Here is a 57671-nt window from a genome sequence, read left to right on the forward strand (position 1 = left end):
AATCGCTTTCTGGCGCGTCTTTGGGTCAAGCTGCCCCGCAGCCAGAAGCGGTCTTGTTTTCTCTGGGAACTTCACAAAGCAGACAGATATTGCCCACGCCGCGGCCATTTTCACATAATAACCTTCGTGCTCCACCTGGACGAGTATATCCAAAATTCGGTCGATGAATTGCTCTGTCACAAAAAAGTCCAAAAGACATACCAACGCAAAGCGGATCTCATATTCTCTGGTGCTCTTCAAATAGTTATTTAAATAGGAGAACCAGAAATCCCGGTCTTTTCCCATAAACTTATACGTAGCGCAGCTAACGTCGCAGACCGCCCAGTTCTCGATGCGGGGAACAAAACTGTCCAAAAGCTGAGTTCTTTCGTCCTGATTACATTTCAGATAGCCAATGATCACACCCCACAGCACCAATTCTTCATAGTAGAGCGGCCCCGCTTCCTGAAGCGCCTGGATATATTGGCGCCCGCTGTTTTTCGCGATTTCTTTGCCAAGGGAGCGTAAGAAAGGTACTCTGCAGCCTAAGATTGGCGCCATGTCCTGGCCTGGCACCAAAGATTGATGAAATTCCTGATATTTCTGATCTGCTCCCTCAAGCAGTCTTTTTCGGATTTGTCCAAATAATCCAGTGTTGGATGATTCTGTATGAAATTCCATATTTCCTCCTTTATCCCAGTACCACATCCAGGATCATCATAATGGCGAAGCCGATCGCAAAGCCGATGGTTCCAATATTGCTGTGGGATCCCTGGGCCGATTCAGGCACCAGTTCTTCCACTACCACGTAGATCATGGCTCCCGCGGCAAAGGCCAGCAGATAAGGAAGGACCGGCGTCACATAGGAAGCCAGAAGCAAGGTGATTCCTCCCGCGATAGGCTCTACAACACCAGATAAGGCGCCGTAAAAGAAGGCTTTCCCTCTGCTGCTTCCCTCCGCCCGGACAGGCAGCGCAACGATGAACCCCTCCGGCAGATTCTGAAGCGCAATTCCAAGAGACAGAGCAAAAGCTCCGGCAAGCGTCACATTGGAACTGTCTGACGCAAGCCCGGCAAATACCGCTCCGCTGGAGACACCTTCCGGAATGTTATGCATCACCACAGCCAATACCAGCATGGTAGAACGTTTCAGCGCACATTTAGGTCCCTCCGCCTCGTCACAGCCAATATGGAGATGTGGGATGATCTTATCCAGCAGAAGAAGAAAACCGATTCCCAGGAAAAAGCCGGCGACCGGAGGTATAAAGGCAAGCTTCCCCATCCCTTCCGACATCTCCATGGAAGGGATCAAGAGAGACCAGACGGAAGCCGCCACCATGACGCCTGCCGCGAATCCAAGAAGGGCCTTCTGGATCAAAGGTTTTAATTCGCCCTTAATAAAAAACACACAAGCGGCACCCAATGAAGTGCCAATAAAAGGAGTGATCAGCCCCCAAAAAACAGTCATATAAAAACCTCCGTAAAATCAACATTTCTATCATCATATCACAAAAACCCATTTGGGGACAGGGTAAAATGCATTTGGGTACACCCCGAAACGCAATTTGGGACGTAGCATTTTTAAAAAATGCTACGTCCCAAATTAACGTAAAATTTATTTTCCTGCCAGCGCTTCGTGGATTCCCTTTGCGCCTGCTTTTCCTGCGCCCATGGCCAGGATTACTGTGGCCGCGCCGGTTACGGCGTCTCCGCCGGCGAATACATATGCCTTGGAGGTCTGTCCGTTTTCTTCATCTGCCACGATACATTTCTTCCGGTTGGTATCCAGTCCTTTGGTGGTGGATGCGATCAATGGGTTTGGTGATGTTCCAAGCGCCATGATCACGGTATCCAGCTCGATGTCGTACTCTGATCCTGGAATTTCCACCGGACGGCGGCGGCCGGAAGCGTCTGGCTCTCCCAGTTCCATTTTGATCACTTTCATGCCGCTGACCCATCCATTTTCATCTACATGGATCTCTTTTGGATTGGTCAGGAGGTCGAAGATCACGCCTTCTTCTTTTGCGTGATGGACCTCCTCTACTCTGGCCGGAAGTTCTGCCTCGCTTCTGCGATATACCACATGTACTTCCGCTCCCAGACGAAGGGCTGTCCTGGCCGCATCCATCGCGACGTTTCCGCCGCCTACTACGGCTACTTTCTTTCCTGCCGCGATCGGGGTGTCGTAGGAATCGTCAAAGGCTTTCATCAGATTGCTTCTGGTCAGATATTCATTGGCGGAGAACACGCCGTTGGCTGTTTCCCCAGGTATTCCCATAAACATGGGAAGTCCTGCCCCGGAACCGATGAACACTGCTTCAAATCCCTCTTCTTCCATAAGCTGATCGATGGTCGTGGACTTGCCGATCACCACGTTGGTCTCGAATTTCACGCCCAGTTCTTTTACTTTCTCAATCTCTTTTTTCACAACTTTCTCTTTAGGCAGACGGAACTCCGGGATTCCATAGACCAGTACGCCGCCCAGTTCATGAAGGGCTTCAAATACCGTTACCTCATACCCAAGTTTAGCCAGATCACCCGCGCAGGTAAGGCCGGAAGGACCGGAACCGATGATGGCCACCTTATGCCCATTGGTCTCCTCGGCTTTCTCCGGCTTGATGTCATGCTCCAGCGCGTAATCCGCCACGAACCGTTCCAGTTTACCAATGGAAACCGGTTCACCTTTGATCCCCCGGATACATTTACATTCGCACTGGGACTCCTGCGGGCAGACGCGTCCGCAGATCGCCGGCAGCGCGGAGGACTCTCCGATCACTTTGTAAGCTCCTTCAATATCCCCTTCTTTTACTTTCGAAATAAATCCCGGGATATTGATGGATACCGGACAGCCCTGGATACATTTGGCGTTCTTGCAGTTCAGGCAGCGGGAAGCCTCTTCCATAGCCTCTTCCTGATTATATCCGTAACATACTTCTTCAAAATTTGTCGCTCTTTCCTTCGCTTCCTGTTCTCTGACAGGGACTCTCTTCAATACATCCGCCATTACTCGTCACCTCCGCAGTGGCCACATCCGCCATGATGGGTGTCGCCTTCTTGTAATTTCAGCATTGCACGTCCTTCCTCTGTCTTGTACATCTGCTGTCTCTTCATTGCCTCGTCGAAGTTGACAAGGTGGCCGTCGAATTCTGGTCCGTCTACACAGGCAAACTTGATCTCATCGCCTACGTGAAGACGACAGGCTCCGCACATCCCCGTACCGTCTACCATGATCGGGTTCATGCTGACAATAGTCGGAATCTCCAGCTTCTTCGTCAAAAGACAAGTAAACTTCATCATGATCATAGGTCCGATGGCAACGCACAGATCGTAGTGATTTCCTTCTTCCACCAGCTTCTCGATCTTGGTTGTGACCATTCCCGAATGTCCATATGTACCATCATCTGTACAGGGATAGTAATTCCCCGCCACAGCGCGCATCTCTTCCTCCAGGATCAGGAGGTCCTTCGTCTTGGAACCGACGATCACATCTACATCGATGCCGTGCTCTTTCATCCATTTTACCTGCGGATAGACCGGAGCGGCTCCAACGCCTCCGCCTACAAACAAAATTTTCTTATTCTTCAGACTTTCCAAGTCTTCATTCACAAATTCAGACGGACATCCCAGCGGCCCAGTAAAATCCCGGAAAGAATCTCCTTCTTTCAGTTCAGCCATTTTAGTCGTTGAAGCGCCGACGGTTTGAAAAACAATGGTAATGGTCCCGGCTTCCCTGTCATAATCACAGATCGTCAGCGGAATCCGCTCGCCTTTTTCGTCCATCTTAACGATCACGAATTGTCCCGGCTGACAGTGTCTGGCTACACGGGGAGCTTCCACGTCCATAAGATAAATCATATCGGCCAGCTTCTTGGCCTTCAATATCTTGTACATCTTGTTTCCTCCTAACATGTGATACTTATTTTATGATAATGTATCTGGGTAAAAATATCAAGGGACAACTCAGGAATTGAAAGGACAACTTGCCCGCATCCATGACCTTTTCCCCCATAACCGCGCAGCAGCAAAAAAGCGAGTGTCACACACCCGCTTTTGCTCTCCCGCCATCAGAAATCCACTTCTGTCCCATAATAAACGCAGGTCAGAAGTTTTTCCATAGTTTCTGGGTCAATGGTTCTTGGATTAGAGCCGGTGCAGGCATCTCCTACCGCCAGTTCTGCGATCCTGGCCACTTTCTCCTGGAATTCTTTCTCATCTATGCCAAATTCTTTCAGGCTTTTTGGAATATTTAATTTTACATTAAACGCATCGATCTTCTCGCACAGACTATTGATCAAAGCTTTCTCAGAAATACCCTCCAGTCCCATCCTGCGCGCGATCTCCGCATACCGGGACGCGGCCTCTTTCTCTTTCGCGTTATATTTGATCACATAAGGAAGATAGATGGCATTGGCGCATCCGTGAGGAATGTGGCCGGTAGAAAAAGCAGCCCCCGTCTTGTGCGCCATGGAGTGTACGATTCCGAGCAGCGCATTGGAAAATGCCATTCCTGCCAAACACTGCGCATAATGCATCTGCTCTCTGGCTTCCATATTGCAGTTATAAGAAGCGGGCAGATATTCCAGTACCATCTCAATGGCCTGCAAAGCCAGCGGATCGGTAAACGGCCCGTTCAAAGTAGAAACATACGCTTCAATAGCATGGGTCAGCGCATCCATTCCTGTATAAGCCACTTGTTTAACCGGAAGTCCTGCCACCAGGTCCGGGTCTACGATCGCCACATCCGGTGTAATATTAAAATCTGCAAGAGGATATTTTACTCCCGTCTTATAATCCGTAATGACTGAGAAAGCCGTTACTTCCGTCGCGGTTCCTGAGGTGGAAGGAATCGCCGCGAATCTTGCTTTCTGTCTCAGTTCCGGGAAGCTGAACGGTGTGATCAGATCTTCAAAGGTAATCTCCGGATACTCATAGAAGGCCCACATTGCCTTTGCCGCATCGATTGGCGAACCGCCGCCCATTGATACGATCCAGTCCGGCTCAAAGGCGCGCATAGCTTCCGCGCCCTTCATAACTGTATCTACAGAAGGGTCTGGCTCAACGCCTTCAAACACTTCCACTTCCATCCCGCCTTCTTTCAGGTAAGCTGCTGCTTTGTCCAGAAATCCCTGACGTTTCATAGAACCGCCACCGACTACCAGCATAGCCTTTCTGCCTTTCAGATTCTTCAACTCCTCCAGGCTTCCCTTTCCATGATAAATGTCCCTTGGTAATGTAAATCTGCTCATTGACTCCTGCTCCTTTCTTACGTTTATGATTGTTAATTATTTATCAATAATTATAGTCCTGAATAACAAAAAACGCAACCAGTGTAGTGAAAAAAATTGTACTTTTTGCCATACACTGACTGCGTTTTCTCTTTTATTCTTCTGAAGAATCCGAAGGAATATCTAAAACATAATTTCGTGTCGTTATACCGCTTAAACGGCCGCTGGAATTAACCAGTACCGCCTTAAAGAGCGTCTCGCCCTCCGGCATATCGATCGGACCGCTGTATCTGGAAGAAGCCGTCGTCGGATCGGAACCATCCATAGTATAGTAAGCTTCGTAACCGTCCGGGATCTTGATCTCAATCTGGGTAGCCGTCTCGTACTGCCCGGTGGAGGGTGACACTGCCGGCGCGTCTTCAATTGGGAACTCGATCACATATTCCTCGGATGCCGGCATACTGGGAATCCCATTTTTATTGACCGCAATGGCAGTTACCGTTGTCTCCCCCTCATCTAACTGGATAGGCTCTGTATATTCTGTGCTTTCAGTGGTCGGGTCCGAGCCGTCTGTAGTATAATAAATTTTCATGCCGCTTCCGGCGGTCAGACTCAGCTGCTGGACATCATCATAAGTTTCTTCCGCATCCAGGCTGAATTTAGGTACGTCTACAATATATTCAGCCAGAATCTCCCGGACATTGTCCGACGCCTCGTCAAGCAGTCCCGGTATTTCCATCTGCTGATCAGTATCTATATAGAAATCAATACATGCGCTGTACAGATCAGCATTGCCGCCCTGTTCATCGATGGCATTCAGGAAGACGTTTTCCGCCCCGTCCAGATCATCCTGAGCGATATAGACTTTTGAAAGTCCGGTATACGCTTCCGGTCTCTCGCCATTCTTACTGATCGCTCTTTTGAATTTATTCTCGGCCTGACTATAATTCTGCTCTTCCAGCGCCCCGTTTCCCGCGTTTACAATCCCTGTATAAGAATTCTGATAGATCAGCACGATGATTCCGATCAAAGCGGCAAGGATCAAAAACATGACCGCCAGAAGAATCCTGCGTTTCTTACGTTTTTTCGCCTTTCTCCGCTCTGCCTGGCGCCTTCTCATCTCCCGGTCTTCCTGGGGCCTTCTGGCCTGCGTATTTCTTCCGGCCAAAGTCCGGCCTGTAGCGCCTCTCCTGGCGGCAGCCGTCCGTCCGACAGCTCCCCTGTCAGTATTCGTCCGCCCGGCAGCTCCCCTGCCAGTATTCGTCCGCCCGGTGTTCCTGCGTGCAGAAGCAGGCCGTCCGGACATTTCAGTCTCCGAATCGTCATAGGAAAAATAGTCTTTCTCTTCCTCGTCCCCATTGATCGATCCCACAATTTGCTGGGCAAGCATATCATCCAAAGGATTATAGTCAGGAACAATGCGTACTTCTTGACCGCAGTTCTCGCAATATAACACCCCTTCCGGGATTTCCTGTCCGCAATATCTGCACTTCATCTGGTGCTCTAACCTCCTACCTAACTTACCACTCTATCTAGAACAGTCCTGTAATACAGCCATTCTCATCTACATCAATTCCGTTGGCGGCAGGAACTTTAGGAAGTCCGGGCATGGTCATGACCGCGCCGGTAAGCGCCACTACGAATCCAGCCCCCGCGCTGACATAAACCTCCCTGATATGGATATCAAAATCTGTAGGCCGTCCCAGCTTTTTCGCGTCGTCAGATAAAGAGTATTGATTTTTAGCCATGCAGACTGGGAAACCACCAAATCCCATAGACTCGATCTTGTCCAGCTGCTTCAAGGCGGCCGGCTCAAAGATCACGCCTCTCGCGCCATAAATCTCCTTAGAAATGGTCTCGATTTTTTCTTTCAGAGACAGATCGTCTTCATATAACGGATGGAAATTGCTTTCCTTTTTCTCCAACGTTTCCAGAACCTTTTTGGCAAGATCGATCCCGCCTTCTCCGCCTTTCTCCCAGACTCTGGAGAGTGCGAATTCACAGCCTTTCTCTTCACAGAATTGACGGATAAACTGATTCTCCGCCTCAGTATCTGACACAAAAGAATTCAATGTTACAATTACAGGAACTCCATATTTCTGAATATTTTCAATATGTTTTTCCAGGTTTACAATGCCTTTTTTCAGCGCTTCCAAATTTTCCTTTGCCAGGTCATTTTTCGCAACTCCACCATTATACTTCAAAGCCCGTACAGTTGCAACTAAAACAACCGCATTCGGCCAAAAACCTGCTTTTCTGCACTTAATATCAAAGAATTTCTCTGCTCCTAAGTCTGCCCGAATCCTGCTTCTGTGATAGTGATGTCGCTAAGTTTTAACGCCATTTTCGTTGCTCTTACGCTGTTGCAGCCATGGGCGATATTGGCGAAAGGACCGCCATGTACCAAAGCCGGCGTATGTTCCAGCGTCTGGATCAGATTTGGCTTGATGGCATCTTTTAAGAGCGCGGTCATTGCCCCTGTCGCCTGAAGGTCTTCCGCGGTCACTGGTTCCCCATCGAAATTATACGCGACAATGATCCTGCCAAGTCTTCGCTTCAGATCCTGGATATCATCCGCCAGACACAAGATCGCCATGATCTCAGAAGCTACCGTGATCACAAAATGATCCTCCCGGACCATTCCGTCCATTTTATTTCCAAGTCCTACCACAATATTGCGCAGACAGCGGTCGTTCATATCCAGGCAGCGTTTCCAGATCACCTGTCTTGGGTCGATCCTAAGCGAGTTCCCCTGTTGGATATGATTGTCCAGCATTGCCGCCAGCAGATTGTTGGCAGAAGTGATGGCATGGAAATCCCCGGTAAAATGAAGATTCAGATCTTCCATGGGAACTACCTGGGCCATGCCCCCTCCCGCGGCGCCGCCTTTGATTCCAAAGCAGGGACCCAGAGATGGCTCTCTGAGCGCGATCACCGCGTTTTTCCCTAATTGGGCCATGGCCTGCCCCAGTCCTACTGTGGTAGTGGTCTTCCCTTCGCCTGCCGGCGTTGGGTTAATAGCTGTCACAAGTACCAATTTCCCGTCCGGCCGATCTTTGATCTTCTCCCAGACATCGTCGGAAAGCTTCGCCTTGTACTTTCCGTAGAATTCCAATTCGTCTTCGGAGATCCCAATCTTGGCCGCAACTTTTGAGATGTGTTCCATTTTTGCTTCCTGCGCGATTTCAATATCTGTCTTCATTTCCTTTTCATCCCTTCCTTAATTTATTCTTCTTTAGCGGTTTTCTGAAAGATATGTTTCAAATTCTTCCATAGACATCAAGATTTTTCTTGGCTTGGTTCCTTCCTCGCCGCCTACAACGCCGGCCTCACAAAGCTGGTCCATGATCCTGGCGGCCCGGTTAAAGCCGATCTTGAAGCTTCTTTGCAGCATGCCGATGGAAGCTTTTTCTTTCTCTATGATCAGCCGTCCGGCATCCGCGAAATGTACGTCCCTTTCCTCGCCTTCATTCGACTGCATACCGACTATGCCTGTCCCCGCGTTGGTATTCACCTGGTCTTCCATGTCCGCGTCATACTCCGCATCCCCGTTATGGGTCTTTAGATAATCCACCACGCTTTGGACTTCTTTATCCGTTACAAAAGCTCCCTGGACTCTGGCCGGCTTCTGGTATCCGGAAGGATAAAACAGCATATCGCCTTTCCCCAGAAGTTTCTCTGCTCCGTTCATGTCGATGATGGTTCTGGAGTCCACGCCAGAAGAGACGGAAAAGGCAATTCTGGAAGGCATATTGGCTTTGATCAGTCCGGTAATGACATTTACCGAAGGACGCTGAGTCGCCAGCACCAGATGAATCCCCGCGGCTCTGGCAAGCTGGGCCAGACGGCAGATGGCTTCCTCTACCTCGCCGGGAGCCACCATCATCAGATCCGCCAGCTCGTCCACGATGATCACGATCTGAGGCAGTAATTCCCGCTTTTCCCCTTCTGTCTGTGGTTCCGCGGCCACTTTGCTGTTATATCCCTTGATATCCCGCACATTATATTCCGCAAAAGCCTGGTATCTTCGGTTCATCTCCATAACCGCCCAGTTCAGGGCGCCAGCCGCTTTCTTCGGATCTGTCACCACCGGGATCATAAGATGGGGAATACCATTATAAACACTTAGCTCTACCACCTTTGGATCGATCATGATCAGCCGTACTTCCTCTGGGGCGGCCTTATAAAGAACACTCATGATCAGTGTATTGATGCATACGGATTTTCCGGAACCGGTGGCTCCCGCGATCAAAAGATGGGGCATCCGGGCAATGTCCGCCACCACCGTCTTTCCCGCGATATCCTTTCCTGCCGCAAAAGCAATCTTGGAACTGTGATTCTTAAATTCCGCGGATTCCAGAAGATCCCGCAGCATGACTACAGAATTTTCTTTATTCGGCACTTCGATCCCGACTGCCGCTTTGCCTGGGATCGGGGCCTCAATCCTGATGTCTGCCGCCGCCAGGTTCAGCTTGATATCATCGGCAAGGCCAACGATCTTGCTTACTTTGACTCCCATTTCCGGCTGAAGTTCGTAACGGGTCACAGAAGGTCCGCAGCTGACATCGGTAACGGTCACCTTTACTCCAAAGTTCTCCAGCGTCTGCTGTAATTTCATGGCCGTCTCCCGCAAATGGGCGTCCGAATCACCAGTATGTCTGCTTCCCTTTTTCAGCAGAGACATGGGCGGAAAATGGTAGGCTTTCCTGGGCTTGGCCGCATCTGCCGCGATCGAGGCCGCCACTCCGGAAGTCTCCGCCGCGACGTCTTTCCCCCCGTTTTCTTTTTGTCTCCTGCCTGCCAGGGCTCCGGCCGCCCTGCCGCGGCTTCCGGCTGGACGGATGAGGGACTGCTTTCCAATGCCGCCTGTTCCTCCCGCGCCGGTTCTTCTGAGATGGTCCAAGGCGGTGTATCTTCTCCCCGGTTGATATGGAATTGAGGTTCCTGGGGCTTCTTAGGTTCTTGCTGTTTTGCCTCTTTTGGTTCCTCAGTAAGTGTGGTATTAAATGACACGCCTTCTACATGACGGTCGCTGCGTCTGGGTTTCCCGGGATTGGTTTTCTGCAGGGCTTCCTTTTCCTTCCGCCGTTCTCTGGCTTCCTCTCTCCGCCTGGCCGCGTCTTCCCGCGCCCGTCCATAAGCTTTGCTGCTTTTATCCTGCACCCCCTGGAGGATGGATTTTCCCGTAATGATCACAATACAGATGATCGCCAGGATAATGACGATCACATATGTACCGGCAGTTCCCACCGCCGGAACCAGAACTCTGGTCAAAAGGCCGCCCACCTGGCCGCCCGCCTCGTCCAGCAGCTCAAACAGCGTACACGCAAGGACCGTCAGGACGATCCCCGCCCCTACTTTCAGATAAGCGTTGGGGTTCCCTTTATTGGAAACCGTAAAAGCGACCATTCCAAACAACAAAAAAGGCACTGCGTAAGCCGCCCATCCAAGGGCCGCAAATAAGAAATCTGAAATGGCTTCCCCGACAAAACCGCCCATTCCAAAGTTGCTGATCAAGATCAAAAGGCTCACGGCAAGAGAGGCCCAGATCAAAATCTCGCCTCCTACAAAGCTCTGCTCAGTATTCTTCTTTTTTGCTTTTGTCTTTGACTTTGTTGATGTACCCCTTTTTTTCCTTGACTTTGCAGCCATGATATTCCCCCTTAATTACCTTATGGCAATACTATTATTAGTATAGCATTTTTGAAAAAAGCTGTCATTACCTATTTTCCCAGTTTTTCTCACGCTCCTTCCGGATCATTTCGTGCAATTTATTCAGGGCCTGGCTCATTCCGCCCACTTCATCGATCAAGCCTTCTTTGACCGCCTCTTCGCCCTCCAGAAGCGTGCCTACGTCTTTTACTAATTCTGTGGGATTCAGCATCAGTTCCTCGATCCTTTCTTTGCTCATTTTGGAATGATCCGCCAGGAAACGGGTGATCCGGTCCTGGTCCGGACCATATTGCGCAGGCTCTGGGGGACTCCGATGAACATGCCGTTGGAGCGGACCGGATGGATGATCATGGTCCCGCTCGGCACGATAAAAGAATACTTGGCGGACACCGCCAGAGGCCCGCCGATGGAATGGCTCCCCCCTAAGACCAGGGATACGGTGGGTTTGCTGAGAGACGCGATCATCTCCGCAATAGACAGCCCCGCCTCCACATCTCCGCCAAGAGTATTTAAAAGCACCAGAACGCCGTCGATCTCTGTGCTGTCTTCCACTTCCGCCAGCATAGGCAGTAAATGTTCATACTTGGTGGACTTTGTGTTTCCGGAAACCGCTTCATGTCCCTCGATCTCACCAATGATCGTCAGAAGTTTGATCCTGTGTCCTTTCTTCCCGTCCTCCAGGTCCAAACTTCCCGTCTCTTTGATCTCCTGGTTCTGCTTCTCTTCCAGATTTTCATTTTCCATAAAAAAGACACCTCCATACCTTTTTGATTAGTATGGAGGTGTTCCCTGTATTTTATACCTGTTCCAAGGCCTGCTTAAGATCAGCAATGATATCCTCAATATTCTCGATCCCTACGCTGAAACGGATCAGATCCGGCTGTACTCCGGCTTCCTGAAGTTCTTTATCATTCATCTGCCGGTGGGTATGGCTGGCAGGATGGAGCACACAGCTTCTGGCATCTGCCACATGGGTCACGATCGCGATCATCTTTAAGGCATCCATCATGCGTACCGCCGCGTCTCTTCCGCCTTTCAGGCCAAAGGTGATGACGCCGCAGGTGCCATTGGGAAGATATTTCTGAGCCAGATCATAGTACTTATCTCCCGGAAGGGCCGGTGTGCTCACCCAGGCGACCTTCTCGTGGCTCTGCAGGTACTTGGCCGCCTTCTTAGCATTCTCGCAGTGGCGTTCCATTCTCAGATGGAGGGTCTCCAGTCCCAGATTCAAAAGGAACGCGTTCTGCGGAGACTGGATCGACCCCAGATCTCTCATCAACTGCGCCGTTGCTTTTGTGATATATGCCATTTTCCCAAATTTCTGAGTATAGACGATTCCATGATAAGTCTCGTCTGGTGTGGTAAGCCCCGGGAATTTGTCGCTGTAAGCGTCCCAGTCAAAATTGCCGCTGTCTACAATGGCTCCCCCAACGCAGGAAGCGTGGCCGTCCATGTACTTTGTGGTAGAGTGGGTAACAATGTCAGCGCCCCACTCAAAAGGCCGGCAGTTGATCGGTGTGGCAAAGGTATTGTCCACAATAAACGGTACGCCGTGCGCATGGGCCGCTTTCGCGAATTTCTCCAGATCCAGCACAACTAAAGCAGGATTGGCAATGGTCTCTCCAAATACCGCTTTGGTATTTTCCTGAAACGCGGCGTTTAATTCTTCCTCTGTACAGTCTGGATCGATAAAGGTAGCATCCACGCCCATTTTCTTAATGGTATGGGCATAGAGGTTATAAGTACCGCCATAAAGAGCGGATGCGCATACAATGTGGTCCCCTGCCTGGACAATATTCATGATCGCGTAAAAATTTGCCGCCTGGCCGGAGGAAGTGAGCATCGCCGCTACTCCGCCTTCCAAAGCGCAGATTTTGGCAGCTACCGCATCGTTGGTTGGATTCTGCAGACGGGTATAGAAATAACCCGATTCCTCCAAATCGAACAAACGCCCCATCTGCTCGCTTGTGCTGTATTTAAATGTGGTGCTCTGATAGATGGGGAGAACCCTTGGCTCTCCGTTTCCAGGCTCATAGCCGGACTGGATACATTTTGTCTCGATCTTATAATCACTCATCGAACTTCCTCCTAAGCATATAAATATTTTTTCTTCAGATCCATCACCATATCGGTATACAGATCTTTGCATGTTTCGTTGTCGCCTTTCTCAATACACTGGATACACGGAATCAGGCGGGACTGGTACAAATCTTCATATATCTCTTGTCTGTCCTTACGCATATTGATGGCCCATACGATCACCGGAGCCAGATCATAGTATTCCTCCACCAGATTCCGCCCTTCCTGGCTGTTCATTAAGTAGCCGTCCCGATAGGCTCTGAGTGTCTCTAATTCATAGCAATCATCTGGAAGGGAACGGCTTTCACATACCGCGGTAGTGATATAGCACCATTTCCTCTTAAACCCGGCGAAAATATCGTCATAAGTGGCATAGGAAAGGGTCAGAGTGGTAACCTTCTTGTCATTCCATATTTCTACCATCCGCTTACACATTTCTATACAGAACTCATCTTTTGTATAAGTAAGGATTGGCATTACATAGACCGCCATATTCATATTGTAATCTACAGCAAGCCGCTCTCGTGTCCGTTTTGGCTGTTTCATCATCAGTTCTCCCGCGTATTCCGGAATGATGCCTGCCAACTCCTCCAAAAGGGCTTCCCGATTCTCTTCCTCGGTTTCTTCACACAGACTTGTGATCTCTGTGATCACATCTTTGAATTGCTTGAATCCTTTTTCGAATAATCCATTGTAGGTTTTCCGGCGGAACGCCTTGACCTTTGTCAGCATTTCATCAAAAAGCTGGATCATATCTGTTCTGATCTTCTCCATCCCTGTCCTCCATCTGCCTGTTTGATCATTTCTTATTCATCCCAGTTATGGTATACATTCTGGACATCGTCATCTTCTTCCAGCATATCTAATGTCTTCTGGATGTTGGCGATATCTTTTTCATCCGTCAATTCTACGTATGTCTGGGGGATCATAGTCACTTCTGCCGCGGCCATCCCAATGCCTGCTTCTTCCAGCGCCTCATGAACGGCGCCAAAATCCTCCGGAGCTGTCAGGATCTCGAAACTGTCCTCTTCCTCTACGAAATCCTCCGCGCCGGCGTCAAGAGCCAGCATCATCAATTCATCAGAATCTCCGTCATACTCTTCTTTATCGATCACAATCTGGCCTTTCTGATCGAACATAAAGGAAACGCATCCCGGCGTTCCCACATTGCCATTTCCTTTGGTGAAAGCATGTTTCACATTGGTAGCCGTACGGTTCCGGTTGTCCGTCAGAGTTTCCACGATGATCGCCGTCCCGTTGGGGCCGTATCCCTCGTATGTAATATGCTCATAATTGGCGGCATTGGCATCTCCGGTCGCCTTCTTGATGTTTCTTTCAATGGTATCGTTTGGCATGTTATTAGCCTTTGCCTTTGCGATCACATCCCGCAGACGGCTGTTGTTCGCGGGATCCGCGCTTCCGCCTTCCTTCACGGCTACGGCCAGCTCTTTTCCGATCTTCGTGAATATCTTTCCTTTTGCCGCGTCATTTTTTTCTTTTTTATGTTTGATATTGGCAAATTTTGAATGTCCTGACATCTCTTCTCTCTCCTTGTCCTTTACTTTTTCTGTCGCACGTGTTCTATTCTAGCACTCTTCCGGCAGTTTTTCAATCTTTACCGACTGGATCGTATTGTTCTCCACAGACAGGACGGTGAAGCGATAACCTTCGTATTCCACCACGCAGTGCTCTTCTTCGGAAGGAATCCGGTCCAGCTGATCGATGAGGAATCCATTGACTGTCTCATATTCCTCTGTCTCAAACTGGATAGGCAGCACCTCTTCTAAATCTTCCAGATCCGTCATTCCCTGTACTTTCAGGCTGCCGTCCGCCAGCGTCAGGATCATCTCTTCCTCCTGGTCATGCTCGTCCAGGATATTCCCTACAATTTCCTCCAGGATGTCTTCCATGGCCACCAAGCCGGAGGTCTGTCCATATTCGTCCAGGACGATGACCACATGGTTTTTCTGAGCCTGCATTTCTTTAAACAGTACATCAATGCTCTTTGTCTCGGGGACAAAGGTCACTGGTCTTATGTATTCTTTCAATTGCTCCACAGGAACCTGGCGCAGCTCTTCCTGTATATAACAGGAAGCCGCCTCCCTAAGATGGAGAAAACCGATGATCTCATCAATATCCTCATGATAGATGGGAAATCTGGAGAAACTTTCCCCAAGCATGAATTTGAACGCATCTTCTAAAGACTCTTCCCCATCGATCGCTACAATATTCTTCCGGTGGGTCATGATATCCCTCGCGTCCTTATCCAGATACCGGAAAATATTCTGGATCAGACTGGCAGCCTCTTTTTGGGTACTCTCATCCATTTCTTCCTCCACCTGGAATACCCGCTTCATTCTTTGAAATAAACTGTCCTCTTCCATTGTGATTTTCTTTCGACTCCTTTTTCTATGTATGAAGCTCGAAGCTGATCTTCAAGGCTTCATCAATTTTTCTCATGATTTCTTTGTCCAAGTGGCAGACCTGCTCTTTCAGCCGCTGTTTATCGATCGTTCTGATCTGTTCCAGCAGGACGACCGAATTCTTCACGATCTGATACCTTTTCGCGTCAATCTCCACATGGGTGGGCAGTTTGGCTTTGTTCATCCGCGATGTGATCGCCGCGCAGATCACAGTTGGGCTGTGTCTGTTCCCCACATCATTTTGTATGATCAATACCGGCCTCACTCCGCCCTGTTCCGATCCCACTACCGGACTTAAATCCGCGTAAAAAATATCGCCGCGCCTTACCTGCACCTTCATTCACACTCGCTTCCATCTAAGATAAGATTAGTATTTCCATCTTTCTCGGATGTATACAGATACAGGCTTTTCCCCTGGTTTATTTAACCAAAATAATCCATCTGTTCCACTACTTCGCCGTGACGGATGAACTCTCTGGGAATCCGTTTTCCTAAGTCGCATACAAATTCATAGTTGAATCGGCCTGACAGGTCGCTTAAGACTTCAACCGGCAGATGTTCCTCTCCATTTGTCCCCACCAGGGTCACCGGATCTCCAAATTTCACATCCTCGATCTCGGTAGCATCCACCATGAACTGATCCATACATACCCGGCCCAAGATCGGCGCCTTTTTCCCATGGATCAGCACATATCCTTTATTGGACAGGCTCCTTGGGTAACCGTCGCCGTACCCTACCGGAATGGTAGCGATCTTCGTCCGCCTCTTTGTAATATAGGTGCTTCCGTAACTGACAGGGGTTCCCTCTTCCACCCACTTCACATGCGCCACATGGCTGAGCAACTCCAGGGCAGGTTTCAGCGGAACATTTCCTTTGATCACTTCCTCAGAAGGATAAAGGCCATAAGTAGAGATCCCCGCCCGGACAAGATCCAGGTTTGCCTCTTTTACATCAATGATCCCAGCGCTGTTGCTGCAGTGATAATACTGGAAAACAACGCCTTTTCCTTCCAGCCTCTCCTTCATCCAAAGGTAATCCCTGATCTGCTTTTCTGTAAATGTTTTGTCGGTTTCATCTGCTTTCGCGAAATGAGTATAAAGCCCTTCTAAAGAAAGCCGGGGCAGACAGCTGATGGCTTTAATGGTATCCGCGCTTTCCTCCCGGATCAAAAATCCCAGTCTCGACATTCCTGTATCCAGCTTGATATGTACGTAGGCCGTTTTGTCCAGACGCCGCGCCGTTTCGCTGATCCCCTCAGCCATTTCTCTGGTGTATACAGTAAACCGCACTTCCTGCCGGATGGCCGTCTCCCATTGGTCCGGAAAGATGCAGCCAAGCACCAGAATCGGTTTTTCTATGCCGCCTTTGCGAAGGAGGGCCGCCTCGTCCAGCGTTGCCACCGCATAGCCCCAGATATAATCCTTGGTTTCCAGCATCCGGGCGATCTGTACCGACCCATGGCCATATCCGTCCGTTTTGATCACGGAGATCATGGAGACCCCTTCCTTTATATTCTTTTTCATCATCTCCATATTGTACTCGATGGCGTCCAGGTCGATTCTTGCACATACTCTGTTGTACTGCTTCATGCTCTCACGCTCCTTACTTTATCTGATTGATCTTCTTGATCTTCTCTATCTCTTTCAGCGCCGGACCTAATTGACGGATCAGATCCCGCGCCAGTACGCTGTAGATTCCCAATTCTTCTCCAGCTTTTTCACCAGCTCTTCCGTGCAGATACACGCCCAGCCGGGCCGCGTTCTCGCAAGTCATCCCCTGGGCCAGAAGACCGGCGATGATCCCCGCAAGTACGTCTCCCGCTCCCGCCTTCGCCATGGCGCTGCTTCCCGTCAGGTTCAGGCAGGCTCTTCCTTTCCCGCTTTGGACCGCTGTCCTGGAATCCTTCAATACACAGGTCAGGTCTTCCTTTTCCACATATTTTTCAAGCTCCAAGAGGCGGTTGGCTTTGATCTCCGCTGCCGGTTTGCCGCAAAGCCGCTCCATTTCTTTCATATGGGGGGTAAAGATATAGTCTTTATGCTTTCTTTTTTTCATCAATTCTGGCCGCTCCGCGATCAAGTTCAGCCCATCCGCGTCAACTACAGTAGGTACCCTTCCTTCCCGGAGCAGGATCTCCATGATCTTCCTGGCGTTTTCTCCCTTTCCAAGCCCGGAGCCGGCAAGCACTACCGTCGCCCATCCAAGCAGTTCTTTTAACTCTTCTTCCCGGCAGACTTCATAGGGCCGGATAATGGCTTCCGGCAGAAGCTGCTGCAGGATCGGCCGGTTTTCTTCCGGCGTATAGATCTGGACCAGCCCCGCTCCTGCTGTGTAGGCCGCATACGCGTTAAGGTAGGCGGCTCCGCTCATTCCTTTGCTTCCAGCGATCACCAGCAGTTTCCCGTAAGTCCCCTTGTGAGAGTCCCCAGGACGTTCTGGAAGCAGCGAGGCATAATCCTTCTCTGACAAGGCAATAGCTGTATGTGGATTCTGTTCCAATGGCAGTTCGCTTATCCCAATCTCTCTTTTTTCCACATTTCCCGCATACTCCTTGCCTGGATATAAGAGAAGTCCAATCTTTCTTGCCTGAAAAGTCACCGTATAATCCGCTCGAAACGCGCAGCCCAAGACGCGGCCCGTGTCCGCGGATACGCCGGAAGGGATGTCGATGGCCACTTTCACACCGGAAGATTGGTTCATCTTCTCGATCACTCCCGCGTATCTGCCCTCGATCTTCCGGCTTAACCCCACTCCAAAAATACCATCTACTATGATACTATATTCATCCGCTTTATATTCGTCACTGATAACGCCCCCTGCTTTTTCAAACTGTTCCATCTGAAACGCGGTTTCCTTTGTAGCAGAAGATCTGTTTCCAATCATTACTGCCGTGACCTTTTCTCCCTTTCCAAGGAGAAGTCTGGCAACAGCGAATCCATCTCCTCCATTGTTGCCGGAGCCGCACACGACGCAGACAGAAGATAGATCCAGGCCTTTCTCTTCCATGAAACAGACACATTCCCCGGCCGCCCGTTCCATCAATTCCAAAGAGGGGATCCCCAGCGTCTGTATCGTATACTGGTCAGCCTCTTTCATCTGGCCGCCGCCTGGCAGATATTCCATTTCTTCACACCTCTATTCATATAGAAAGAACGTGCGAAGATAAGCCTGCCAGAACACGCTCACCGCCGCACGCCGTTTTCTATTTTATTTATGTTCCTTATTGTACCTGCTGATATTATAAGACAACTGCATCAGACTTTCAGACAAATGTACATTCTCTACAATGATATTTTCCGGAAGATTCAGATCCGTATGGGCAAAATTCCAGATGGCGCGCACGCCATTTTCCACCAGCATATCCGCCACTTCAATCGCTTTATCTTTTGGGATCGTAAGGGCCGCGATATCTACCTCATTCTTCTGAACGAATTCTTTCAATTCATCCATCATGCGAATCGGTACTCCTCGGATAGAAACTCCCTGCAGTCTTGGATTCACATCAAAGATCCCTTTCAGAATGAATCCCCGTTTTTCAAACGCCGCGTAATTGGCAAGAGCCTGTCCCAGATTTCCTGCTCCGATGATGATCATATTATGATCTTCTTCCAGTCCCAGGATTTTCCCAATTTCCGTATATAAATATTTGACATTATACCCATAGCCCTGCTGTCCAAATCCGCCAAAATTATTCAAATCCTGCCTGATCTGAGATGCGGTCACTTTCATCCGTTTACTCAGGTCATTGGAGGAAATTCGTTCTACACCATTTTCCAGCAGCTCTCCTAAATATCTGTAGTATCTTGGAAGCCTGCGGATCACCGCCTGCGAAATCTCTCTGCCTTCCACTCTCTTCACCTTCCTGTTATATTCTAGAAATTATTATATAAAATTGTGCCTGCAAAGTCAAACTTTTAGTTGTTTTTTGTCCTATTTCCGCTATAATGAAGACGTATGTTATAAATTTGGAGGAACTTATGATACTGGCATGTCACGCAATTGAAAAAGCATTTGGAGAAGAAATCATTGTAAAAAACGGCTCCTTTCACATAGAAGAACATGAAAAAACCGCCCTGGTAGGACCAAACGGGGCGGGCAAGACGACTTTGCTCAAAATGATCGTCGGCGAACTTGCCCCGGATAATGGAACTGTTACGCTGTCCAAGGACAAAACCCTTGGTTATCTGGCCCAGCATCAGGAAATGAACAGTACCCATACCATCTACGAAGAGGTCCGGACTGCCAAGGCGGAAATCTTTGAAATCGAACGGCGCATCCGGGAGATCGAACGTGAGATGCCACACCTCCAGGGGGAACGGCTTCAGGAACAGATGGAAACCTATCACCGCCTGACCACTCTTTTTGAAGCAGAAAACGGTTATGCCTGTGAAAGTGAGATCACAGGCGTTTTGAAAGGTCTTGGTTTCCAGGAATCAGAGTTTACAAAAACCGTAGATACCCTTTCCGGCGGCCAGAAAACCCGTGTCTCACTGGGAAAACTCCTTTTAAAAAAGCCGGACGTCCTGCTTTTGGACGAGCCTACCAACCACTTAGACCTGAATTCTATTACCTGGCTGGAAACCTATCTCTTAAATTATCCGGGAGCCGTCCTGATCGTCTCCCACGACCGGTATTTCCTGAACCGGGTGGTCACGAAAGTGGTAGAGATCGAACACGGAGAACTGAATACTTATCTTGGCAATTACACCGATTATTCCAATAAGAAAAAACAGATCCAGGAAGCGAAATTAAAAGAATACCTGAATCAGCAGCAGGAAATCCGCCATCAGGAAGCTGTCATTGAAAAACTCCGCTCTTTTAACCGGGAGAAATCCATCAAGCGGGCAGAGAGCCGGGAGAAAATGTTGGAAAAGATCAAGTTGGTGGAGAAACCAGTCACGCAGGAAACGGAGATCCACTTAAAGCTGGAACCCTCCTGTCAGAGCGGAAACGATGTACTTTCTGTAGAGCGCTTAAGTAAATCTTTCCCCCCACAGACTTTATTTCACGATGTCAGCTTCCAGATCCGCCGCGGCGAACATGTGGCTGTGATCGGCGACAATGGCACGGGAAAGACTACACTTTTAAAGATTTTGAATCAGGTGATCTCCCCGGATTCGGGAAGTTTTTCTCTTGGGACCAATGTCCATATCGGCTATTATGACCAGGAGCATCATGTGCTGCACATGGAAAAGACGATCTTTGAAGAGATTTCCGATGACTATCCTTCCCTTACCAATACTCAGATCCGCAACATGCTGGCCGCGTTCCTCTTTACTGGAGACGATGTGTTTAAGCGGATCCAGGATTTAAGCGGCGGGGAACGGGGCCGGGTCTCTCTTGCCAAACTTATGCTTTCCGAGGCTAATTTCCTGATCCTGGACGAGCCTACCAACCACCTGGATATTACCTCCAAGGAAATCTTGGAGCGGGCCTTAAACGACTATACCGGAACGGTGCTCTATGTCTCCCATGACCGGTATTTTATCAACCAGACCGCCACGCGGATCTTGGAGCTGGTCAACCATCAGTTTGTCAACTATATTGGAAACTACGATTATTATCTGGAGAAAAAGGAAGAACTGACGGCCGCGTACACCACTGCTTCATCGGATTCATCCGCTTCCCAGGAAATGTCTGGTTCCAGTACAAAGCAGAGCTGGCAGGAGCAAAAAGAAGCGCAAGCCAGACAGCGCAAACGCGCCAATGACTTAAAACGTACAGAAGCACGGATCGAGGAATTGGAAGAACGAAGCGCCGCCATCGACCAGCTTATGACGGAGGAAGAAGTCTATACCAACTCTGTCAAATGCCAGGAGCTGGCCGGGGAAAAAGCTCAAATCGAAGCAGAACTGGCAGATCTCTATGAGCAGTGGGAAGACCTGGCGGAATAACTTCCTGAATGTAATGAAGAAAGGGACGAAAAGCCATAGATACGGCTTTTCGTCCCTTTCCTTTTTCATTTCTATTTTAATTCTTTTAAGATTTCTTTCAAAAATTCCCAGGTACGCTCTGTGGAAGCAATATCCAGCTTCTCGTTAAAGGAGTGGATATCCAGGATATTTGGGCCAAAGGATACGCAGTCCAGATCCGGGCGTTTGCCAAGGAACAGGCCGCACTCCAATCCTGCGTGAACTGCCGACACCACCGGCTCTTTTCCGAACATTCTCGTGTAAATATCCACCATGACTTTCCGAAGTTCAGAATCCGGATCAAACTGCCATGCGGGATACTGGCTGATGGTCCGGGTGGTTCCGCCTGCGGCTTTGCCGCACTGCTCCAATTGTTCCCGAAGCTGCTGTTTTCTGCTTTCTACAGAACTGCGGATCAGATGGACCGTCCGGACGGTATCCTCTGAGGTCTCTGCCACGCCGATATTTAAAGAAGTCTCTGCCAGGCCCTTCAGTTTCCTGCTGTATTCCTGAAGCCCATCTGGACAAAGCATCAAATACATGATCACATGTTCCGCGCTTTCTTTTGTCATAACCGCTTCCCTTGCAGTTCCCTCTGCTCCATAGGTTACTTCCAGAGTGGGTTCCTCTCCCATAAATTCCTGCAGCCAGATTTCCTTCATCTCGCCGATCATCTCCAAGATCCTGGCTTCCTTCTCCGGCTCCGCCAGAAATACCGCTTCCGATTCCGAAGCGATCACGTTATCTTTGGACCCTCCGTTGATGGAGATCAAGCTGATCGGAACCTCCTGCTGGATCCTGTACAGAAGTCTTCCCATCATTTTATGGGCGTTTCCGCGCTGTCTGTGGATCTCGTTTCCTGAATGGCCGCCCAGAAGTCCATGGACTTTAACTCGGATCTTGGTTCCGGTACGGTCCTCTCTTTCCACCGGGATTTTCGTCTCGAACACGATTCCTCCCGCGCATCCAGAAGTCAGGACGCCTTCTTCCTCGGAATCGATGTTTAAAAGCTTCTTTCCCTTCAAACCTGACAGATCTACGGCTTCCGCGCCGCCCATTCCGGTTTCTTCATCTACTGTGAATACGGCCTCGATCGGTGGGTGGGGAATGTCGCTGCTGTCCAGGACCGCCATGGCCATCGCGATCGCGATGCCATCGTCTCCGCCAAGCGTGGTCCCTTTGGCTTTCACATATCCGTCTTCCACATACAAGTCCAGTCCATCGGTTTTAAAATCATGGTCGGAATCCGGCGTCTTCTCGCAGACCATATCCAAATGTCCTTGAAGGATCACTGGCTCGCTGTCTTCATACCCTTTAGTCCCAGGCTTCTTGATGATCACATCATTCGCCTCATCCTGCTGTACTTCCAGTCCCCGTTCCTTCGCAAACGCCACACAGTAATCACTGATCCGCTTTGTATCAAAGGTCCCGTGAGGGATCTGACACAACTCTTCGAAAAAATGGAAGACTTTTTCTGGTTTTACCTGGTTTAATACTGCCATGTTTCCTTACCTCTTTTCTTTTGATTCCAGCATTTATCCCCTAAGTGCTGGTTTCATTTTCTATTCTCTATTATGAAACTGGAATCATAAAATTTCAACCGCTTCCATAGAATAAATCAAGAATCTTTCCGGCGGCGGCTTCTATGAAACGGCTCTTTTACCTGTGGACACCGATTCTTTTTTTCCTTCTTATGTTCCTGTTCCCCCAACCTGTTTTCCAAGGCGCGAAGGATGGCCTGCTTCTCTGGTTCAACACGGTTCTCCCCACCCTTCTTCCTTTTTTGATCCTTTCCAATCTTTTGCTCAACACCCAGGCAGTCCATGCGGTCAGCCGGGGCGCCGGCTTCTTTCTGCGTCCATTCCTGCAAGTCTCAGACTATGGGGCCTATACAGTTTTAGCCGGATTTTTCTGCGGATATCCTATGGGAGGCAAGACTGCCTCTGACCTTATTCGCTCTGGACGGATCACAAAGGCAGAAGGAGCGTATCTCCTTTCTTTCTGCAATAATACAAGCCCTATGTTTGTAGTAAGTTTTGTGGCCGCCCAGAATTTAAAACGACCTGCACTTGCCCTGCCTGCTCTTGGAATCTTATGGATCTCGGCGATTGCCTGCAGTTTCCTTTTCCGCGGGAATCTTGCGCGCAAAGTCTATCTCCGCGAACGTCATTCTTCTGACGTTCTCTGTCCTGCTCTTACTTCTTCCGATGGTGATCGGACTGATCACAACGCTTCCAGACAATCCAGCCTTTTAGACAATTGCATCATGGATGGTTTTGAGGCGATCACAAAAATCGGGGGATATATTATGCTGTTTTCCATCTGCATAGAGCTCTTCGGGCTTCTGCCTTTCCATGACGCCCCTTTCTTCCAGATGATCCTGTCATCTCTGGAGATCACAAATGGTATTGTATTGATCAGCGATACAGGCTTCTCCTTCCCCGCCAAATTCATCCTATGTATGTCTCTTGCTTCTTTCGGCGGATGGTGTTCTGTCGCCCAGACCCAATGCATGATCCAAGAAAGCGGTCTATCTATTTCCTCTTATATCGTACAAAAGCTGGTCACCATGTTGGTGACCAGCTTGATCGCTTTTTTCTATCTTTTACTTTTCCCGCTGGGATCGTAAATATATTCTCTATTTGCTTTCCTAATTCACTTTAGAGAAGATCCTCCTCATCCACCTCGAACTCCTCTTCCTGGTCTTCTGGCTCTGGATTTCCATATTCCGCCTCTAATCCCTGTGAGGACTGATCCGGGATCTCCAATTCCGACCGATTATTGCGGACCATGTCATAACACTCCTGAAGAGAATTCACCAATCCATCGTATTTGGTGGTGTAGCTGTCCAGCGTATGTCCGATGATGCTCTCGGCATTCGCGAGAAGATCGTCTGTATACTGCATAGCGCCAATACGGATATCGTTGGCATCCCTGGTAGCGTTGTCCAAGATCTCCTGCGCCTGATCTGTTGCCGCGGTCACAATCTCATTTGCCTGCGCGTAAGCCTGCTGCATGATCTCATGCTCGCTGACCAGCTCATTTGTCTGAATCTGAGCTTCTTCGATCATACTATCCGCTTTCGCCTGGGCGTCTGCCAGGATAGCGTCCTTATTTGCGATGATCTTCTGATATCTCTTGATCTCATCCGGCGTCTTCATGCGCAGTTCACGCAGAAGCTCGTCCATCTGATCCTTATTGACAATAATCTTAGTGGTAGACAAAGGCTGAAATTTACAACTGTCAATATACTCCTCAATTTCTTCGATGATCTGTTCAATACGGCTGCTCATCATTTACACTCTCCTTTTTCTCTTATTTTCTCCCGCACCCTTTTTTCCACAATTTCAGGTACGAACTGAGAAATATCCCCTCCAAAAGCTGCCACCTCTTTTACAATGGTGGAACTTAAATATGAATACTCCAGTCTTGTAGTCAGGAACACCGTCTCAATGGACGGCTCCAGTTTATGGTTGGTCTGTGCCATCTGCAGTTCATACTCAAAATCTGTGATCGCCCGCAGACCTCTAACCACCATCCTGGCTTCCATTTTTCTGGCAAATTCCACCAATAATCCCTCAAATGGAACAACTTTAACTTTTGGTAAGTCTTTTGTAGCTTCTTCTAACATTCTAACACGTTCCTCTACCGAAAACAACGGCATTTTTGCCTTATTATACAATACTCCGACAATTAATTCGTCCACCATCTGACAGGAACGTTTAATAATATCCAGATGTCCATAGGTAACCGGATCAAAGCTGCCCGGATAGATTCCTCTTAACATACTGTCTGCCTCCCCCTTGGCTCAATAAATACGTGCTTATTGGTTTTATAAATCTTATTTTTAATGACGGCAAAACCAAGATCTTCCAGATAATCAAAATTCGTCTCCTTGGCCGCCTCCACAATGATCACGCCTTCCTCCGCCAAAAGCTCAGATCCGGCCAGGTATTCCAGGGCTTCCCTCTCCAATTCTTTCCCGTAGGGCGGGTCCATAAAGATAAAATCAAACTGCTGATTACCTTCCAGCCTGCGAAGAGCCGTCATGGCATCCACCGGCATTGTCTCCGCTTTATGGGCAAGCTTGGTATGGGCAAGATTCTCTTTGATACAAGCCATAGCCTTCGGATTCTTGTCCACAAAATAAGCCTTCATAGCTCCCCGGCTCAAAGCCTCGATTCCGATTCCCCCGCTTCCGGCAAAAAGATCCAGAAAAATGCAATCGTAAAGATAAGGAGTCAGCATATTAAAAAGCGTCTCCTTGATCCGATCCGTAGTCGGCCTGGTCTCAAAACCATCCAACGTTTTCAATTGTAATCTTCTGGCAGAACCTGCAATAACTCTCATAAAACCCCTTGTAAAATATGATATTTTGCGTTTATTATAAGGACTTGACTGGAAAAAGTCAATTGAGGACGTAGCATCTTTTCAATTTACTACGTCTCAAATTAACTTTTGCCCTGTACCCAAATGTAAATCAGGGTGTACCAAATTGCATTTTACCCTGTACCTTTTTTCTTTTTTCAATTGACTTCTTTCTACTTTGTGTTACAATATAGTTAAGATTACTACTATGTAGTGCAAAGTAGGTGATTTTAAATGTACGACAAATCTCAATTGCTGCGCGGGACTTTGGAGGGCTGCATTCTGCAGATTCTTTCTCTTAATACTACGTATGGATATGAGATCGTATCTAAATTGCAGTCCTACGGTTTTGAAGATGTTCGCGAAGGTACAATTTATCCTCTTCTTCTGCGCCTAGAAAATAAGGGGATTATTTCTTCTGAATTCCGTCCCTCTCCTTTAGGGCCGCGCAGAAAATATTACTCAATCACAAAAGACGGCCGATTGTATTTGGATGAATTTAAGCACTGTTGGCGCCAGGTTGTAAATTCGATCAATCAGATTTTTGAAATGGAGGAATGAATTATGACAAATTCAAATCTTTCTCTAGAGACATTGAAATCAGAAAATTTCTCTCTTCAATCTAGACTCACGGCTAAAAATCGGCGGATTCTTGAGAAAATGTTCCGCTATATCCGTACTTTTCCACTGGATGAATATCATGTGGAATTAATTCGCCAAGATCTGATTGGGATGGCTGAGGAAGCAGAAATGCGTCAAGAATCTTTTCCTGGAACTCTGGGAAAAGCTCCTCTTTCTTTCTGCGATGACCTGCTTCTGGCTTCCGGTCAAATCTCGCTTCCCGCCGGCCGGCGTCTATTGCGGATCTCCGGTTGGTATTACCACATCGTTGGAGGGTTCTTTGCTCTAATCAGTTTTTTGAATGTCGCAGGACTAATCATCGGTTCTCTTGCAGGCGGAGAAATCTGGGTCTTGAAAACAATGTCTGGAGAAAAGCTCGTGCTTTTCCTTTGTCAATTGTTTACTCTTGCAGGCGGAATTCTCTATCTGTTGGCAGGAGACCGTGCCAAGCTCTACAGCTCCAATAGTTCTAGAGCAAATTGCTGCTTAAAATGGGGATTTTTCCTGCTTCTATTGCAGATCATTTCCGTTCTATCTAACTACATTCTTCAATCACTCAACCTAATTACCACTATAAGCAGCGTCGTCCCTTCCATCGGAATCGTCCTTCAAATCATCACGATCATAGAATTCATTTTCCCGCTTCTATATATTCTGGGGGCCTGGAAAAACAAGGAAAAAAACAACTAGGTACACCCCGCTGTTCATTTTGGTACACCCTTCTTTACAGTTTGGTACACCGCAAAATGAAAAAGGGGACGTAGTAAAGCTTCGATTTACTACGTCCCCTTTTTCATTTTTCATTCATTATTTCCCAGCCATCTGTTTTTCCTGCTGTTCGATCATTTTCTTAACCATATAACCGCCAACGGAACCATTCTGTCTGGATGTCAGGTCTCCGTTATAACCTTCTGTCAACGGTACTCCTAACTCGTTTGCAACCTCGTATTTGAACTTGTCTAATGCACCTTTTGCTTCAGGTACGGCTGCCTTGTTAGATGAACGACTTGCCATTGTTATATTCCTCCTTCTTGTATCTTTGTAACAACTCTTCCCTTTGTGTTACAACCATAGTATATGGAGGTTTTAAATTATTACACTGTCAGTTCCTTCATATTCTGGAAGATTTTTCACCCATGTTTCATCGTTTTTGATTATTTCATCTGCAGCCTCGTTTGCCATTTGCAGGATCTTGGCGTCCTGGAATACGTCTCCCAACCGAAAATTCAGCAGGCCGCTCTGCCGGATTCCAAACAGATCTCCCGGTCCTCGAAGTCTTAAGTCTTCGCTGGCGATCTTGAAACCGTCATTGGTATCCCGCAGGATCTTCAGACGCTCCTTTGTCTCTTTTGATTTTGACCCGCTCATGAAAATACAGTAGGACTGATGTTTTCCTCTTCCCACCCGGCCCCTGAGCTGGTGGAGCTGAGCCAGGCCGAACCGTTCCGCGTTTTCGATCATCATGACCGTAGCGTTTGGCACATCGATGCCTACCTCGATCACAGTCGTTGAAACCAGGATCTGGGTCTCGTTTTGCCCAAACGCATCCATAATCTCATCTTTCACTGCCGGCTTCATTTTCCCATGCAGGCAGGCGACCTGAATGTCAGGCCCCATCTCCTCGCGGAGCATTGCGGTATAGTCCTGGACATTTTCCGCCTCCATCTGTTCGCTTTCTTCCACCATTGGACAGATCACGTAGCACTGACGCCCTGCTTTAATCTCTTTTTTCATAAATTCATAAGCCGTCTTCCGGTAACTGGTATCTACCACGCAATTTTTGATAGGCAGCCGGTTGGCTGGAAGCTCGTCGATCACGGAAATATCCAGATCCCCATACAAAATGATCGCCAGCGTCCGGGGAATCGGCGTAGCGCTCATGACCAGCACATGGGGCATACCGCCCTTTCCCGCAAATGCCTCCCGCTGTTTTACCCCAAACCGATGCTGCTCATCGGTAATGACCAGGGCCAGGCAATCGTAATTGACCGCTCCCTGGATCAGGGCATGAGTGCCGATGATGATCTTGGCGTAACCGCACTCGATCCGGTCATAAGCTCTCCGCTTCTCTTTGACCGTCATGGATCCGGTCAAAAGCTCCACCTTCACAGATATCCCGTTCTCCTGGAACAATTTGGTAATGGACTCATAATGCTGTCTGGCCAGCACTTCCGTGGGGGCCATCATAGCCGCCTGATACCCATGCAAAGCCGTATTCAAAAGCGCCAGTACCGCAACAATGGTTTTCCCTGATCCTACGTCTCCCTGAACCAGCCGGGACATGGCTGTCTCTGAGCCCAGATCTTCTGCGATCTCATCCCAGACCTTTCTCTGCGCCCCCGTCAACGCGTAAGGAAGCTCTCCGATCAGTTTTTCCACCCTCGGATCCCGGTCCATCACGTATTCATTGTTCATCCGCTCATTGCTGTCCTTTAATCTGCGAAGAGACAGGATAAAAGCCAAGAATTCTTCAAACACCAATCGCTTTCTGGCGTGAAAATATACTTCCTTATCCTCCGGAAAATGAATGCCTCTCAAGGCATAATTATATTCCGCAAGCCCGTATTTCAGCCGCAATCTCTCCGGCAGGACTTCTCTGGAAAGATCCAAGTTTTTCAGAACCTGTCCCACCGCCTTGGAAACTGTGTTATTGGTCAATCCTTTGGTCAATCCATAGAGGGGCTGAAGTGTTCCTGATTTTTCTTCGTATTTCTCCGGCGGATAAAAGATCTCCGGCTGTTCCATGACCAGCTCATTCCTTCTCCTTGCCGCCCGTCCCCGAAGCGTCACAGGTCCTCCGCCGGCCAATGTATTCCTAAGAAATGGCATGCGGAACCAGACTGCTTTCATAGTCCCGGTCAGATCCTTCACGTAAAGGCTGGTTACGGGTAATCGACGGTTCCCCGATACCTGCACCCTCCCGTAGATCATCCCGGAAACCGTCACCACTTCTCCTTCCGCCGCCTGGCTGATAGGAACGATCTCGTCGTAGACATCATAACCTCTGGGATAATACCGGAGCAGCTCCCCGGCCGTATGGATATTCAGTTTTTCAAATAGCTTTTCTGTTTTCTCCCCAATCCCTTTGATCTCCCGGATCGGTGTTCCTTCTGTCATGATCCGCACCTCACTGCTGTCTCTATCTGCCCATATCCGCCGGATGCCCCGGCGTCATTTAACTGCCGGGGCATCCTGATGTTCTTTTATCCTATTCCGCCAGGCGCTTCTGCCTGCCGGCCTTAATTCTTTCGTTCTTACAGTCCAATGTCTGGAGTCTCTATTACTCAACCGCCAGAATATAATAGTAGATCGGCTGCCCACCGCAGTGTACGTCCACATCCACATCCGGATAGAGTTCTGTTATCTCCTGCGTGAACTTTTCCGCCTCTTCTTCCTTTACTTCCTCACCGTAATACAGACTGATCAATTCCGACTCCTCATCTACCAGCTGGGAAAGCATATCCTTCGCGGTCTCTTCGATCTCGGTTCCCACAGACAAAATGCCCTTATCTCCGATACCCATAATATCTCCCTCATGGATCTCCTTATCATCGATACAGGTATCCCGCACCGCGTAAGTCACCTGACCGGACTTCACGTGCTGGATCTCTTCCAGCATGATCTCTTCGTTTTCCTTGGCGGAAGACTCCGGCATAAAGTTGATGATCGCCGTGATTCCCTGTGGAACTGTCTTCGTGGGGATCACAATGATCTCCTTATCCTTTACCAGGGCTTTTGCCTGGTTTGCCGCAAGGACGATATTCTTATTATTAGGAAGGATAAAAATGGTATCCGCATTCACCTGGTCTACCGCGTTCAGCATATCTTCCGTGCTGGGATTCATGGTCTGGCCGCCTTCAATGATATGATCCGCTCCCAGTTCCCGGAAGATCTCGTTCATTCCCTCGCCAATGGATACCACAATGAATCCCATTGGCTTCCTGGGCTCTTCCTTCTTCTGCTTTGCAGCTTCCTGGGCAGCCACCTTCTCCGCCTCCCGGATCAGCTTTTCCTGGTGTTCTTCCCTCATATTGTCTACTTTCATGCGGGAAAGCTGTCCATAAGTCAGACCTTTTTCAAAGGCAAGTCCTGGATGATTCGTATGCACATGGATCTTCACAACATCTTCATCCGCCACGCAGACAATAGAATCTCCTATGGAGGACAGATATGATTTTAATTCTTTTTCGTCTTTTTCTGTAAATTCTTTCTCAGTAAGAATGATAAACTCTGTACAGTATCCAAATTTGATATCCGCCGTTTCCTGAGGCGCCGCCGTTTTTACGCCGCCTGCCGCCGCGCCGGATGAAAGGGCGCTGTAATCGATCTCCTTACCCAGGAACGCATCATAGGCTCCCCGGATCACTTCCAGAAGCCCCTGCCCGCCGGAATCTACCACGCCCGCTTCTTTCAGTACCGGAAGCATTTCTGGAGTCTTAGCAAGTACTTCCTCAGCATGTTCGATCACTGCAGGAATAAACACTTCCAGATCATCCGTTTCCAGAGCCATCTCTGCCGCTTTCTCCGCGATCCCGCTGGCGACCGTAAGGATTGTCCCTTCCTTGGGTTTCATGACTGCCTTATAAGCCGTATCCCTGGCTCTTGCGCAGGCGGCCGCCAGACCTGCCGCATCAATCTCTTTTTCTTCGCGTATGGACTTGGTAAATCCCCGAAGGAGCTGAGACAAGATCACACCGGAGTTCCCCCTGGCTCCCCGCAGAGACCCGGAAGAGATCGCTTTGGCAAGATCTTTCATTGTATAATCTTTCAATGCGGTCACTTCTTTTGCCGCAGACATGATCGTCAGCGACATATTGGTTCCTGTATCGCCGTCCGGTACCGGAAAGACATTCAGTTCATTGATAAATTCCTTCTTGGATTCAATATTCTGTGCGCCCGCTAAAAACATTTTCGCAAGCATTTCCACACTAATTGTTTTTGTAGCCACTTCCTATGTTCCTCCTTAAACTAATCGATGACCCTGACGCCTTCGATATAGATATTGATCTTATCCACCGGCATTCCGGAGAATTCTTCCACCTTATATTTCACGTTGCTGATCAGATTCTCCGTCACCGCGGAAATACTTACTCCATAGGCGACAATGATATGGAAATCCAATGTGATATGATTTTCATCCGATATGCTGACCTGGATTCCTCTGGTAAGGCTCTCCCTCTTCAGCAGGTGGACCAGGCCGTCTTTAACATTTACCGCGGCCATACCGACGATCCCAAAACACTCCACTGCCACGGTTCCCGCATATTTTGCCACTACTTCAGGATCTACCGTAATGATACCAAGGTCAGTGCTTATACAACCCTTCATATTCTAACCCTCCACTTCTTCAACTAGGATATCTTTTTGCGTATACCAGTTTAGTGTTACTATTATACCCCGTTTCTTCTTATATTACAAGATTTCCTAGGACACAAAAAACCCAGATTCCAAAATTGAAATCTGAGTTTTTAATTGCTTTTGTGTCTTTTGACTATGCACGCTCCACTTTGCCGGATCTTAAGCAGGAAGTGCAAACATACATCTTCTTTGTAGCACCGTTCTCTGTCTTTACACGTACAGATTTTACATTTGATTTCCACATCTTAGGTGTCCTTCTATGAGAATGGCTCACATGATTTCCGAAATGAGCACCCTTCTGACAAATAGCACATTTAGCCATGACTACACCTCCTAACGCTCATAATAAGCCTTTACAGACTCGCAACAATGATTATTTTAACAGAACGATTTTAAAAATGCAAGTGTTATTTCAGAATTTATCATCATTTACAGCAAAATAAATTATAGCCCGCCAATACACACAGCAAAATGCATAGAACCTCCACGAATGTATTTGGCAGTATCAGCGCCAGAATGATCCCTACAGCTACCCAAAACAGGGCAAATCCGATGATCCGTCTCACAAACTGCCCCCCTGCAGATCTTTTCGCTCTATTCTATGCGCCGCTCTTTCTTAAGATTCCTTTATTCTTCCTCCAAAATATCCATTACATCCTGCTCTGTCATGGAATCTTCTTTTTTCGTTCCAAATTTATCTACCACATCCGGAATCATATCCAAAATTTTCGTCATCGTATCCTGATTCTTAATATTCACAAGACGGGTCTTGCCATTCTGGATCACCAATACCGCGCAGGGGGTCATCTTTCCTCCAATACCGCCCGCTCCCCGTTCTTTCTGTTCTCCATTAAAGGCTCCCGCGCCCACAGCGAAAGAAACGTCAACCAGAGGAAGGATGATCGTATCATCAATATGGATCGCGTCGCCAACCACCGTTTTAGATGTGATCACGCCGTCCATGCCGTGAAACAGCGCTTCCACTGTACCCTTAAAATTATTGTCTGCCATATGTTCGATTCCTCCTGTATCTACCACTCAAAATTTTTAAAATCCCGATAAGTCTCTCTTACATTCCGGCTCCAGGCCAGCTTCCAGGCAAAAGCCGCCGCATGCCAGAGCCTTGCCTTTCCTTTGACCCATGCCTTGCCTTCCAGGACTTTCCGCTCAAAATCCGGGATAATATTGGTGTACCCGCCAATAAAAGGATAGATCATGCTTAAAGCCGCCAGAACCTGCCCCGTTGCGCAGGGATCCTCAAATCCATAGACTACTTGTATAGACGCTTTCCTTGGCTTAAGTCCCCGCAACAGCTTCAGGGTTTCCCGCTTCAGCCGTCCAAACGCGTCTTTATGGACCTCATTTTGAAGAAAATCCAGAACCTTGTCCTTTTTCTCCCTCAGCAGTTTTATCTTATCACAAAAACCTGAGAATGTACATTTGATCTTATAAAACCAGGCTTTTATTTTTGCCGGAAAAGAACGCTTCCTTTCGCCAGAAGTTTCTTCCCGTTCCGGCTTTGCCGCTTCCATGTCCTCAGCTTTCTTTTCAGCTTCTTCCTTGTACTCCTGAGTATTTTGGACCGTTTCAGTTTTTTGAGCTGTTTCAGTTTCTTGAGCTGTTTCAGTCTCTTGAGTTGTTTTAACCGCTTGAATTTCTTCCGTGCTTTTTTTAAACTCTTCATTCCCTTTCCTCACTTTCTCTTCCGGCTTCCCATCGGCCTGCTTTTTCTTTTCTGTTCCTTTGCTTCCAGCCTTTTTCCAGGCAGCTCTTAATCTCCAGACTGTTTCCCCATTTTTATAATACCCGTCTGCCCGGATCAGACCAAACAGCCAGGAGGCTGCCGCTTTGGCCCGCAGTGTATCCGCAGACCCTTCGCATCGGGCGGACGCTTCGTATCGGATAGGAACAAAAAGAATGATCCCGATCAGTAATACCAGTATTCCCAGTATGACAGCGATTATGATACCTATGATTTTTAAGATCAACAACAAAATATGCAGCATCTCATTCTTCCTGCTCCTTGTCTAAGATATAGGACCGGATATCCGTACCTTTTGTCTCATTATACACTTCCCGGACTATTTTTTCTACTAATTCCAGCGCATCCTCATAGTCTTTTGCAAGACCTACTACAAAAAGCGATTTCTTTGGATAGGATGGCTGCAGAAAAAGCAGACTGGAAAAGATTTCCAGCTGCTTTCCTTTTCCTTCCGCCAGAGTCACAAGATGAATCCCCGGCTGGAAGCGGTCTTCTTCTAACCGGCGGATAATTTTGTCTTTCTTTTTTTCCAGTCCTTCTGACAGATATAGATGTCGGTAATACCTCATAATTTTCTCACCATGATCAATAATAGGCGTCAAAGATTTCCTTAGCAACATTCACGGCCCTTGCCCGTCCGTCCGCAGATTCGATGATCACGCTGACTACCAGATCCGGGTCATCTACATTAGACATTCCTACAAACCAGGAGTGATCCTTCTCTTTATCAGAACTGTACTCCGCGGTACCTGTTTTTCCGGCTGCCGTATAACTCTGCCCGCTTAAGACAGAAGCTGTTCCGTATTCCACCACGCTGGTCATGTAGTCTTTGAGCTGAGCCGCTTCCCCAGAAGTCATCAGTTGGCCGTACTCTTCCGGCTGATACTCTTCGATCACCGTCCCTGTGTAGTTTGTAATAGAGTCGATCAGATAAGGGTTCATCAAGGTTCCTCCATTGGCGATAGCGGAGGTGATCAGCGCCATATGATAAGGACTCACCTGGGTCTCACCCTGTCCCATAGCCGTCATCATTCTCGCGGCATCTCCATCTTCCTCTGTCAGTGTAAAGCTGCTCTTATTATATGGCAGATCACAGGGAAGATCTGAGTTGAACAGAAGATCCTCCGCCGTGTTCCGGAAACTATTAATATCCAGCGATACCCCGATATTGGAAAAGGAGGTGTTGCAGGAATGAGCCAGACTGTCTCTTAGGTCTACTTCTCCGTGGACGGCCCCTCCATAACAATGGATCGTTGTATCTCCTGTCTGGATCTCGCCGTTACAGTCATAAGAATAAGAATCATAATTCGAATTTTCTCTCATATATTCCAGCGCCGTCACAATTTTGAAACTGGATCCGGGCGCATACTGCCCTTGGGTAGCGCGGTTTAAAAGCACGCTGTCTTCATTAGAATTAAGACTTTCCCAATTTTCCGCCACATCTCCAGGCGAAAAATCTGGTTTAGATACCATCGCCAGTACTTTCCCGGTAGAAGGCTCCATCACTACCACTGCGCCTTTTTGATTCCCCAGAGCGTCATACGCCGCCTCCTGAAGAGTCGCGTCAAGAGTGGTGACCACGTTATCCCCTACATTCTTTTCCCCTTGGAATTCCTTCTGAATCTTTTCCAGGAAGAAAGCATTGGAAGTCAGGAGCTCAAAATTGGCCAAAGACTCGATGCCTGATTTCCCTTGGACGGAATAGCCAACCACATGGGCGAACATATTTCCATAGGGATATTCTCTTGTCTCGGTACCATCTTCCGCTACAGAAGTTTCCGCCAAGATATTCCCATTCTTATCCAGGATCTTACCGCGGACCACCCGGTCCGCAAAGGAATCCTGTCTTTTGTTATAGGGACTCCGTATAAGGTCCTGGCTCTCTGCCACATTGAAATAGGCCATATATCCCATCATGACCAGGAACAACGCTACAAACAGGTAAGTCACTCTAGCGAATTCTTTGTTTCGGGCGCGCTTTTTCTTTGCCAGCCGCTTTTCCCGGCGCTTTAGTTCTTTGCGGTCTTTGCGGGACATTTCCCGCTTTTGCTGTTCTCTTCTGACCCGTTTTTCGGCTTCCCGCTGCTCGTAACCGTTCCTTCTTCTTTCTTTCAAGATTTTCCTCCTCGTCTTCACGTAAGATATAAAGTCCTTGAATGATTCCAAACATAATGATCGTGCTTAAAAGAGAGCTTCCTCCATAACTTACCAGCGGAAGCGTGACTCCCGTAGACGGGATGAACTTTGTCACTCCGCCAACATTGAGAAATACCTGGAAAATATAACAGGTGCCAAGTCCCAAAGCAATCAATTTATAAAACATGGTATGCAGCTGCATGGCGATATTCAAAAACATTACATAACAGCTGACGCAGATCAGGAGCATACAAAGAGCAAAGATCAATCCCAGTTCTTCCGCAATGGCTGAAAAGATAAAGTCCGAGACCACTACCGGAATCGTGTCCGGCTCTCCCTGGAAAAGGCCCATCCCAAACCAGCTTCCTGTCCCGATGGCGAACAAAGACTGGGCCACCTGATATCCTCCCGAATCATAGGTGGCAAATGGATCCTTCCAGACCAAGACCCGGACCCTTACATGATCGAATAAATAGTAAGCGATCACCGAGGCCGCACTTCCCGCTCCAAGTCCCGCCAGAATATAAAGGGGCTGACGGGTTGCCACATACAGCATGACCAGATATACCACAAAGATGATCAGCGCCGCTCCCAGGTCCCTGGAGGCTACCAGGATCAGCACATGGAAGGCCGCCAGCGCCGTTGTGGCCACAATGTTTTTAAATTCCAGCGATATCTTAAAGCTGGAAGCGACAAAGAATACAAATACGATCTTAACCAGCTCAGAGGGCTGTACGTTGATCCCTGCCACTGTAAATCCCAGCATTGCGCCGCCGCTGACTTGCCCTACAACAATTACCGCCGCCAGAGATATGATTCCCACAATTGCGTAGAAATTCCTCCACTCCGAGAATCTCTTAAACTTCCGTATGATGACTGGGACCACCAGACTGATAGCGATCGCGCCAGCGGCGATCATAAATTGCTTTACCGCGCTGGAATAATCCAGTCTGGTCAGCATGATCATACCAATACACAAAAGCATACACATATTATTGATGACCAGCCTGGATACTTTAGGATAGATAAATGTATACAAAAGTATAGTAGCTCCAAACAGCACTACTTGCATAAGATAGAACGCTAACAGCCGGATATCATCTGTCTCCAGATACATGATCAGAAACGCGATGATGTGTATCATAAACATCAGAATATTCTGATTTCGAAGCATTCCTTTCTTTCTATCCGGATCCTGAAACCCGAATATACTGAAACACATAAAGGTATACATCGTAATCATAATGATTATGATATATTTTGACAGCTCAATAATAATATTTACCAAATTTCCACCTACTTTACGCCTCTTTTAAAATGCCCCTTGGTATATTCCATCTCCAGAGGCGGGACATGAGTTCCCTTAGCAAACGCCTGACCGCAAAGGTCCAAGATCTCCCCAGCTTGTCTTCCCGTCTCAAAAGTAAAATCGATCCGCAGTCCCGCGGGATTTAATCTGCGCACCTCTTCCCCCTGTCCCAGGAGAGCCAGCGGCGCGCAGTTATAAATGATATTATAACAGTATCTGCAGCGGTTTTTTTACTGGAAATTTCTTTTTCTGTCTGTCTTCCAGATAGAGAATCCCTTCCTTTTTCTCACAGCCCCGATCGTTTTTTTGGATACAGTTAGCCGTGATCATTACCGGTTGATAGCCATATACGATCAGCATGGTTTTTTCCAGTCCCAAACCGGAGAGTTCCTTGCTGTTTAATTCCACAGGCGCCGTGCCGGTACAGATTCCGTTTTCCGACAGGAACCTCTTACTCCAGGAGTTAAACTCATACAAATTGTAATCGGAATAAATCTCCTTTGCAAACCCTTGGTCTAAGAGCCACTGGCGGCTTTCCCAGTTTCGGATCAAAACCCCGTCGCAGTTTTCTTCCAGTTTTTCATACAGCAAAGAAAATTCCTTCCTCGCTTCATCCCGAAAAATATACGGCATGGCAAAAAGGAGCTTCTGGCCGCTTTCCCTTAGATTTCCGAGAAATTCTCCAGATTTATATAAAAGTTCTCCATCCAGGATGATCTCTCCCACTCTTTCATCTTTCCATACGGTTTCCAGCTGGTCTTCTTTCTCCACCCGCGCCAGGAATCCTTCTCTTGCTGGTGTCTGTAAAGATGCATCCGGATGGCAGTCCTGCAATGGGATGATCTGGTCTTTCTTTCTTCGCTGTTCGTCCAGGAGGGTTTCTTTCAGTTTTCCAAGCCCTTCTCTTCGCAGAGTGTTCAGCGCCTGCATCGGAAGAAACACATCTCCCTCCAGTTGGATCTGTAAATCCTGAAAACAGAAGGGCTCCTCTCCCGTCTTTTTCATCTGCTTTTCTACCCGTTCTCTTGTAAGGGGCTGGTTCTTAGCGGGCTGTACGATTTCTCCTGTTATTTCCACGGAAATCCCCTGATAATCCAGTTCTAGTTTAGCATGATTTCCGACAGAAAGTATTAACATCCCATTAATTTTTTCTTGCATTTTAGGCAGAGCCAGCTCTTCCTTCTGGTCTTTGGTCCCCTTGGGCCGCTGAAAGGAGATCATATGCCGGCCATTCTGGCTGCGGTAATATCCCTGAAAGTATCCCCTTCTCTGGTAAATCCCTTCCAGTTCGGCCAAATCCTTCTTTTCTACCTGGAATCTTTCTTTTCCCGTTTCAAAATATCTGTCCGTATACTTTCGGTACATCTGTGTTACCTGATACACATAATCCGGCTGTTTCATCCGCCCTTCGATCTTAAAGGAATCAATCCCGGCTTCGATCAGATCTGGAATCAGTTCCACGGTACACAGATCTTTCATACTTAAGATATCCTGAGGTTTCCCTTCTCCGATCCGGTAAGACAGACGGCAGGGCTGGGCGCATTGGCCCCGGTTTCCGCTTCTTCCTCCGATCATGCTGCTCATCAGGCACTGGCCGGAATAACAATAGCACATGGCTCCATGGACGAAACACTCGATCTCAAGGCCGCTCTTTTCTTTCATATTCCGGATTTCCTCCAGGCTCAGTTCCCTGGCAGGCACGATGCGCGTAACGCCCTTCTCCCGGAAAAATCTTGCTCCCGCCTCGCTTGTCACCGTCATCTGCGTGCTGACGTGGACTGCCAGATCCGGAAACACCTTCCGGATCAAATCCAGTACCCCCACATCCTGGACGATCACCGCGTCTAAACCATTCAAATAGAAAGGGGAAAGATAATCCACAAGTCCCTCCAGCTCTTCTTCTTTCAGAAGTGTGTTGACTGTCAGATAAATCTTTCTTCCATGAAGATGGACATAATCTATTGCCTTCAGAAGTTCCTCTGTGTCAAAATTTGCCGCAAAAGCTCTGGCGCCAAATTTTTGTCCGCCCACATATACCGCGTCCGCCCCGGCGCACACCGCGGCTTCCAGGCTCCGGAAAGAACCCGCCGGAGCCAGTATTTCAACCTGTTTGTTTTTCATCTGATCCAATCCCTTTAAAAAAGGCTGTCTTCTGACAGCCTCTACTTCTTTTTATTTTTCATTTCTGTTTCAAGTTCCACAATTTTCATCTGAAGTTCCTTGTTTTCTTCCTTCAGACGGTCCATGGCTTTTTCCGCGTTCTCTAACTTGATCTGGACAGAAATCAATTCATGTTTCAGATCATACATATCTTTATCCTTCGCCTCAATGTCTGTTTCCAAAGAAGCTCCTTGTTTCCTTGCTTTAAAATAGTCGTCCGCGATATTCAGCGCCAACAGGACGCTTCGCGTCTCCGAATTCTGTTTGCGGTAGCCTTCGCTGCTGCTGCACTCCTCAATTTTATGATTCAGATAGGTAGACACCTTCTGCAGATACTCTTCACTCTCAAATCCACTCAGGGTAAATACCTTACCGCCGATCAATACCTCTGTAAAATTTTTTGATGATGCCATAGAAGTCTCCCCGACCTTTCCTAATATCTGTTACACTATTATAAATCAGTTTTACACAAAAACCAACTATTTTTTCTCATTTTCAAGGGAAATCCCCAAATGCCCGCAGGCTTTTGCCGTTGCCACCCTGCCTCTGGGCGTGCGCTGCAAATATCCGTTCTTCAAAAGATAGGGTTCATATACATCCTCGATAGTTCCCGCATCTTCTCCGATGGCAGCCGCCAAAGTATCAAGGCCCACAGGACCTCCCTGGAATTTGCAGATGATGGTCTCCAAAAGTTCCCGGTCTGTCTGGTCCAGTCCGGATTTGTCCACATCCAGAAGATCCAAAGCCGAATCTGCCACCTGGGCCGTAATATATCCATCGTAGCGAACCTGGGCGAAATCCCGCACCCGCTTCAGGAGCCGGTTGGCAAGCCTTGGCGTTCCTCTTGACCTGCGGGCAAGGGCATACGCTCCCGCCTCATCGATTCCAACCTCAAGGACTTTTGCGGATCTTAAAATAATATCCTTTAATTCGTCAATGGTATAGAACTCCAGCCGATGCACCACGCCAAACCGATCCCGCAGAGGCGCCGTCAGCATACCTGCCCTGGTAGTCGCCCCTACCAGAGTGAATTTGGGAAGATCCAAGCGGATGGATCGGGCCGTGGCCCCCTTCCCGATCATGATATCGATCGCATAGTCCTCCATCGCGGGATAGAGGACTTCTTCTACCTGGCGGTTCAATCGGTGGATCTCATCCACAAACAGTACGTCCCCCTCCTGCAGATTATTTAAGATCGCCGCCATTTCCCCCGGCTTCTCAATGGCCGGCCCGGAAGTGATCTTGATATTCACATCCATTTCATTGGCAATGATCCCCGCAAGCGTGGTCTTTCCAAGCCCCGGCGGTCCATAGAACAAGACATGATCCAATGCCTCGCCTCTTTCCTTGGCCGCCTGAATATAAACCTTCAGTGTTTCCTTGGCCTTTTCCTGGCCGATATAATCTTCCAGAAGCTGAGGGCGCAGATGATTCTCGATCTTAATATCTTCTTCCAGATTTTCTGTTGTAATGATTCTTCTGCTCATAATACTACCGCTTCTCCTCAGAACGCAACAAATTTCAGAGCCGCTTTCAGCACCTCTTCTACTTCCATATCTTCTGAAACATAGGCCTTCTTCACCGCCTGCAGAGCCTCCGTGTTTCCATATCCCAAAGCGATCAGAGCCTGCACTGCCTCGCCTGCCACTTCTCCGCCGCCGGAATTCGTTTCTCCCTGTCCGCTTCCTTCCTGGGCCGCATGTTCCAGCACATCCTCGATCTTTAGTTTATCTTTTAACTCCAGGATCAGTTTCTCCGCTGTCTTCTTTCCAATTCCAGGAGCTGCCGAGATTGCTTTTACATCATTGGACATGACCGCGAAACGCAGTTCGTCCGGCGTCAGCCCGGACAGTATCCCAAGGGCGCCTTTCGGGCCGATGCCGCTGACGCCGATCAGAAGGCGGAACACTTCCAGGTCGTCTTTGGTCAAGAACCCATACAACTGCATGGCGTCTTCTTTCACATTTAAATAAGTATAGATCTTCACTTGATGTCCTGCCGGCGGCATCTTGCCAAGCGCCTGCCCGGACATAAAGAGGGCAAATCCCACCCCTCCCACATCTATGACTGCCTTGTCCGCTTCCACCGCGGCAAGTTCCCCTTTTATAAATTCGATCATGTTTCCTCCTAATAAAAATTGATATTCACGAGACGCTTCAGCATTTCCCCTGCCGCGATTCCGATCAAAAACCCTGTGATCACTCCTGCCACCAGAAGTACCGGCACGTAATAGATCACACTGAAGGTTTCCACCACCACCATTGCGGTCAGAAGCTGGCCCACGTTGTGGAATACACCGCCCGCCACACTGATCCCGATCACGCTGAACCCGCCCAGCTTTTTCAAAAGCGCCATCACCGCCAGACTCAAAAGCCCGCCAGCCAGGCTGTAAAGGATACTAAAATAATTTCCAAAAATAAAACCGGAAAGTAAAATACGGACTATTGAAAGCAAAAACACTTCAAATAGCCGCATTTTATACAGTGCGATAACAATGATCAAATTGGCCAGCCCCAGCTTCACCCCAGGAATTCCAAATTGAAACGGGATCAGAGACTCCACGTAACTGAAGATGAGCGCCAGTGCCGTAAACACGCCAAAATAGGCAACTTTATTCTTCATCAGTACCTCCTACTGCACTACCGCATCATATTCGCTGCTCTCCGCGCTCTCGATTTCCACCGTAACTTTATTAGGAAGGCAGATGATCGATTCATGGCTTCTTGATATGTCTTTCTGATGCACGCACAACTGATCCGGGCAGTCAGCCTCTATCATGTCCGCTTTCCCACCCTTTATCTGAAGAATATTGGTTCCGCCATTGATCTCTATCTCCTGGTCTTCTGAAAGATCGTAAGTTCCTTCGATCTCTCCCGCTACCTTAACTACCACTTTGCCGGCGCCGCTTCCGCCGATCACTTCGTGAAGAAGGAAGGCCAGCGCTGCCACGCAGAGGATGATCACGATCAATGCCCAGTCTTTCTTTTTCAACTTGATTTTCATATACCTTACCTCTCTGCACCTTATTCTATCATAAGATTTTCTGGTCTGCAACCAAACGTTCGATTGCATATCCCGTTTTTCATGTTATACTATATGGTAGTAAATGAAGTAATGAGGTGTTTTATGAGATATAAAAAAATCGCGGCTCTTCTTACCGCGGCCATCCTTCTTCTTCCTGGATGTTCCGGGCTCACGGAAAAGAGAAATCTTGTGTATACAGATACACTCTATGACACAGTGATCAGCGTCAAGATCTTAGATCCAGCCGGCGACGATATCTTAAAAGGCTGTGAAAAACTCTGCAGGAAATACGACACGATGTTTTCTTATACAAACGAAGACAGCGACATCTACAAGATCAATCACGCAGGCGGAGCCGCTGTGGAAGTATCAGAAGAAACTATTGATCTGATCAAACGAGGCATCTATTACGGTGATCTTTCCGATGGGGCTTTCGACATTTCGATCGGAGCGGTTTCCTCTCTGTGGGATTTCAGCTCCGAAGAGCCGGCAGTACCTTCCAGCGCCGCTCTTGCCGAGGCCAGAACCCATGTCAACTATAAGAATATCATTTTAAAAGACAATACTGTCATGCTAAGAGACCCAAAAGCCGCCATCGATGTAGGCGCTATCGCGAAAGGATATATCGCGGACCGAGTGAAGGAGTATCTGGAGGATCAAGGTGTAAAACACGCGGTCATCAATCTTGGGGGCAATGTACAGACCATTGGGACAAAACCTGACGGAACCGACTATAATATCGCGATTCAAAAACCATTTGCAAAAAGCGGGGACGCCATTACCTCTGTAAAAGTAGCGAATCAATCGGTAGTTTCCACCGGAATTTACCAGCGCTATTTTGAGGCCGATGACGGAACTCTCTATCACCATATTTTGGATCCTTCCACAGGAGCCCCATGCAAAAATAACCTTTACAGCGTTACCATCATCACAGATTCATCACTCACAGCAGATGCGTTGAGTACCACCTGTTTTCTCCTGGGATATGAAGAGGGCATGCGTCTGATCGATCAATTGGATAATGTGGATGCTGTGTTTATTACCGATGATCAGAAACTTCACTATTCATCTAATTTTCAAAAGAAACAATAAAACTCAATCGAGTAGGAGGGAGTGATTAACTCCCGTCCTCTCACACCACCGTGCATACCGTTCGGTACACGGCGGTTTCAATAGTTGACGTGCAGAGACTGATAAGCTGTGGTTAAATCATAGAAACCCCAGTTTATCAGTCTTTCTTTAGTTAGCGCTCTTTTGACCACGCCTGTGTTAGACATCCTCCAGTAGGATTTCCTACTGTATGCTCCCTCACAGGCTGCCCATTCCGGTAAGCCCAGTCCCATCAGTTTTCTTCTTCGGGTCTTTGGCCGTTTCCACTGTTTCCAGATACACATCCGTATCCGGCGGTACAGCCATCCGTTCAGGCTTTCGATATTCTTCTTCATGTCCGCTATCCCATAGTAGTTCAGCCATCCTCTCATGTAGACTTTTATCTTCTCCATGGTTCGGATAATACTCCCGCACCTGCTCCGGGAAGTGAGCTTGCGCAGTTTATCCTTGGCTTTCTTCCACGACTTTCCATGGACACGGACGTAGATTCCTTTTCCGTTCTTCCCAAAACAAAAGCCAAGGAACTTAAAATTTCCGATTGAGAACACGCTGACTGTCCGGCTCTTTTCCCGATTCACTTTCAGCTTCAGCGTTCCCTCCAGATACTTCGTACTGGATTCCAGCAGTCGTTCTGCCGCCCGCTCACTCTTCGCCAACAATACAATGTCATCTGCATAGCGGATACACGGCACACCCCGTCTCTGGAATTCCCAGTCGAACTCGTTCAGGTACACGTTTGCCAAAAGGGGAGAGAGATTTCCTCCCTGTGGGGACCCTTCCTTTGTCTCTGTTACAACTCCGTTCTCCATCACTCCGCTTTTCAGGTATCGCTTTACCATCTGTATCACCCTCTCATCTTTTACCTGTTTTCTCAACAGGTTTAGCAGGATTGTATGGTTCAGCGTATCAAAGTACTTTGACAGGTCAAGGACGACCGCCCTTGTATAACCCCGTTCCATGTACTCTTTTATCCTGTGTATGGCGTCTTTTGCCCCATGTCCCGGACGATAGCCAAAGCTGTCATCCGAAAACAGCGGCTCGTAGATTGGCATGAGCTGCTGGAGCATTGCCTGTTGGATGATGCGGTCAATGACCGTTGGGATGCCTAGCTTGCGCACCCCTCCGTCCGCCTTTGGGATTTCCACCCGTCTGACAGGAGACGGGGTATACTTCCCCTTTCGGATTCTCTCTGTCAGTTCGTAGTTGTGCTCCTTTAACCATGGCAGGGCCGCTTCGATGGTCATTCCGTCGACTCCCGGCGCTCCCTTGTTTGCTTTTACTCTCTTGTAAGCTCTGTTCAGGTTATCTTTCGCCAGAATCTTACCCAAGATGTCCGACTCTGCACTGTCCCTTTCCTTCCATATCCGGTTGAATGAGCGGTGCGCTCTCACATACCCTTTGCGTTCCGCGCTATCTCTTTGTGAGCAGCTTTCTCCGTTTTCTGTACCCATCTGCCCATTCCTCCTTTCCCTGTCGTACTAAGGGCTCCTATTGATTTAGCCCTTCGCCGAAAAAACTTCCGGCTACTATGGCCTCTGCTGACTTCTGTACGCTCAACATTACCTCTCGATAATGGTTACTCTTTTTAGAGCATTCCGCACAGACCTCCCTGGGTACCACACGTTTCTTTCCCTCCATCTATCTGCCGCATTTACTGTACATGATTCCGTGTAGCTATCGGGCTTCGTCTTGTATAGCAGACTTACCCTCATGTACAGCCTTCTATACGATTTCTGTCCGTCAGACCAGAGGTTTGCCCATGGGTTAGTAGGTTCCCCACATCCGGCTTCCTTCAGATTCCACCTTGCGGTGGACACCCTTGCCTTCGGCTATATCCTTCCCACTACCGGGCGGATTTGGGACTTGCACCCTTAAGAAACGTGCGCCGCCAGGCGCACTATAAAAAAGGATCTGCAAAAACAGATCCTTTTTTCAATCTTAATAATAATAGGTTGTGGATGCGCCGATCATTGCTCCAAAAATCACAAAGAAAATAATGTAGATCACAAGAAGCACTCCGTATATGATCAGCATCGCCCGACAGTAGTTTCTCCGGTTGATATTTCCCTTCTTACCAAATGCCCATACAAAATAAATGATAATACCGGCGCAGGGGATAAGCAGCGCCAAAATCGTTAACAGCCATTCTCCCATCGTCATCGGACTGGTGTCCATCTGGGGCTGCTGTGTATAATTCTGTCCATAACCCTGAGGATTCGCGGCGTTATAATTATTATATCCATTCGTATAATTCTGGTTATAGTTATTATAATTCCCATAATTATCCTGATACTGCTGATAATTAGTATTCTGAGACTGTCCTGGATTCTGCTGATAGTTCATATTCTGGGCCTGTCCCGAATTCTGCTGATAAGTATACTGATACTGGGGCTGATCTCCCTGGCCCTGATTTTGAGTCTGATTCTGCTGATAGGTATACTGATATTGGGTCTGAGACTGCTCTCCCTGATTCTGATTCTCCGTCTGATCCTGGCTCTGCTGATCAGCGGAAGATTCCGTCTTCTGCACGTTCACATCTGCGTTAGGATCAGTATATACAGGCTGCTGGTCCAGATTCTGGCCATTGTTTTCAGGTGTATTGTCAAAATTGTTTTCCATAGTCGTAACCCTCCTTACCATACTGACAACATTTTATCATGATGTTACCGCAAATGCAATAGAACCCCTTGAATCCTAGACAGCAGATTCCCGCTGTAATAGCTCATAGGCGGCTGTCCCGGGAAAAACCGCCACATCCTCCAAAAATAAAACAAAATCATAGCTACTGCCAGGACTGTCACACACTTGCGCAAGACCGGCTGTCTCTTCTTCCCGCTTACGTACCGGTTCCAGCAGAATACCGCCGCAAGCACGATGATCGGGAAAATAAACGGATGGGTTTCCCATGCGCCGGCAAAATCCAGGCGGAGCACACAGAAAGCAGCGCGGGTCATGCCGCATCCGGGGCAGGGATAGCCTGTTGCCAAGACCATAGGGCACATACTGTGAAGGATATATTTAAAAAAAAGAAAATACAAAGCCAAAGCCACAATTGCCCATCTAGCCTGACAAATATCCTCTTTTAAGATCTTCCACCCGTCATGGACAGTCTGTTTCACGGTTCGCTTCATTAGAAATTTACTCCTTTTTTCATTTGGGCCGGGGGATTTTTAAAAATCCCCCGGCCCAAATTGAAAAATAAAACTTATAATATGATCTTCTTCGGACATTTCTCTGCGCACGCGCCGCAGTTTGTACATTTTGAGGTATCAATGTATGCCACATTATCTACCACTTTTACTGCCTCTGCCTCGCATACCTTCTCACACATCTTACAGCCGATACATCCCACAGAGCAGGCTTTCATAACATCTTTTCCTTTATCCTTGGAACTGCACTGTACCAGATGTTTCTGTTCATACGGAACAAGTTCGATCAGATGTCTCGGACACGCAGCCACACACTTGCCGCAGGCCTTACATGCTTCTTTATCCACCACAGCCACTCCGTCTACAATATGGATCGCGTCAAAGGGGCAGGCTTTTACGCAGGTACCCTCACCGATACATCCATAAACGCAGGCTTTTGGTCCGCCATTTTGCATCATATTGATCATGACGCAATCATGGAGTCCATTGTAATCGTAGCTTGTTTTCGCAGCCTCACAGGTTCCGGCACATTTTACAAACGCCACCTCATGAATCTGTTCTCCGGCATCTACTCCCATGATCTCTCCGATCTTGGCCGCCACCGGAGCGCCACCTACCGGGCAGGCGTTTACCGGAGCTTCCCCGGCCGCGATCGCCGCGGCGAGACCAGAACATCCCGGATATCCGCAGCCGCCGCAGTTATTTCCAGGAAGAACTCCCAGAACCTGCTCTTCTTTTTCATCAACTTCTACCGCAAACTTTTTGTCCGCAAGTCCCAGGAAGATACCGATGAATAAGCCAGTACCGCCTACAATGACTGCAGCCAAAATAATCCCTGTTATACTCATATCCATCTTCCTCCTATATCAATCCTGAGAATCCATAGAAGGCGATCGCCATCAACGTTGATGTCAAAAGTACGATCGGCATTCCCTTAAAGGATTCCGGGATATCGTTATATTCCATTTTCTCGCGGATACCGGCCAGCAGAACGATCGCGATCAGATAACCGACACCCGTCGCGAAACCGTTTACCACGCTTTCCAGAAGATTGTATTCATCCTGTACATTGTTGATGGCTACGCCCAGCACCGCGCAGTTCGTGGTAATCAGCGGCAGGTATACACCCAACGCGTTATACAGAGAAGGCACAAACTTCTTTAAGAACATTTCCACGATCTGGACCAAAGCCGCAATGACCAGGATAAATACGATCGTGTTCAGATAGTCGAATCCCAATGGTTTCAAAATAAATTCATACAGCAGGCTCGCCACAAATGATGCCAGCGTAATAACGAAGATTACCGCTCCGCCCATTCCAACGGCTGTCTCCGTCTTCTTGGAAACGCCCAGGAAGGAACAGATTCCAAGGAACTGGCTGAGTACGACGTTACTTACAAGCGCAGAACCAACTGCGATCAAAATCAAATCTGCCATCTTTTACCCCTCCTATTCCTTTCCGTTCTCAGCGGCTGAAGCACAACCGCCGCAGGTCGCACAGTCCGCGCCGCATCCGGACTGGATCTTGGACGCGTCTTTGCCCTTCTTCTCCATGTTGATCTTTACCTTATTCTGGATCGCCGCCAGCACAGCCAGTACCAGGAAGGCTCCCGGAGCCTGGACAAAGATAGCGACCGGCACATAGCCTGCCGTTCCAGCGGCCTCATCCGCGATCGGCAGAAGCTGATAGCCGAAGATCTGACCAGCGCCAATGATCTCGCGGACCGCTCCGATGGCGATCAGAGCCACCGTAAATCCAAGCCCCATGCCAAGTCCATCGAAAATAGACGGCAGGACAGGATTTTTAGAAGCATAACTCTCCGCGCGGCCCAGGATGATACAGTTTACAACGATCAGCGGAATATAAAGTCCCAGCGCGTCATAGAGAGAAGGCGTAAAACCTTCCATCAGGAAATCTACGATAGTTACAAAAGATGCTACAACTACGATAAACGCAGGCATCCGGACAGAATCCGGAATCACTTTACGCAGCATAGAAATCAGCATGTTGGACATAACAAGCACCGCTGTAGTAGATACTCCCATGCCCAGACCGTTCATCGCAGAAGTGGTGACCGCCAGCGTCGGACACATACCAAGCATCAGAACAAATATAGGATTTTCATCTATCAGACCATTTTTCAGTCTTTCGCCACAACTATTCATCTCAACTACCTCCTAAAACGCGTTCTGGAAATAACCAAGCGCCGCGTTTACCGCACTGGTTACTGCTCTCGAAGTAATGGTAGCGCCGCTGATGGCATCGATTGGTTCCCCCTCGCCGCCGTCTTTGGATACATAAAACTTCTCTGTCTGCACACCAACATACTGCTCATAGAAAGAGCTCTCCGTCGCCTTCATACCAAGTCCGGCAGTTTCGCTGATAGAAAGGAAGGAAACACCGCTCACCGTACCGTCCGCGGTGATGCCTACCGTGATCTGGATGTCGCCGCCGTATCCCTCTCCATCTGTTACAGTGATCACATATCCTGTATCACCGCCGTCTACCGCGCAGACCTCATCAATACTTCCAGACATTCCCAGATCTTTGATCACCTGGGCGGCCACATCCCCGTCTACGTCTATCTGTTCAAACGCATCCTGTGACGCATCAGGGAATACCGCCTGCCACGCTTCCCTCTTCGCCTGCTCCTGGGCGTTGGCGATCGGTTCTTTCGTGATTTCATATACAAGTCCCAGCAGAAGACCGGAGACTAAAGTGATCACAGTCAGGATGATTGTATTCTTGATAATCTTGTTCATTATTTCTCTCCTCCTTTACCAAATGGTTTTGGAAGAGTAACCTTCTCGATCAACGGAACCAGAAGGTTACTGATAATGATCGCATAGGAAACACCTTCCGCGCTTCCGCCAAAAATACGGAACAGACCGGTCAGCAGTCCAAGGATGATTCCATATACGATCTGCCCCTTCTTAGTGATCGGGGAAGTCACATAATCCGTAGCCATAAACCAGGCTCCCAGCATAAGTCCTCCGCCGCACAAATGAGCGGTAATGTACTGAGGATCAAAGAATCCGATCTCTGGATGAGCCACATGACCAAAAATACCGACAAAGATCACAAATGTTACAATATATGTACCAGGAATCCTAAGATCGATCACACCCATCAGGATCAAGAAGATTGCCCCGATGATGATCGCGATCACAGAAGTCTCTCCGATGGTTCCTGGAATGGTTCCGATCAGCATGTCCATGGTATTGACCTGATCCAGAGCCCCTTCCTTCACATAGGAAAGAGGAGTCGGTCCTGTAACGCCGTCATAGACAAATGTGGTCATCTGGCCGGCAAAGGAGATCATCAGGAAACATCTCGCGCCCAGCGCCGGGTTCATGAAGTTCTGTCCCAGACCGCCAAACAACTGTTTTACTACAAGGATCGCGAAGATACCTCCCAAGACGCCCATCCACCAGGGGGCTGTAGGCGGCATATTCAATCCGAGCAAAAGTCCGGTAACGACCGCGCTGAAATCGTTGATCGTCACCTTTTTATGCATCAATTTCTCATAAATAAACTCCGTCAATACGGATGATACTGTAGTACTGATCAGCATGATCAGCGCAGATAAGCCAAAGTTATAAACTCCGAACGCAGATGCCGGCAGCAGCGCGATGACTACCATGAGCATAATATTGCCGGAGGTAACTCTGTCACGTATATGTGGTGAAGACGACACTTTTAATTTGTTCTCACTCACGTTTGTTCACCTCTTCCTCAACATTCTTTTGATTATTTCTTCTTGCGGTTTGCAAGCGCAATCTTTCTCATGGAACCGATCGCCTGTTTCAGCGGACGTTTTGCCGGGCATACATAACTGCAGGAACCACATTCCATACACTCCAGCCCTTCATGTTTTGTAAACGCCTCTTCATTGTGATTCTCCGCGTAATCCGCCAGTCTTGACGGAATCAGACGGCTTGGACAGGCTTCCACGCACCGGCCGCAGTTAATGCAGGCTGTCGGTTCAAACTTAGAAGCCTCATCTTTGGTAAATCCAAGAATCGCAGATGAAGTTTTCGTTACCGGAACATCCAGCGTAAACATAGCAAATCCCATCATCGGACCGCCGGAGATCAATTTCTGCGGATCTTCCTTGAATCCGCCGGCCGCTTCCACAAGCTCCGCCTGATTGATTCCGAACGGAACTTTGAAATTCCCCGGTTCATTGACCGCGTCTCCGCTTACCGTAACAATCCTCTCCATGGATGGTCTTCCCTCTACAACCGCCTGATAGATGCTGATCATAGTAGCCACGTTATCAACTACACATCCCGCGTCTGCCGGAAGCATAGCGGAATTAATCGCCCGTCCGGTGGTAGCATAGATCAATTGACGCTCGCCGCCCTGCGGGTATTTTGTCTTCAATGCAAGGACCTCCATCCGTGGTTCGTCCTTGGTAAGCTCTTTTAATTTCGCGATACAGTCTGGCTTATTATCTTCAACGCCAAAGATTCCTTTTGCGTTGTCAAACAACCGGAGCACCGCCTTCATACCGCCTACCAGTTTCTCCGGCATCTCCAGGATCGCCCGGTAGTCTGCGGTGATGTAAGGTTCACATTCCGCGCAGTTCGCGATCACATAGTCGATTTTATCTGGTTCTTTGGGAGAAAGTTTTACCTTCGTCGGGAAACCCGCTCCGCCCATACCAACGACCCCAGCTTCGCCGATCGCGTTTAAGATCTCCTCTTTGCTCATCTCCTCCAGGGGCTTTACTTCAGGATATTCTACTTCCCGGTATTCCCCGTCGTTTTCAATCACAATACTGTTCACCATTCCCCCTGTCGGATTCAGATGAGGCTCGATCGCCTTCACTGTCCCAGATACGGAAGAATAAATAGGCGCGGAAACAAAACCGCCTGCTTCCGCGATCTTTTGTCCTTTCAGAACCACATCCCCAACTTTAACGACCGGCGCCGCCGGGGCACCGATGTGCTGTGAAACTGGATAGACCAGGCTGCCCTTCGGCTTTAGTTCGACAATTTCCGAGCCTTTTGCCAGTCCCTTGCCGTCATCCGGGTGGATTCCACCCTTAAATGTTAACAATGCCATCCTTTTTCCTTCCTTCCTTTTTACTCTCTTTATAACTATACAAGAAAAAGGCCTTTTTATCTAGTAAAAAAGGCTAATTCCTTGTACATTTCCAAATACAGCTTGACGCTTTTTTAACAGACAAAGGATAGAGACTCTGGTGCCTCTATCCTTATAAAATCTGTGTTATATTTTTGTCGATTATTCTTCCTCTGAACCACCGTCATCCACACTTTCTGTCTCTGCCGCTGTTTCTAACGCCTTCATGCTCAGGCTGATCTTCTTCTCTTCCACATTCAGATCTACGATCTTTGCTGTGATCATCTGTCCAACAGACAATACGTCTGATGGTTTATCTACATGAGCTCTGGAAATCTGGGAAACATGGAGCAGAGCGTCAACTCCCGGCGTCAGCTCCACAAAAGCTCCAAAGTCAGTCATTCTGGCGACTTTCCCCTCGATCACGGTACCTACCGCGTAATCTTCCGCCGCGTTAGCCCACGGATTTGTCTCCGGGAACTTTAAGCTCAGCGCGATCTTCGTGTCATGGATATCTTTCACCAGAACTTTTATCGTCTCTCCCACCTGGAATACTTTCTTCGGATTTTCCACACGTCCCCAGGACATCTCAGAGATATGGAGCAGTCCGTCAATACCGCCAAGGTCGATGAACGCGCCGAAATCGGTCACATTCTTAACGGTTCCTTCTACCGTATCGCCCACCTGGAGTTTCGCGAACAGTTCTTTCTGTCTCTCCGCTCTCTCCGCTACCAGAAGCTGACGGCGGTCGCCGATGATCCGGTTTCTTCTTGGATTAAACTCGCTGATGACAAACTCGATCTCCTGATCCTGATATTTGCTCAGATCTTTTTCATAAGTATCAGAAACAAGGCTTGCGGGGATAAACACTCTCGCCTCGTCGATCACCACGCTCAAACCTCCGCCCAGAATCTGTGTTACAGGGGCTTTCAGCACCTCATGGTTTTCATATGCTTCTCTGAGACGCTCATTGCCTTTTTCAGCCGCCAGTCTCTTATAAGTAAGAAGTACTTGACCTTCTCCATCGTTTACCTTCAGAACCTTTACCGTCATTTTATCGCCTACAGACACAACTGTTGTCAGATCTACATTGGGCTCGTTGGTATACTCATTTCTCATGATGATCCCGTCTGCTTTATACCCGATATTTAAAATGATCTCGTCCGGTTTTACATCGATGACGGTACCATCAACAACCTCTCCATTTCTGATAGTTTTAAATGATTCTTCCAACATTTGTTCAAAAGTTTTTTCTGACATTATTTTGAACCTCCTCAATTATTTTGTTGGGCGTGGATGCCCCTGCTGTAATACCTACTGTTTCCACGGACCTTAATTGATTCATATCCAAATCGTCAAGTGTCTGTATATAGTACGTATCCGCACACGCATTACTGCAAATTTCAAATAACTTCCGAGTGTTTGAGCTTTTTTTATCGCCGATCACGATCATTGCTCCCACTCGTTTCGCAATATCACGCGCCTCCTCCTGGCGCTCTTTTGTGGCACTGCAAATCGTATTTAAAACAATTATATCATACCCCTTTTCAGCTATAATTTCAACTAATTCTTTGAATTTATTGTAATTAAATGTCGTCTGAGAAACGATACAGACTTTCTGTAAAGGGTCTTTTATTGTAAACGACTCCGCTTCCTCTTTGGTCTGGATGATCGTCACCGGACCTCCGGCCCAGCCGCTGATTCCTTCCACCTCTGGATGCTCCGGATTTCCAACGATCACAATATGCGATCCTTTCCCGCTTTCTTCCTCTACGATCTTATGGATCTTCTTTACAAAAGGACAGGTGGCGTCCACACACCGGATCCCTTTCCGCTCCATCAAACCGCAGATTTCTTTGGAAACTCCGTGGGATCGGATGATCACTATGCCTTCTTCAACCGCGGCCAGCTCTTCTTTTGAATCCAGGACTTTTACACCCTTTTGCTCCAGATCTTTGACCACTTCGTCATTATGGATGATGGGTCCGTAGGTGTAGATCGGTTTCCCGCCGGCTTGTCCCACCTGCTGGTATACCGTATCCACCGCCCGTCTGACACCAAAACAAAATCCCGCCGTCTTCGCCAGTTCTATCTTCATCTGCTTTCTCCTTACCCTCTGCAAAGCTCTATGATCCGAGCCGTTACTTCCTCGACAGTCAGATTGGAGCTGTCTACCAGGACCGCGTCTTCCGCCTGCTTAAGAGGCGCTGTCTTACGGGTCATATCCCGTTCGTCCCGTTCCTGGATGTCTTTCGCGATCTCATCCAGGCTGCAGGGGATTCCTTTTTCCTTTAACTCTTCATATCTCCTTCGGGCTCTCGTTTCCACACTGGCTGTCAGAAAGATTTTTACATCCGCGTCCGGAAGTACGCAGGTGCCGATATCCCGGCCGTCCATAACCACATCTTCTGTCTTTGCCAATTCTCTTTGCAGCTCCAGCAGCTTCTGTCTTACCTCTGGAATAGCGGAGCTTTTGGAAGCCATATTCCCCACTGCTTCCTCCCGGAGTCTGCCGGTCACATTTCTCCCGTTCAGATATACCTGCTGGATCCCGTTCTCATACTGGATCCCCACTTCAGCACCGGAAACAGCTTCTGTCATCCGGTCCGTCTCATCCGCCCGAATTCCCTGTTCCAGAAAATAGAGCGCCAGAGCCCGGTACATGGCTCCTGTATCTACATAGATAAACCCCTTCTCTTTTGCTACTCGTTTGGCAATGGTACTCTTTCCGGCCCCCGCGGGACCGTCAATGGCAACCTGATATCCCATGTTCTCCTTCCTTTCTCTATAAATAAAAAAAGCCCCGGATTCAGGGGCTTTCAAATCCTGACCACTGTAACAGTATAGCGCATATCTTACCGTGAGACAAGATGCAATTTATGGCTGTATTTTCTTAAGCTTAAGCGCAGGGATCAGCATGCCTCCAAGGCTGTTTCCCATGGTCATGAAAAATAGATAAGACAAACTTTTCACCGACCACATCCCCGCCAAAGATATATAGAACATGTTGGCAATACAATGCTCGAATCCGCATAAGATAAACACGCTGACACAGAAGATCAAAATCAGAGGATTGCCGGTCGAACGGAAACCGTCCACCGCCACATACATCAAGATCCCGCAGAAAAAGGCCAGGATCAAAATACTGGCCGGGCTGTCTGACAGTTTCGTCTGACAAAGCTGTACCGCTCGCTCTCTGATATTTTCCCCAATCCTGGTCTGGGCAAGAAGACCTGCCCCCAGCGCTGTTCCCGCCAGATTCCCGATCCAGGCAGCCAGCAAAAGCGCAAGGTAAGGCTTCACTTCCGTCTGCTGGACCAGATATCCGATCTTTCCTGTATACAGATACAGGCCATTCAAAACAATGGCATACAATCCTACCCCAAAGAGCACGCTTCCCACTATCGGCTGTTCCACAGAAAGATAGACCGTCCCTCCGATCGAAATTGCCAGTCCCGCTCCCGCGGCCTGAAGGAAGATGCTTCCCATTCGCTTCATAGTTCCTCCTAATGACTCTCTCCGCTGACGCGGCTTCTTACATTCCCCGCAGATATCCGGCCGCCCGCAGCACATGGCCGGCTAAAACTGAGGTGGTCACACTGCCAACGCCTTTTGGCACCGGACTGATATAGGAGGCTTTCCGGCTTGCCTCCTCAAAATCCACATCCCCGCAGAGATTCCCTTCTTCATCCACATTGATTCCCACGTCTATCACAACGGCCCCTTCTCCTACCATATCCCCAGAGATCATCTTTGCTTTCCCTGCCGCGGCCACCAGGATCTGCGCTTCCTTACAGACTCCTTTTAGATCCTCTGTCCGGGTGTGGCAGACTGTGACTGTCGCATGTCTTTTCAAAAGCAGCATGGCCGCCGGTTTCCCGATCACCATACTTCTTCCCACCACTACGGTCCGCCTGCCCTTAGGGTCAATGCCGTAAGCATCCAGCATGGTCATGACCGCTTCCGCCGTACAGGGCGCATACCCGGTTTCATCGCCGGCAAATACTTTCGCTATATTTACGGCGCTCATACAGTCCACATCTTTCCTGGGATCGATCATTGCCTTCACCGGTTCTTCATCCAAATGACTTGGGAGAGGACGGAATAATAGAATCCCATGTACGTTTGGATCTTCATTCACCTGCCGGAACGCATCCTCGAATTCCTTCTGAGAGATCTCTTCCGGCAGTTCCACCACCCGGCAGCCGATTCCTGTCAGTTCCATCCGTTTCTTGGCGCCCCGCTCATAGGCCAGATCGTCCGGGCGGTTTCCCACCCGGAGGATACAAAGCATAGGCAGGATCCCCTGGCTTTTCAACGTTTCTGTCCGCCGGATCAGATCCTCTTTCATAGACTTTGCCACATCTGTCCCCATCATGACTGTACTCATTGTCCTTTTCCTCCCTCTTTCTCAGCGGATCTTCTCCAGCACATCCTGGTAGATCTTTTCTTTCTGGCGGCTTCCCTCCTGGATCATCGCCTCTGCCTTGCTGTTCATCTCCTTGGCCCGTTCCCGGTTTTTCATCAGTTTCGTGTTAATAAAGATATTCAGAGAAGCGCCTTCCAAAGCGGCCTGGGCAAACAGGATCCCAACCCCCACATCGCTGACGGCGATCCTGCTGCCTTTCTCTCCCAAAACTTCCAGTTCTTCCATAACCTTCCGGATCGTCTCCATGATTTCCATGGGAACCACGCTCGCCTCATACAGCGCCTCTTCCATAACCGCTTCTTTCTTCTCCTGCTGCTCTTTTGTTTCTCTGGGCAGACCATAAGCTTTGGAAAGCGGCTCAAAAGCCTTCGCGTCCGCATCCGTCAGGCGGACCAGTTCTTCCTGAAGCCCTTTCAGCTTTATAAGGCTGGCCTTGATCTCCTCTTCCACATCCGCGTACCTTTTCTTGCCGATAGTCAGATTGGCCACCATCATGCCAAGAGCGCCGGCAAACGCGCCTACCGCCGCCGAGGCTCCGCCGCCGCCCGGCACCGGTTCCTTAGAAGAAAGCGCCTCCAAAAATTCCGTCGTTTTCTTTTCCAGCATCATTTCTCTCTTCCTCCTAGAACAATCCTGAGATCACACCGTCCGCATCCACATCGATCTTCTCTGCCGCCGGTACTTTAGGAAGGCCAGGCATCTTCATAATGTCTCCGGTAAGCGCCACCAGAAATCCGGCACCCGCGGAAGCGGCAATATCCCGAATCGTGATCCGGAATCCTCGCGGACGCCCCAGCATCTTGGCGTCATCCGTCAGAGAATATTGATTCTTCGCCATACAGATCGGAAGCCCTCCCAGTCCGATCTCTTCTAAGTTTTTAATCTCTTTGTTGGCTTTGGCAGTATAGTCCACCCCGTCAGCACCATAGACTTTTACAGCGATCGCTTCGATCTTCTCTTTGATCGGAGCGGCTGTATCATAGACGAATTCCATCCTGCTTTCTTCCTCGCAGAGACGAATCACTTCCCGGGCCAGTTCCTCGCCCCCGGCGCCTCCTTTGCCCCACACCTGGGAGAGCGCCGTGTTGACGCCTGATTCTTTGCATTTCTGCCGCACAAAGTCCAGCTCTGCCTGGGTATCTGTAGGAAACTGGTTGATCGCTACCACCGCCGGAAGGTGATATACCTTTGTAATATTTTCAATATGTTTCAACAGATTTGGAATCCCTTTTTCCAGAGCCTCCAAATTTTCTTCCTGCAATTCGTTCTTGGGAACTCCCCCATTATACTTCAAAGCTTTGATGGTGGCAACTAAAATCACCGCGTTTGGTCTAAGCCCAGACATCCTGCACTTAATATCTACGAATTTCTCCGCGCCCAGATCCGCTCCAAATCCAGCCTCCGTCACCATATAATCCGCCAGCTTCATACCCATCTTTGTAGCGATCACGCTGTTGCATCCATGGGCGATATTCGCAAAGGGTCCGCCGTGGATAAAAGCCGGGGTTCCTTCCAGCGTCTGTACTAGATTCGGTTTTAACGCGTCTTTTAAGAGCGCCGCCGCGGCCCCTTCCGCATGGAGATCTCCTGCGGTCACCGGTTTTCCGCTTCTGGAATAGGCGACGATGATCTTAGATACCCTCTCTTTGAGATCCAGAATATCTTTTGCCAGGCAAAAAACCGCCATAATTTCAGAAGCCACCGTAATATCAAACCCATCCTGTCTAGTCACGCCGTCTGCTTTGGCTCCCAGCCCATCCACAATGCTGCGCAGCTGTCTGTCGTTCATATCCACGCACCGCCGCCAGGTGACCCGGTTGGTGTCAATATCCAGCGCGTTGCCCTGATGGATGTGGTTGTCCAG

The 57671-nt window shown here is 48.5% G+C and carries 55 protein-coding genes and 5 pseudogenes (2 of these 60 running past the window's edge); 6 read left to right on the plus strand and 54 right to left on the minus strand.

The features are described 5' to 3' along the window. The 17 genes and pseudogenes from FND36_08545 to FND36_08625 form a co-directional block, all read right to left on the minus strand. Positions 1 to 660, minus strand: the 5' portion of a protein-coding gene (locus tag FND36_08545; protein ID QDW74074.1) for a DNA alkylation repair protein. 63 nt of this gene lie to the left of the window's left edge; only the first 660 of its 723 coding nucleotides appear in the window; it begins with the start codon at positions 658 to 660; the stop codon falls past the left edge of the window. A gap of 10 nt (positions 661 to 670) precedes the next feature. After that, positions 671 to 1447 (minus strand): ZIP family metal transporter, encoded by a 777-nt coding sequence (locus tag FND36_08550; GenBank protein ID QDW74075.1) that lies wholly within the window; start codon positions 1445 to 1447, stop codon positions 671 to 673. 147 nt (positions 1448 to 1594) lie between these two features. Next, positions 1595 to 2983: an NADPH-dependent glutamate synthase gene (gene gltA, locus FND36_08555; protein ID QDW74076.1), complete on the minus strand. Its 1389-nt coding sequence runs from the start codon at positions 2981 to 2983 to the stop codon at positions 1595 to 1597. Then, positions 2983 to 3870: a sulfide/dihydroorotate dehydrogenase-like FAD/NAD-binding protein gene (locus tag FND36_08560; protein QDW74077.1), complete on the minus strand. Its 888-nt coding sequence runs from the start codon at positions 3868 to 3870 to the stop codon at positions 2983 to 2985. Before FND36_08560 ends, gltA begins: the two co-directional genes overlap by 1 nt. Before the next feature lie 173 nt (positions 3871 to 4043). Then, the gene (locus FND36_08565; GenBank protein ID QDW74078.1) at positions 4044 to 5225 is read right to left on the minus strand and encodes an iron-containing alcohol dehydrogenase; all 1182 of its coding nucleotides are present in this window, start codon (positions 5223 to 5225) and stop codon (positions 4044 to 4046) included. Between the two features lie 133 nt (positions 5226 to 5358). Continuing rightward, positions 5359 to 6699, minus strand: coding sequence for a tetratricopeptide repeat protein (locus FND36_08570; protein ID QDW74079.1), 1341 nt, complete (start codon positions 6697 to 6699; stop codon positions 5359 to 5361). A gap of 37 nt (positions 6700 to 6736) precedes the next feature. Continuing rightward, a pseudogene (locus FND36_08575) lies at positions 6737 to 8406 on the minus strand (formate--tetrahydrofolate ligase). A 33-nt stretch (positions 8407 to 8439) separates the two neighbouring features. Then, positions 8440 to 10856 (minus strand): annotated as a pseudogene (locus FND36_08580) (DNA translocase FtsK). Positions 10857 to 10923: 67 nt separating this feature from the next. Next, a pseudogene (locus FND36_08585) lies at positions 10924 to 11621 on the minus strand (Clp protease). Between the two features lie 52 nt (positions 11622 to 11673). Continuing rightward, positions 11674 to 12954, minus strand: a complete 1281-nt coding sequence (locus FND36_08590; protein QDW74080.1) for an O-acetylhomoserine aminocarboxypropyltransferase/cysteine synthase — start codon at positions 12952 to 12954, stop codon at positions 11674 to 11676. 11 nt (positions 12955 to 12965) lie between these two features. Further along, the gene (locus tag FND36_08595) at positions 12966 to 13730 is read right to left on the minus strand and encodes a hypothetical protein (protein QDW74081.1); all 765 of its coding nucleotides are present in this window, start codon (positions 13728 to 13730) and stop codon (positions 12966 to 12968) included. 32 nt (positions 13731 to 13762) lie between these two features. Next, positions 13763 to 14494: a YebC/PmpR family DNA-binding transcriptional regulator gene (locus FND36_08600; GenBank protein QDW74082.1), complete on the minus strand. Its 732-nt coding sequence runs from the start codon at positions 14492 to 14494 to the stop codon at positions 13763 to 13765. 48 nt (positions 14495 to 14542) lie between these two features. Then, complete coding sequence (locus FND36_08605; protein QDW74083.1) at positions 14543 to 15340, minus strand: HlyC/CorC family transporter; 798 nt, start codon at positions 15338 to 15340, stop codon at positions 14543 to 14545. Positions 15341 to 15365: 25 nt separating this feature from the next. Continuing rightward, positions 15366 to 15713, minus strand: coding sequence for a type II toxin-antitoxin system PemK/MazF family toxin (locus tag FND36_08610; protein ID QDW75589.1), 348 nt, complete (start codon positions 15711 to 15713; stop codon positions 15366 to 15368). Between the two features lie 89 nt (positions 15714 to 15802). After that, on the minus strand, positions 15803 to 16969 hold the full coding sequence (gene alr, locus FND36_08615; GenBank protein QDW74084.1) for an alanine racemase: 1167 nt from the start codon (positions 16967 to 16969) through the stop codon (positions 15803 to 15805). A gap of 13 nt (positions 16970 to 16982) precedes the next feature. Then, on the minus strand, positions 16983 to 18503 hold the full coding sequence (locus FND36_08620; protein ID QDW74085.1) for an NAD(P)H-hydrate dehydratase: 1521 nt from the start codon (positions 18501 to 18503) through the stop codon (positions 16983 to 16985). A gap of 84 nt (positions 18504 to 18587) precedes the next feature. Further along, complete coding sequence (locus FND36_08625) at positions 18588 to 19229, minus strand: redox-sensing transcriptional repressor Rex (GenBank protein ID QDW74086.1); 642 nt, start codon at positions 19227 to 19229, stop codon at positions 18588 to 18590. A gap of 128 nt (positions 19230 to 19357) precedes the next feature. On the opposite strand from FND36_08625, the gene FND36_08630 reads away from it, so the two are divergent. After that, positions 19358 to 21274 carry an ABC-F family ATP-binding cassette domain-containing protein gene (locus FND36_08630; GenBank protein ID QDW74087.1) on the plus strand — a complete coding sequence of 639 codons (1917 nt, stop codon included), beginning with the start codon at positions 19358 to 19360 and terminating at the stop codon, positions 21272 to 21274. A 71-nt stretch (positions 21275 to 21345) separates the two neighbouring features. Here FND36_08630 and FND36_08635 read toward each other — a convergent pair whose 3' ends face one another. Continuing rightward, complete coding sequence (locus FND36_08635) at positions 21346 to 22794, minus strand: aminoacyl-histidine dipeptidase (protein QDW74088.1); 1449 nt, start codon at positions 22792 to 22794, stop codon at positions 21346 to 21348. Between the two features lie 143 nt (positions 22795 to 22937). Between FND36_08635 and FND36_08640 the strand changes: the two genes are divergently transcribed. Further along, positions 22938 to 23921, plus strand: coding sequence for a transporter (locus FND36_08640; protein QDW74089.1), 984 nt, complete (start codon positions 22938 to 22940; stop codon positions 23919 to 23921). Positions 23922 to 23952: 31 nt separating this feature from the next. Here the strand turns inward: FND36_08640 and FND36_08645 are convergent, their stop codons facing one another. Genes FND36_08645 through rsmD form a run of 3 tightly spaced genes read right to left on the minus strand, consistent with a single transcriptional unit; the run spans position 23953 to position 25642 of the window. Next, positions 23953 to 24585, minus strand: a complete 633-nt coding sequence (locus tag FND36_08645) for an ATPase (GenBank protein QDW75590.1) — start codon at positions 24583 to 24585, stop codon at positions 23953 to 23955. Next, positions 24585 to 25079, minus strand: coding sequence for a pantetheine-phosphate adenylyltransferase (coaD, locus tag FND36_08650; GenBank protein QDW74090.1), 495 nt, complete (start codon positions 25077 to 25079; stop codon positions 24585 to 24587). The genes FND36_08645 and coaD overlap by 1 nt, the downstream gene beginning before the upstream one ends. Further along, positions 25073 to 25642, minus strand: coding sequence for a 16S rRNA (guanine(966)-N(2))-methyltransferase RsmD (gene rsmD / locus FND36_08655; protein ID QDW74091.1), 570 nt, complete (start codon positions 25640 to 25642; stop codon positions 25073 to 25075). Before rsmD ends, coaD begins: the two co-directional genes overlap by 7 nt. 252 nt (positions 25643 to 25894) lie before the next feature. Between rsmD and FND36_08660 the strand changes: the two genes are divergently transcribed. Both FND36_08660 and FND36_08665 read left to right on the plus strand, forming a co-directional pair. Next, entirely contained in the window at positions 25895 to 26221 is a 327-nt protein-coding gene (locus tag FND36_08660) for a PadR family transcriptional regulator (protein ID QDW74092.1), read from the plus strand. A 3-nt stretch (positions 26222 to 26224) separates the two neighbouring features. After that, positions 26225 to 26971 (plus strand): hypothetical protein, encoded by a 747-nt coding sequence (locus tag FND36_08665; protein QDW74093.1) that lies wholly within the window; start codon positions 26225 to 26227, stop codon positions 26969 to 26971. Positions 26972 to 27088: 117 nt separating this feature from the next. Here FND36_08665 and FND36_08670 read toward each other — a convergent pair whose 3' ends face one another. The 16 genes and pseudogenes from FND36_08670 to FND36_08745 form a co-directional block, all read right to left on the minus strand. Continuing rightward, positions 27089 to 27295 carry an alpha/beta-type small acid-soluble spore protein gene (locus tag FND36_08670; protein ID QDW74094.1) on the minus strand — a complete coding sequence of 69 codons (207 nt, stop codon included), beginning with the start codon at positions 27293 to 27295 and terminating at the stop codon, positions 27089 to 27091. Between the two features lie 72 nt (positions 27296 to 27367). Then, entirely contained in the window at positions 27368 to 29398 is a 2031-nt protein-coding gene (gene recG, locus FND36_08675) for an ATP-dependent DNA helicase RecG (protein ID QDW74095.1), read from the minus strand. A gap of 163 nt (positions 29399 to 29561) precedes the next feature. Continuing rightward, the gene (locus tag FND36_08680; GenBank protein QDW74096.1) at positions 29562 to 31229 is read right to left on the minus strand and encodes a DAK2 domain-containing protein; all 1668 of its coding nucleotides are present in this window, start codon (positions 31227 to 31229) and stop codon (positions 29562 to 29564) included. A gap of 20 nt (positions 31230 to 31249) precedes the next feature. Further along, complete coding sequence (locus FND36_08685) at positions 31250 to 31609, minus strand: Asp23/Gls24 family envelope stress response protein (GenBank protein ID QDW74097.1); 360 nt, start codon at positions 31607 to 31609, stop codon at positions 31250 to 31252. Positions 31610 to 31772: 163 nt separating this feature from the next. After that, positions 31773 to 31961, minus strand: coding sequence for a 50S ribosomal protein L28 (rpmB, locus tag FND36_08690; GenBank protein QDW74098.1), 189 nt, complete (start codon positions 31959 to 31961; stop codon positions 31773 to 31775). Positions 31962 to 32266: 305 nt separating this feature from the next. Beyond that, positions 32267 to 32650 carry a sporulation protein gene (locus FND36_08695; GenBank protein ID QDW74099.1) on the minus strand — a complete coding sequence of 128 codons (384 nt, stop codon included), beginning with the start codon at positions 32648 to 32650 and terminating at the stop codon, positions 32267 to 32269. Positions 32651 to 32670: 20 nt separating this feature from the next. After that, the gene (locus tag FND36_08700) at positions 32671 to 33645 is read right to left on the minus strand and encodes a DUF2953 domain-containing protein (GenBank protein ID QDW74100.1); all 975 of its coding nucleotides are present in this window, start codon (positions 33643 to 33645) and stop codon (positions 32671 to 32673) included. A gap of 1 nt (position 33646) precedes the next feature. After that, complete coding sequence (locus FND36_08705) at positions 33647 to 33970, minus strand: hypothetical protein (protein ID QDW74101.1); 324 nt, start codon at positions 33968 to 33970, stop codon at positions 33647 to 33649. 16 nt (positions 33971 to 33986) lie between these two features. Beyond that, complete coding sequence (locus FND36_08710) at positions 33987 to 35315, minus strand: penicillin-binding protein 2 (protein ID QDW75591.1); 1329 nt, start codon at positions 35313 to 35315, stop codon at positions 33987 to 33989. A gap of 37 nt (positions 35316 to 35352) precedes the next feature. After that, entirely contained in the window at positions 35353 to 36825 is a 1473-nt protein-coding gene (locus tag FND36_08715) for an FtsW/RodA/SpoVE family cell cycle protein (protein ID QDW74102.1), read from the minus strand. Positions 36826 to 36833: 8 nt separating this feature from the next. Next, a pseudogene (locus FND36_08720) lies at positions 36834 to 38967 on the minus strand (U32 family peptidase). Between the two features lie 41 nt (positions 38968 to 39008). Next, positions 39009 to 39419, minus strand: coding sequence for a cell division protein ZapA (gene zapA, locus FND36_08725; protein QDW74103.1), 411 nt, complete (start codon positions 39417 to 39419; stop codon positions 39009 to 39011). A gap of 66 nt (positions 39420 to 39485) precedes the next feature. Further along, complete coding sequence (ruvB, locus tag FND36_08730) at positions 39486 to 40493, minus strand: Holliday junction branch migration DNA helicase RuvB (protein QDW74104.1); 1008 nt, start codon at positions 40491 to 40493, stop codon at positions 39486 to 39488. A gap of 17 nt (positions 40494 to 40510) precedes the next feature. Then, positions 40511 to 41125 (minus strand): Holliday junction branch migration protein RuvA, encoded by a 615-nt coding sequence (gene ruvA / locus FND36_08735; GenBank protein QDW74105.1) that lies wholly within the window; start codon positions 41123 to 41125, stop codon positions 40511 to 40513. 8 nt (positions 41126 to 41133) lie between these two features. Further along, entirely contained in the window at positions 41134 to 41628 is a 495-nt protein-coding gene (locus FND36_08740; protein ID QDW74106.1) for a Gx transporter family protein, read from the minus strand. A 9-nt stretch (positions 41629 to 41637) separates the two neighbouring features. After that, on the minus strand, positions 41638 to 42009 hold the full coding sequence (locus FND36_08745; protein QDW74107.1) for a NusG domain II-containing protein: 372 nt from the start codon (positions 42007 to 42009) through the stop codon (positions 41638 to 41640). Between the two features lie 123 nt (positions 42010 to 42132). On the opposite strand from FND36_08745, the gene FND36_08750 reads away from it, so the two are divergent. Further along, positions 42133 to 43122 (plus strand): FAD:protein FMN transferase, encoded by a 990-nt coding sequence (locus FND36_08750; protein ID QDW74108.1) that lies wholly within the window; start codon positions 42133 to 42135, stop codon positions 43120 to 43122. Between the two features lie 77 nt (positions 43123 to 43199). Here the strand turns inward: FND36_08750 and ltrA are convergent, their stop codons facing one another. Together ltrA and FND36_08760 are read right to left on the minus strand one after the other, a co-directional pair. Then, positions 43200 to 44591, minus strand: a complete 1392-nt coding sequence (gene ltrA, locus FND36_08755; protein ID QDW74109.1) for a group II intron reverse transcriptase/maturase — start codon at positions 44589 to 44591, stop codon at positions 43200 to 43202. A gap of 108 nt (positions 44592 to 44699) precedes the next feature. Beyond that, positions 44700 to 44852, minus strand: a complete 153-nt coding sequence (locus tag FND36_08760) for an arginase (protein ID QDW74110.1) — start codon at positions 44850 to 44852, stop codon at positions 44700 to 44702. On the opposite strand from FND36_08760, the pseudogene FND36_08765 reads away from it, so the two are divergent. Further along, a pseudogene (locus FND36_08765) lies at positions 44801 to 45015 on the plus strand (hypothetical protein). The gene FND36_08760 and the pseudogene FND36_08765 sit on opposite strands and share 52 nt — an antisense overlap. Positions 45016 to 45078: 63 nt before the next feature. Here FND36_08765 and FND36_08770 read toward each other — a convergent pair. The 15 genes from FND36_08770 to FND36_08840 form a co-directional block, all read right to left on the minus strand. Further along, positions 45079 to 45483: a hypothetical protein gene (locus FND36_08770; GenBank protein ID QDW75592.1), complete on the minus strand. Its 405-nt coding sequence runs from the start codon at positions 45481 to 45483 to the stop codon at positions 45079 to 45081. Between the two features lie 320 nt (positions 45484 to 45803). Further along, on the minus strand, positions 45804 to 46271 hold the full coding sequence (locus FND36_08775) for a DUF2752 domain-containing protein (GenBank protein ID QDW74111.1): 468 nt from the start codon (positions 46269 to 46271) through the stop codon (positions 45804 to 45806). A 74-nt stretch (positions 46272 to 46345) separates the two neighbouring features. Continuing rightward, positions 46346 to 47137 carry an RnfABCDGE type electron transport complex subunit B gene (locus FND36_08780; GenBank protein QDW74112.1) on the minus strand — a complete coding sequence of 264 codons (792 nt, stop codon included), beginning with the start codon at positions 47135 to 47137 and terminating at the stop codon, positions 46346 to 46348. Between the two features lie 13 nt (positions 47138 to 47150). Next, positions 47151 to 47726, minus strand: a complete 576-nt coding sequence (locus tag FND36_08785) for an RnfABCDGE type electron transport complex subunit A (protein ID QDW74113.1) — start codon at positions 47724 to 47726, stop codon at positions 47151 to 47153. A 12-nt stretch (positions 47727 to 47738) separates the two neighbouring features. Further along, positions 47739 to 48455, minus strand: coding sequence for an electron transport complex subunit E (locus FND36_08790; protein ID QDW74114.1), 717 nt, complete (start codon positions 48453 to 48455; stop codon positions 47739 to 47741). Between the two features lie 12 nt (positions 48456 to 48467). Then, positions 48468 to 49052, minus strand: coding sequence for an RnfABCDGE type electron transport complex subunit G (locus tag FND36_08795; GenBank protein QDW74115.1), 585 nt, complete (start codon positions 49050 to 49052; stop codon positions 48468 to 48470). Then, positions 49052 to 50008, minus strand: coding sequence for an RnfABCDGE type electron transport complex subunit D (locus tag FND36_08800; GenBank protein ID QDW74116.1), 957 nt, complete (start codon positions 50006 to 50008; stop codon positions 49052 to 49054). The genes FND36_08795 and FND36_08800 overlap by 1 nt, the downstream gene beginning before the upstream one ends. Before the next feature lie 32 nt (positions 50009 to 50040). Continuing rightward, entirely contained in the window at positions 50041 to 51360 is a 1320-nt protein-coding gene (gene rsxC, locus FND36_08805) for an electron transport complex subunit RsxC (protein ID QDW74117.1), read from the minus strand. Between the two features lie 180 nt (positions 51361 to 51540). Continuing rightward, on the minus strand, positions 51541 to 52638 hold the full coding sequence (rpsA, locus tag FND36_08810; protein ID QDW74118.1) for a 30S ribosomal protein S1: 1098 nt from the start codon (positions 52636 to 52638) through the stop codon (positions 51541 to 51543). Further along, positions 52619 to 53476 carry a 4-hydroxy-3-methylbut-2-enyl diphosphate reductase gene (gene ispH, locus FND36_08815; GenBank protein ID QDW74119.1) on the minus strand — a complete coding sequence of 286 codons (858 nt, stop codon included), beginning with the start codon at positions 53474 to 53476 and terminating at the stop codon, positions 52619 to 52621. Before ispH ends, rpsA begins: the two co-directional genes overlap by 20 nt. Before the next feature lie 11 nt (positions 53477 to 53487). Then, complete coding sequence (locus FND36_08820) at positions 53488 to 54147, minus strand: (d)CMP kinase (protein QDW74120.1); 660 nt, start codon at positions 54145 to 54147, stop codon at positions 53488 to 53490. A gap of 108 nt (positions 54148 to 54255) precedes the next feature. Continuing rightward, on the minus strand, positions 54256 to 54876 hold the full coding sequence (locus FND36_08825; protein ID QDW74121.1) for a formate/nitrite transporter family protein: 621 nt from the start codon (positions 54874 to 54876) through the stop codon (positions 54256 to 54258). 37 nt (positions 54877 to 54913) lie between these two features. After that, positions 54914 to 55768, minus strand: coding sequence for a bifunctional 5,10-methylenetetrahydrofolate dehydrogenase/5,10-methenyltetrahydrofolate cyclohydrolase (locus FND36_08830; protein QDW74122.1), 855 nt, complete (start codon positions 55766 to 55768; stop codon positions 54914 to 54916). 21 nt (positions 55769 to 55789) lie between these two features. Then, positions 55790 to 56413 carry a cyclodeaminase/cyclohydrolase family protein gene (locus FND36_08835; GenBank protein ID QDW75593.1) on the minus strand — a complete coding sequence of 208 codons (624 nt, stop codon included), beginning with the start codon at positions 56411 to 56413 and terminating at the stop codon, positions 55790 to 55792. Between the two features lie 16 nt (positions 56414 to 56429). Beyond that, on the minus strand, positions 56430 to 57671 hold the 3' portion of the coding sequence (locus tag FND36_08840) for a formate--tetrahydrofolate ligase (protein QDW74123.1). Its footprint extends 438 nt past the window's final position; only the last 1242 of its 1680 coding nucleotides appear in the window; the start codon falls outside the window, past its right edge; it ends in the stop codon at positions 56430 to 56432.

Source organism: Lachnospiraceae bacterium KGMB03038 (genome assembly GCA_007361935.1).
Taxonomy (GTDB): domain Bacteria; phylum Bacillota; class Clostridia; order Lachnospirales; family Lachnospiraceae; genus Massilistercora.

Coding starts and splice junctions, on each gene's coding strand:
- FND36_08550 (QDW74075.1), bottom strand. CDS start 1,447: ATGACTGTTTTTTGGGGGCTGATCACTCCTTTTATTGGCACTTCATTG.
- gltA (QDW74076.1), bottom strand. CDS start 2,983: ATGGCGGATGTATTGAAGAGAGTCCCTGTCAGAGAACAGGAAGCGAAG.
- FND36_08560 (QDW74077.1), bottom strand. CDS start 3,870: ATGTACAAGATATTGAAGGCCAAGAAGCTGGCCGATATGATTTATCTT.
- FND36_08565 (QDW74078.1), bottom strand. CDS start 5,225: ATGAGCAGATTTACATTACCAAGGGACATTTATCATGGAAAGGGAAGC.
- FND36_08570 (QDW74079.1), bottom strand. CDS start 6,699: ATGAAGTGCAGATATTGCGGACAGGAAATCCCGGAAGGGGTGTTATAT.
- FND36_08590 (QDW74080.1), bottom strand. CDS start 12,954: ATGAGTGATTATAAGATCGAGACAAAATGTATCCAGTCCGGCTATGAG.
- FND36_08595 (QDW74081.1), bottom strand. CDS start 13,730: ATGGAGAAGATCAGAACAGATATGATCCAGCTTTTTGATGAAATGCTG.
- FND36_08600 (QDW74082.1), bottom strand. CDS start 14,494: ATGTCAGGACATTCAAAATTTGCCAATATCAAACATAAAAAAGAAAAA.
- FND36_08605 (QDW74083.1), bottom strand. CDS start 15,340: ATGGAAGAGGACAGTTTATTTCAAAGAATGAAGCGGGTATTCCAGGTG.
- alr (QDW74084.1), bottom strand. CDS start 16,969: ATGAAGCAGTACAACAGAGTATGTGCAAGAATCGACCTGGACGCCATC.
- FND36_08620 (QDW74085.1), bottom strand. CDS start 18,503: ATGGAATATCTGCCAGGCGGCGGCCAGATGAAAGAGGCTGACCAGTAT.
- FND36_08630 (QDW74087.1), top strand. CDS start 19,358: ATGATACTGGCATGTCACGCAATTGAAAAAGCATTTGGAGAAGAAATC.
- FND36_08635 (QDW74088.1), bottom strand. CDS start 22,794: ATGGCAGTATTAAACCAGGTAAAACCAGAAAAAGTCTTCCATTTTTTC.
- FND36_08640 (QDW74089.1), top strand. CDS start 22,938: ATGAAACGGCTCTTTTACCTGTGGACACCGATTCTTTTTTTCCTTCTT.
- FND36_08645 (QDW75590.1), bottom strand. CDS start 24,585: ATGAGCAGCCGTATTGAACAGATCATCGAAGAAATTGAGGAGTATATT.
- coaD (QDW74090.1), bottom strand. CDS start 25,079: ATGTTAAGAGGAATCTATCCGGGCAGCTTTGATCCGGTTACCTATGGA.
- rsmD (QDW74091.1), bottom strand. CDS start 25,642: ATGAGAGTTATTGCAGGTTCTGCCAGAAGATTACAATTGAAAACGTTG.
- FND36_08660 (QDW74092.1), top strand. CDS start 25,895: ATGTACGACAAATCTCAATTGCTGCGCGGGACTTTGGAGGGCTGCATT.
- FND36_08665 (QDW74093.1), top strand. CDS start 26,225: ATGACAAATTCAAATCTTTCTCTAGAGACATTGAAATCAGAAAATTTC.
- FND36_08670 (QDW74094.1), bottom strand. CDS start 27,295: ATGGCAAGTCGTTCATCTAACAAGGCAGCCGTACCTGAAGCAAAAGGT.
- recG (QDW74095.1), bottom strand. CDS start 29,398: ATGACAGAAGGAACACCGATCCGGGAGATCAAAGGGATTGGGGAGAAA.
- FND36_08685 (QDW74097.1), bottom strand. CDS start 31,609: ATGAAGGGTTGTATAAGCACTGACCTTGGTATCATTACGGTAGATCCT.
- rpmB (QDW74098.1), bottom strand. CDS start 31,961: ATGGCTAAATGTGCTATTTGTCAGAAGGGTGCTCATTTCGGAAATCAT.
- FND36_08695 (QDW74099.1), bottom strand. CDS start 32,650: ATGGCAGACAATAATTTTAAGGGTACAGTGGAAGCGCTGTTTCACGGC.
- FND36_08700 (QDW74100.1), bottom strand. CDS start 33,645: ATGCTGCATATTTTGTTGTTGATCTTAAAAATCATAGGTATCATAATC.
- FND36_08705 (QDW74101.1), bottom strand. CDS start 33,970: ATGAGGTATTACCGACATCTATATCTGTCAGAAGGACTGGAAAAAAAG.
- FND36_08710 (QDW75591.1), bottom strand. CDS start 35,315: ATGGGATATATGGCCTATTTCAATGTGGCAGAGAGCCAGGACCTTATA.
- zapA (QDW74103.1), bottom strand. CDS start 39,419: ATGGCATCATCAAAAAATTTTACAGAGGTATTGATCGGCGGTAAGGTA.
- ruvB (QDW74104.1), bottom strand. CDS start 40,493: ATGAGCAGAAGAATCATTACAACAGAAAATCTGGAAGAAGATATTAAG.
- ruvA (QDW74105.1), bottom strand. CDS start 41,125: ATGATCGAATTTATAAAAGGGGAACTTGCCGCGGTGGAAGCGGACAAG.
- FND36_08740 (QDW74106.1), bottom strand. CDS start 41,628: ATGAAGAATAAAGTTGCCTATTTTGGCGTGTTTACGGCACTGGCGCTC.
- FND36_08745 (QDW74107.1), bottom strand. CDS start 42,009: ATGAAAATCAAGTTGAAAAAGAAAGACTGGGCATTGATCGTGATCATC.
- FND36_08750 (QDW74108.1), top strand. CDS start 42,133: ATGAGATATAAAAAAATCGCGGCTCTTCTTACCGCGGCCATCCTTCTT.
- ltrA (QDW74109.1), bottom strand. CDS start 44,591: ATGGGTACAGAAAACGGAGAAAGCTGCTCACAAAGAGATAGCGCGGAA.
- FND36_08760 (QDW74110.1), bottom strand. CDS start 44,852: ATGAGGGTAAGTCTGCTATACAAGACGAAGCCCGATAGCTACACGGAA.
- FND36_08770 (QDW75592.1), bottom strand. CDS start 45,483: ATGAACTATCAGCAGAATCCAGGACAGTCTCAGAATACTAATTATCAG.
- FND36_08775 (QDW74111.1), bottom strand. CDS start 46,271: ATGAAGCGAACCGTGAAACAGACTGTCCATGACGGGTGGAAGATCTTA.
- FND36_08780 (QDW74112.1), bottom strand. CDS start 47,137: ATGAGTATAACAGGGATTATTTTGGCTGCAGTCATTGTAGGCGGTACT.
- FND36_08785 (QDW74113.1), bottom strand. CDS start 47,726: ATGGCAGATTTGATTTTGATCGCAGTTGGTTCTGCGCTTGTAAGTAAC.
- FND36_08790 (QDW74114.1), bottom strand. CDS start 48,455: ATGAATAGTTGTGGCGAAAGACTGAAAAATGGTCTGATAGATGAAAAT.
- FND36_08795 (QDW74115.1), bottom strand. CDS start 49,052: ATGAACAAGATTATCAAGAATACAATCATCCTGACTGTGATCACTTTA.
- rsxC (QDW74117.1), bottom strand. CDS start 51,360: ATGGCATTGTTAACATTTAAGGGTGGAATCCACCCGGATGACGGCAAG.
- rpsA (QDW74118.1), bottom strand. CDS start 52,638: ATGTCAGAAAAAACTTTTGAACAAATGTTGGAAGAATCATTTAAAACT.
- ispH (QDW74119.1), bottom strand. CDS start 53,476: ATGAAGATAGAACTGGCGAAGACGGCGGGATTTTGTTTTGGTGTCAGA.
- FND36_08820 (QDW74120.1), bottom strand. CDS start 54,147: ATGGGATATCAGGTTGCCATTGACGGTCCCGCGGGGGCCGGAAAGAGT.
- FND36_08825 (QDW74121.1), bottom strand. CDS start 54,876: ATGAAGCGAATGGGAAGCATCTTCCTTCAGGCCGCGGGAGCGGGACTG.
- FND36_08830 (QDW74122.1), bottom strand. CDS start 55,768: ATGAGTACAGTCATGATGGGGACAGATGTGGCAAAGTCTATGAAAGAG.
- FND36_08835 (QDW75593.1), bottom strand. CDS start 56,413: ATGCTGGAAAAGAAAACGACGGAATTTTTGGAGGCGCTTTCTTCTAAG.